General features: G+C 66.2%; 51 protein-coding genes, 3 tRNA genes and 1 riboswitch (1 of these 55 running past the window's edge). Of the genes, 14 read left to right on the top strand and 40 right to left on the bottom strand.

Translation table 11 applies throughout. From position 1 onward, the window contains the following. Positions 1–145 precede the first annotated feature (145 nt). From ACIP9X_RS10455 to ACIP9X_RS10475, 5 genes are all read right to left on the bottom strand, one after another. A tRNA-Ile gene (locus tag ACIP9X_RS10455) sits at positions 146–219 on the bottom strand. Positions 220–328: 109 nt separating this feature from the next. Then, positions 329–1,525, bottom strand: coding sequence for a glycosyltransferase (locus tag ACIP9X_RS10460; protein WP_400479667.1), 1,197 nt, complete (start codon positions 1,523–1,525; stop codon positions 329–331). 113 nt (positions 1,526–1,638) lie between these two features. Next, a complete protein-coding gene (locus tag ACIP9X_RS10465) occupies positions 1,639–2,547 on the bottom strand; it encodes a DMT family transporter (RefSeq protein ID WP_400479668.1) in 909 nt (302 codons plus the stop codon). After that, positions 2,547–3,167, bottom strand: coding sequence for a CDP-alcohol phosphatidyltransferase family protein (locus tag ACIP9X_RS10470; RefSeq protein WP_400479669.1), 621 nt, complete (start codon positions 3,165–3,167; stop codon positions 2,547–2,549). The genes ACIP9X_RS10465 and ACIP9X_RS10470 overlap by 1 nt, the downstream gene beginning before the upstream one ends. Positions 3,168–3,222: 55 nt before the next feature. Then, entirely contained in the window at positions 3,223–4,125 is a 903-nt protein-coding gene (locus tag ACIP9X_RS10475; RefSeq protein WP_400479670.1) for a phage holin family protein, read from the bottom strand. Between the two features lie 182 nt (positions 4,126–4,307). Here ACIP9X_RS10475 and ACIP9X_RS10480 point away from each other — a divergent pair, with 182 nt between their 5' ends. The 3 genes from ACIP9X_RS10480 (at position 4,308) to ACIP9X_RS10490 (ending at position 6,219) form a co-directional block, all read left to right on the top strand. Beyond that, on the top strand, positions 4,308–5,528 hold the full coding sequence (locus ACIP9X_RS10480; RefSeq protein ID WP_400479671.1) for a multidrug effflux MFS transporter: 1,221 nt from the start codon (positions 4,308–4,310) through the stop codon (positions 5,526–5,528). A gap of 38 nt (positions 5,529–5,566) precedes the next feature. After that, positions 5,567–5,746, top strand: a complete 180-nt coding sequence (locus ACIP9X_RS10485; RefSeq protein ID WP_400479672.1) for a hypothetical protein — start codon at positions 5,567–5,569, stop codon at positions 5,744–5,746. Positions 5,747–5,811: 65 nt separating this feature from the next. Beyond that, on the top strand, positions 5,812–6,219 hold the full coding sequence (locus ACIP9X_RS10490; RefSeq protein WP_400479673.1) for a hypothetical protein: 408 nt from the start codon (positions 5,812–5,814) through the stop codon (positions 6,217–6,219). A gap of 109 nt (positions 6,220–6,328) precedes the next feature. On the opposite strand, the gene ACIP9X_RS10495 is transcribed toward ACIP9X_RS10490, so the two are convergent. The 6 genes from ACIP9X_RS10495 to ACIP9X_RS10520 form a co-directional block, all read right to left on the bottom strand. After that, positions 6,329–6,401: transfer RNA gene (locus ACIP9X_RS10495), tRNA-Asn, on the bottom strand. 126 nt (positions 6,402–6,527) lie between these two features. Further along, positions 6,528–6,600: transfer RNA gene (locus ACIP9X_RS10500), tRNA-Asn, on the bottom strand. A gap of 66 nt (positions 6,601–6,666) precedes the next feature. Beyond that, positions 6,667–8,532: a DNA primase gene (gene dnaG / locus ACIP9X_RS10505; RefSeq protein ID WP_400479674.1), complete on the bottom strand. Its 1,866-nt coding sequence runs from the start codon at positions 8,530–8,532 to the stop codon at positions 6,667–6,669. Between the two features lie 52 nt (positions 8,533–8,584). Continuing rightward, on the bottom strand, positions 8,585–9,898 hold the full coding sequence (locus ACIP9X_RS10510) for a deoxyguanosinetriphosphate triphosphohydrolase (protein WP_400479675.1): 1,314 nt from the start codon (positions 9,896–9,898) through the stop codon (positions 8,585–8,587). After that, on the bottom strand, positions 9,882–11,063 hold the full coding sequence (gene dusB, locus ACIP9X_RS10515; RefSeq protein ID WP_400479676.1) for a tRNA dihydrouridine synthase DusB: 1,182 nt from the start codon (positions 11,061–11,063) through the stop codon (positions 9,882–9,884). Before dusB ends, ACIP9X_RS10510 begins: the two co-directional genes overlap by 17 nt. 53 nt (positions 11,064–11,116) lie before the next feature. Beyond that, a complete protein-coding gene (locus tag ACIP9X_RS10520) occupies positions 11,117–12,535 on the bottom strand; it encodes a YibE/F family protein (protein WP_400479677.1) in 1,419 nt (472 codons plus the stop codon). Positions 12,536–12,588: 53 nt separating this feature from the next. Between ACIP9X_RS10520 and ACIP9X_RS10525 the strand changes: the two genes are divergently transcribed. Further along, positions 12,589–13,344, top strand: coding sequence for an alpha/beta hydrolase (locus ACIP9X_RS10525; RefSeq protein ID WP_400479678.1), 756 nt, complete (start codon positions 12,589–12,591; stop codon positions 13,342–13,344). A 45-nt stretch (positions 13,345–13,389) separates the two neighbouring features. On the opposite strand, the gene ACIP9X_RS10530 is transcribed toward ACIP9X_RS10525, so the two are convergent. The 3 genes from ACIP9X_RS10530 to ACIP9X_RS10540 all read right to left on the bottom strand — a co-directional run bounded on the left by ACIP9X_RS10530 (position 13,390) and on the right by ACIP9X_RS10540 (position 16,909). Then, entirely contained in the window at positions 13,390–14,379 is a 990-nt protein-coding gene (locus tag ACIP9X_RS10530) for a GNAT family N-acetyltransferase (protein ID WP_400479679.1), read from the bottom strand. Between the two features lie 2 nt (positions 14,380–14,381). After that, complete coding sequence (locus ACIP9X_RS10535) at positions 14,382–15,767, bottom strand: glycine--tRNA ligase (RefSeq protein ID WP_400479680.1); 1,386 nt, start codon at positions 15,765–15,767, stop codon at positions 14,382–14,384. Positions 15,768–15,901: 134 nt separating this feature from the next. Continuing rightward, positions 15,902–16,909, bottom strand: coding sequence for a DMT family transporter (locus ACIP9X_RS10540; protein ID WP_400479681.1), 1,008 nt, complete (start codon positions 16,907–16,909; stop codon positions 15,902–15,904). Between the two features lie 31 nt (positions 16,910–16,940). Here ACIP9X_RS10540 and ACIP9X_RS10545 point away from each other — a divergent pair, with 31 nt between their 5' ends. After that, positions 16,941–17,174, top strand: a complete 234-nt coding sequence (locus ACIP9X_RS10545) for an RNA-binding S4 domain-containing protein (RefSeq protein ID WP_400479682.1) — start codon at positions 16,941–16,943, stop codon at positions 17,172–17,174. Between the two features lie 22 nt (positions 17,175–17,196). Here the strand turns inward: ACIP9X_RS10545 and ACIP9X_RS10550 are convergent, their stop codons facing one another. Further along, positions 17,197–17,847, bottom strand: coding sequence for an alpha/beta hydrolase (locus ACIP9X_RS10550; protein WP_400479683.1), 651 nt, complete (start codon positions 17,845–17,847; stop codon positions 17,197–17,199). An 86-nt stretch (positions 17,848–17,933) separates the two neighbouring features. On the opposite strand from ACIP9X_RS10550, the gene ACIP9X_RS10555 reads away from it, so the two are divergent. Both ACIP9X_RS10555 and ACIP9X_RS10560 read left to right on the top strand, forming a co-directional pair. Beyond that, positions 17,934–19,094: a winged helix DNA-binding domain-containing protein gene (locus ACIP9X_RS10555; RefSeq protein ID WP_400479684.1), complete on the top strand. Its 1,161-nt coding sequence runs from the start codon at positions 17,934–17,936 to the stop codon at positions 19,092–19,094. A gap of 66 nt (positions 19,095–19,160) precedes the next feature. After that, a complete protein-coding gene (locus ACIP9X_RS10560; protein WP_400479685.1) occupies positions 19,161–19,739 on the top strand; it encodes a hypothetical protein in 579 nt (192 codons plus the stop codon). A gap of 100 nt (positions 19,740–19,839) precedes the next feature. Here ACIP9X_RS10560 and ACIP9X_RS10565 read toward each other — a convergent pair whose 3' ends face one another. After that, positions 19,840–21,324: a CoA-acylating methylmalonate-semialdehyde dehydrogenase gene (locus ACIP9X_RS10565; RefSeq protein WP_400479686.1), complete on the bottom strand. Its 1,485-nt coding sequence runs from the start codon at positions 21,322–21,324 to the stop codon at positions 19,840–19,842. A gap of 109 nt (positions 21,325–21,433) precedes the next feature. Then, positions 21,434–22,336 (bottom strand): 3-hydroxyisobutyrate dehydrogenase, encoded by a 903-nt coding sequence (gene mmsB, locus ACIP9X_RS10570; RefSeq protein WP_400479687.1) that lies wholly within the window; start codon positions 22,334–22,336, stop codon positions 21,434–21,436. A gap of 138 nt (positions 22,337–22,474) precedes the next feature. Between mmsB and ACIP9X_RS10575 the strand changes: the two genes are divergently transcribed. Then, entirely contained in the window at positions 22,475–23,374 is a 900-nt protein-coding gene (locus ACIP9X_RS10575; RefSeq protein WP_400479688.1) for a LysR family transcriptional regulator, read from the top strand. Positions 23,375–23,402: 28 nt separating this feature from the next. Here the strand turns inward: ACIP9X_RS10575 and ACIP9X_RS10580 are convergent, their stop codons facing one another. From ACIP9X_RS10580 to ACIP9X_RS10590, 3 genes are all read right to left on the bottom strand, one after another. Further along, positions 23,403–24,521 (bottom strand): zinc-binding dehydrogenase, encoded by a 1,119-nt coding sequence (locus ACIP9X_RS10580; RefSeq protein ID WP_400479689.1) that lies wholly within the window; start codon positions 24,519–24,521, stop codon positions 23,403–23,405. Positions 24,522–24,654: 133 nt separating this feature from the next. Beyond that, on the bottom strand, positions 24,655–26,037 hold the full coding sequence (locus tag ACIP9X_RS10585; RefSeq protein ID WP_400479690.1) for an MFS transporter: 1,383 nt from the start codon (positions 26,035–26,037) through the stop codon (positions 24,655–24,657). A 258-nt stretch (positions 26,038–26,295) separates the two neighbouring features. Beyond that, positions 26,296–27,453: a homoserine O-acetyltransferase gene (locus ACIP9X_RS10590; protein WP_400479691.1), complete on the bottom strand. Its 1,158-nt coding sequence runs from the start codon at positions 27,451–27,453 to the stop codon at positions 26,296–26,298. 12 nt (positions 27,454–27,465) lie between these two features. Then, positions 27,466–27,580, bottom strand: a riboswitch (SAM riboswitch). Between the two features lie 188 nt (positions 27,581–27,768). Between ACIP9X_RS10590 and ACIP9X_RS10595 the strand changes: the two genes are divergently transcribed. Then, the gene (locus tag ACIP9X_RS10595; protein ID WP_400479692.1) at positions 27,769–28,407 is read left to right on the top strand and encodes a VOC family protein; all 639 of its coding nucleotides are present in this window, start codon (positions 27,769–27,771) and stop codon (positions 28,405–28,407) included. A gap of 105 nt (positions 28,408–28,512) precedes the next feature. Here ACIP9X_RS10595 and ACIP9X_RS10600 read toward each other — a convergent pair whose 3' ends face one another. Then, the gene (locus tag ACIP9X_RS10600) at positions 28,513–29,292 is read right to left on the bottom strand and encodes a CPBP family intramembrane glutamic endopeptidase (protein ID WP_400479693.1); all 780 of its coding nucleotides are present in this window, start codon (positions 29,290–29,292) and stop codon (positions 28,513–28,515) included. 95 nt (positions 29,293–29,387) lie between these two features. Between ACIP9X_RS10600 and ACIP9X_RS10605 the strand changes: the two genes are divergently transcribed. Continuing rightward, complete coding sequence (locus ACIP9X_RS10605; protein WP_400479694.1) at positions 29,388–30,068, top strand: histidine phosphatase family protein; 681 nt, start codon at positions 29,388–29,390, stop codon at positions 30,066–30,068. A gap of 57 nt (positions 30,069–30,125) precedes the next feature. Here the strand turns inward: ACIP9X_RS10605 and ACIP9X_RS10610 are convergent, their stop codons facing one another. The 5 genes from ACIP9X_RS10610 to tdh form a co-directional block, all read right to left on the bottom strand. Then, positions 30,126–30,935, bottom strand: a complete 810-nt coding sequence (locus tag ACIP9X_RS10610) for a DeoR/GlpR family DNA-binding transcription regulator (protein ID WP_400479695.1) — start codon at positions 30,933–30,935, stop codon at positions 30,126–30,128. 126 nt (positions 30,936–31,061) lie between these two features. Next, positions 31,062–32,273, bottom strand: a complete 1,212-nt coding sequence (gene hutI / locus ACIP9X_RS10615; RefSeq protein WP_400479696.1) for an imidazolonepropionase — start codon at positions 32,271–32,273, stop codon at positions 31,062–31,064. 11 nt (positions 32,274–32,284) lie between these two features. After that, positions 32,285–33,391: an NAD(P)/FAD-dependent oxidoreductase gene (locus ACIP9X_RS10620; protein ID WP_400479697.1), complete on the bottom strand. Its 1,107-nt coding sequence runs from the start codon at positions 33,389–33,391 to the stop codon at positions 32,285–32,287. A gap of 27 nt (positions 33,392–33,418) precedes the next feature. After that, positions 33,419–34,615, bottom strand: a complete 1,197-nt coding sequence (locus ACIP9X_RS10625; protein WP_400479698.1) for a glycine C-acetyltransferase — start codon at positions 34,613–34,615, stop codon at positions 33,419–33,421. A gap of 62 nt (positions 34,616–34,677) precedes the next feature. Beyond that, positions 34,678–35,724, bottom strand: coding sequence for an L-threonine 3-dehydrogenase (tdh, locus tag ACIP9X_RS10630; RefSeq protein WP_400479699.1), 1,047 nt, complete (start codon positions 35,722–35,724; stop codon positions 34,678–34,680). A 138-nt stretch (positions 35,725–35,862) separates the two neighbouring features. Between tdh and ACIP9X_RS10635 the strand changes: the two genes are divergently transcribed. Next, a complete protein-coding gene (locus ACIP9X_RS10635) occupies positions 35,863–36,771 on the top strand; it encodes a LysR family transcriptional regulator (protein ID WP_400479700.1) in 909 nt (302 codons plus the stop codon). Positions 36,772–36,865: 94 nt separating this feature from the next. Here the strand turns inward: ACIP9X_RS10635 and gatB are convergent, their stop codons facing one another. The 4 genes from gatB to ACIP9X_RS10655 form a co-directional block, all read right to left on the bottom strand. Next, entirely contained in the window at positions 36,866–38,374 is a 1,509-nt protein-coding gene (gene gatB, locus ACIP9X_RS10640; protein ID WP_400479880.1) for an Asp-tRNA(Asn)/Glu-tRNA(Gln) amidotransferase subunit GatB, read from the bottom strand. Further along, positions 38,371–39,948 (bottom strand): Asp-tRNA(Asn)/Glu-tRNA(Gln) amidotransferase subunit GatA, encoded by a 1,578-nt coding sequence (gene gatA, locus ACIP9X_RS10645; RefSeq protein ID WP_400479701.1) that lies wholly within the window; start codon positions 39,946–39,948, stop codon positions 38,371–38,373. The genes gatB and gatA overlap by 4 nt, the downstream gene beginning before the upstream one ends. Positions 39,949–39,953: 5 nt before the next feature. Continuing rightward, positions 39,954–40,250, bottom strand: a complete 297-nt coding sequence (gatC, locus tag ACIP9X_RS10650; protein ID WP_400479702.1) for an Asp-tRNA(Asn)/Glu-tRNA(Gln) amidotransferase subunit GatC — start codon at positions 40,248–40,250, stop codon at positions 39,954–39,956. A gap of 132 nt (positions 40,251–40,382) precedes the next feature. Then, entirely contained in the window at positions 40,383–41,870 is a 1,488-nt protein-coding gene (locus ACIP9X_RS10655) for a CitMHS family transporter (RefSeq protein ID WP_400479703.1), read from the bottom strand. A 204-nt stretch (positions 41,871–42,074) separates the two neighbouring features. On the opposite strand from ACIP9X_RS10655, the gene ACIP9X_RS10660 reads away from it, so the two are divergent. Together ACIP9X_RS10660 and ACIP9X_RS10665 are read left to right on the top strand one after the other, a co-directional pair. Next, positions 42,075–43,778: an ATP-binding protein gene (locus tag ACIP9X_RS10660; protein WP_400479704.1), complete on the top strand. Its 1,704-nt coding sequence runs from the start codon at positions 42,075–42,077 to the stop codon at positions 43,776–43,778. Positions 43,779–43,877: 99 nt separating this feature from the next. Continuing rightward, positions 43,878–44,540, top strand: a complete 663-nt coding sequence (locus ACIP9X_RS10665) for a response regulator (RefSeq protein WP_400479705.1) — start codon at positions 43,878–43,880, stop codon at positions 44,538–44,540. Between the two features lie 153 nt (positions 44,541–44,693). Here the strand turns inward: ACIP9X_RS10665 and ACIP9X_RS10670 are convergent, their stop codons facing one another. The 10 genes from ACIP9X_RS10670 to ACIP9X_RS10715 form a co-directional block, all read right to left on the bottom strand. After that, positions 44,694–45,077, bottom strand: coding sequence for a RidA family protein (locus tag ACIP9X_RS10670; RefSeq protein WP_400479706.1), 384 nt, complete (start codon positions 45,075–45,077; stop codon positions 44,694–44,696). A gap of 88 nt (positions 45,078–45,165) precedes the next feature. After that, positions 45,166–45,669 (bottom strand): GNAT family N-acetyltransferase, encoded by a 504-nt coding sequence (locus ACIP9X_RS10675; protein WP_400479707.1) that lies wholly within the window; start codon positions 45,667–45,669, stop codon positions 45,166–45,168. Positions 45,670–45,749: 80 nt separating this feature from the next. Further along, positions 45,750–46,661 carry an inositol monophosphatase family protein gene (locus ACIP9X_RS10680; protein ID WP_400479708.1) on the bottom strand — a complete coding sequence of 304 codons (912 nt, stop codon included), beginning with the start codon at positions 46,659–46,661 and terminating at the stop codon, positions 45,750–45,752. After that, positions 46,658–48,940, bottom strand: coding sequence for an NAD-dependent DNA ligase LigA (gene ligA, locus ACIP9X_RS10685; protein WP_400479881.1), 2,283 nt, complete (start codon positions 48,938–48,940; stop codon positions 46,658–46,660). Before ligA ends, ACIP9X_RS10680 begins: the two co-directional genes overlap by 4 nt. A 102-nt stretch (positions 48,941–49,042) precedes the next feature. After that, positions 49,043–49,303: a hypothetical protein gene (locus ACIP9X_RS10690; RefSeq protein WP_400479709.1), complete on the bottom strand. Its 261-nt coding sequence runs from the start codon at positions 49,301–49,303 to the stop codon at positions 49,043–49,045. A 565-nt stretch (positions 49,304–49,868) separates the two neighbouring features. Next, the gene (locus tag ACIP9X_RS10695) at positions 49,869–50,729 is read right to left on the bottom strand and encodes a PP2C family protein-serine/threonine phosphatase (RefSeq protein WP_400479710.1); all 861 of its coding nucleotides are present in this window, start codon (positions 50,727–50,729) and stop codon (positions 49,869–49,871) included. A gap of 118 nt (positions 50,730–50,847) precedes the next feature. After that, entirely contained in the window at positions 50,848–51,978 is a 1,131-nt protein-coding gene (locus tag ACIP9X_RS10700) for an adenylate/guanylate cyclase domain-containing protein (protein ID WP_400479711.1), read from the bottom strand. Between the two features lie 15 nt (positions 51,979–51,993). Then, positions 51,994–52,566 (bottom strand): PH domain-containing protein, encoded by a 573-nt coding sequence (locus tag ACIP9X_RS10705; protein ID WP_400479712.1) that lies wholly within the window; start codon positions 52,564–52,566, stop codon positions 51,994–51,996. Next, positions 52,559–53,527 (bottom strand): biotin--[acetyl-CoA-carboxylase] ligase, encoded by a 969-nt coding sequence (locus tag ACIP9X_RS10710; RefSeq protein WP_400479713.1) that lies wholly within the window; start codon positions 53,525–53,527, stop codon positions 52,559–52,561. Before ACIP9X_RS10710 ends, ACIP9X_RS10705 begins: the two co-directional genes overlap by 8 nt. A gap of 143 nt (positions 53,528–53,670) precedes the next feature. Then, positions 53,671–54,558, bottom strand: coding sequence for an SDR family oxidoreductase (locus ACIP9X_RS10715; protein WP_400479714.1), 888 nt, complete (start codon positions 54,556–54,558; stop codon positions 53,671–53,673). A gap of 246 nt (positions 54,559–54,804) precedes the next feature. Here ACIP9X_RS10715 and ACIP9X_RS10720 point away from each other — a divergent pair, with 246 nt between their 5' ends. Then, positions 54,805–55,638, top strand: partial view of an acyl-CoA carboxylase subunit beta gene (locus ACIP9X_RS10720; protein WP_400479715.1) — the 5' portion only. Its footprint extends 750 nt past the window's final position; only the first 834 of its 1,584 coding nucleotides appear in the window; the start codon lies at positions 54,805–54,807; its stop codon lies off the right edge, out of view.

Here is a 55,638-nt window from a genome sequence, read left to right on the forward strand (position 1 = left end):
GCGGGCCCCGTTCTTTTCTCAAAAAAAACAAAAACACCCCCCCGGCCCCCCCCCCCCCCCCCGCCGCCCCCCCCCCCCCCCCCCCCCCACCCCCCCCCCCCCGCCCCCCCCCCCCCCCCCCCCCCGCGGCTCTTTGCGGAACAAGTAGGGCTACTCGGACTTGAACCGAGGACCTTAGGATTATGAGTCCCGCGCTCTAACCAGCTGAGCTATAGCCCCGTGTACCTGAGGTGCCTCCCCAGATTCCCGGCACCCGGGTGACCGGGCCCGTCATCTGCGGGGCAAAAACACTCTAGCAAACTGGCGAAGGGGTTTAGACCAGACGCTCCTAGACGACCTTGTCGTCGTAGGTTGCGCCGCGGTAGAGGTCTTCGAAGGTCTGCAGGGTGCCCTGGATGCTGTGCGGCTCCACCATGCAGCGGCTCGCTTCACCCATGGCCTTGCGCTCCTCCGCCGGCAGCCGCAGAATCCGCGTGATTTTCTCCGCAAGGTCCGCGCTGTCATTCGGAGTGAAGAGGTAGCCGTTCTCGCCGTCGCGCACCAGATGTGGCAGGGCCATTGCGTCGGCCAGCAGAACCGGAGTGGACGCGGACATCGCCTCGAGGGTCACCAGGGACTGCAGCTCGGCTGTCCCCGGCATGCAGAAGATGTCCGCCCTGATGTAGGCCTGGCGAAGATCCTCATCGCTGGCAAGGCCCAGGAACTTGACCTTGTCCTGCAGGCCCAGCCGCTCCACCAGCGATTCCAGGGCAGGACGCACTTCGCCTCCGCCGACGATCTCCAGGTGGACGTTCAGGTCTGCGGGGACTGCAGCCACTGCCTTGATCAGCACGTCAACGTGCTTTTCCTCTGCCAGGCGTCCGGCAAAGAGGACGGTCGGGTTGGCATGGGGCTCGATCACCTCGCCCGGCTTGATTTCGTAGGCAGTGGAGTCTATGCCGTTGGAAAGCGGAAGGACCTTCCGCAGGAAGGCGTGCTGGTGCATGGCCTTGGCAGCCAGGGGCGTAGGCGTCGTCACGACGTCGGCCTTGCCCATCACCTTGCCCATGTCCTTCCAGGATATTTTCCCGATGATGTCCTTGAACCACTGGGGAAAGGGCAGGAACGGATTGAGGTTCTCGGGCATGAAGTGGTTTGTGGCGATCACGCGGATGCCGCGCTTCACTGCTTCGTACAGCACGTGCTCGCCGATCATGTAGTGGCTCTGGATGTGGACGACATCGGGCTGCACCTTGTCGAAAAGGAGGCTGATCTCCTTCTTGATCTCCCAGGGAAAGCAGATCCGGAAATACTCGTGCGTAAAGGCGCTGTGGGAGCGAAGGCGGTGGACCGTGGCTTCCTTGCGGAACTCCGTGAAGCTCTTGCCTTTGTCCTGGCGGCACGCCAGGACGTGGACATTATGTCCGCGGCCCGTCATGCCTTTCGCCAGCCGGTAGCCGAACTGGGCTGCTCCGTTGACGTGGGGCGGGTAGGTGTCGGCCGCAATCAGGATAGTCAGTGGGCGCTGGGCATCGGGCATTGTCACGTGGGAAGCTCCTGGTGGTCACGGCGCGGTCAGCTGCGGCTGTCCACGCCGGCTGGCACTGGCACATATAGCGCTGGCACACGTTCGCGCCTGGCCCGCTGTCGAAAAGTCGGCTAGTGGGGCGCCCTGCCCGCGACCTTCCGAGCGTCCTTCTTCCGCTTGGTGACTTCGGGATGATGCCGGGAGAGGGCTATTACCCCCACGATAGCAAGCGATGCAGCCGTACCCATGGCAATGGCCATCACGGCGTGGACGTCAGGCCGCAACTCCCCGAGGATGGTGATGCCGATCGCGATGCCCACGATGGGGTCGATGACAGTCAGCCCCGCAATGACGAGGTCCGGCGGTCCGGTGGAGTAGGCACTCTGCACAAACCAGGAGCCCAGCCCTCCGGCCGCCACGATTGCAACCAACGAATACCAGGGCACGTTCAGGAAGGCCTGCCCGTTCGGATCGAGCAGGTGCTTGCCGATGATCCTGGTCAGCACAGCCACGAAGCCGAACAGAATGCCCGCGCCAAGAATGTAGACAAAGGCACTCATGCGGTGCTTGAACATTGCTGCCAACGTGCCAAAGAGGGCCACAGCCAAAGCGAGCAGCAGCACGATGGTGAGTTCGTCGTCGGCATTTACGTGGTGGTTTTCCTGCGTGACGAAGACGGCGAGCAGGACGAACAAGGCGGAGCCGGTCACGCAGGCGGAAATGGCCACCACAGTGGCCCGGTTGATGCTCAACCCCTGGTCCTTGGCATTGACCACGGTGGTGATGACCAGGGCGATGGCACCGATCGGCTGCACCACGGTCAGCGGCGCGGAGACCAGGGCAACGGCATTCATGCCCATGCCCATACAGAGCAGCAGGAGCCCGAAAACCCAGCGGGGGTTACGCAGCAGGCGCAGGAAACCGTTGGAGCTGAGCGCCAGTCCGCCTGTATCGGCCTTCACTGCGCTCCCCTGGCGCTGCGCCCCGAAGGCAAGGCAAAACGCACCCAACACAGCCAGGAATACTGCAAGCCACACCATCAGCTGCCACCGCCGTTGTCAGCCAGCATTCTGCCTTTGCGGCGGATGGCCCAGAAGTAGTAGTAGGCGGCAACCCAGTGGCCCACCAGTCCGAGGCCGAGCACGATCCACGCCGCAATGAACCAGGCATCGGCGGAGGGGGTGTCCAGCTTTGACAGCAACAGCAGCGGAGTGCCCAGCAGCAGCAGCCCCGTGCGCGTCTTCCCGATCAGGCTGACGGGAAGATCGGGATGGCTGTGGAAGTAGAACAGCGACATGGAGAGCAGCACGGCGTCCGGAATGACGAGCGCCGCGAGGTACCACCACTGGACCACACCAGCGATCACCAGTGTCACGGCTACGGCGATCAGCGCCAGCCTGTCCGCGATGGGATCCAGGATCCGCCCCAATTTGGAGGCCTGGTTGAAGCGCCGGGCGATATAGCCGTCCACCCAGTCCGTGCTCCCCATGATGGCGAGCACCAGCACGGCAAAGCCGTACTCGCGTTGCGCCAGCACAAGCCAGATGAACAGCGGCACGCCCATGAAGCGCAGAACCGTGAGGAGATTGGGGACAGTGAAGACCAGGTCCCGGTCGACGTGCGGCTGGCCGGGACGGGAACCAGCGCCGATGAACCTCATCCGGTCCCCCTCTCCGTGGCCGGGGGCGTCTTCCTGTCAGAGTTCAGGGCAACGCTCAGCTCTTGTACAGTTTCCGCAGCAGGGTAAGCATGACGGCAGTGGATGCGACGAAAGCCACGAGGGGCTTCCACCGGGATTCCAGCTTTTCGGGCATGGAACGCACCACGCTGCCTGCGGAGGATGACCCGGACCCGGAGGACCTGGCGGCTGAGCGGGCAGCGAACCTTTCGCCCACGCGCTCCCTGCTGTCCTTGAGCTTGTCCTTGCCCTCATCCAGCCGGTGCCTGGCCACGCCGAGCAGGGCCTGGGCCTGGGTCTTGACATCGAGTTCTTCCCCGAGGTCATCGCGGACAGTGGTGAGGTGCTCACGCCGCTGCTTCAGTCGGCGGTGGACCTCGGGCTCGGAAACGGCAGGGACTTCGACATGCTCTGCGGCCGCCTTGGCTTCCTTCTCGGCCTTGGCCTGTGCCTTGGCAGCAGCCTTGGCTTCCTTGGCCGCCTTCGCCTGCGGCGAGTTGGGATCCAGGACGGCAGCATCAAAGTCCGAGCCTTCTTTGGCGACACCAAGATCGTGCTTGAGGCCGCGGACGGTCTCCTCGGGGATCAGGGGCATGGCCTTTTTAAACTTCCGGAGGCCAATGAGCCCGCCGATCAGGGCGATCAGCAGGAAAACTGCGCACACGAGGAGTGCTGCGAGCCAAGCCGGCATGATGGTGGCGAGCCCCATGATGGCGGCGACGATCAGCCCGGTCAGCAGGAAAGCCAGGAAGACAGCGGCCACTCCGAAGAAGGCTCCGGCCACGCCCAGCTGCTTGCCCTTGCGCTTGACTTCGAACTTGGCCATGGCGATCTCGTCGTTGAGCTGGCGCGGCGCCAGTTTGAAGATGAGCTGCAACGTTTTCGGCAGCGTGGTGACACGCAACCCCTTGTTGGCCCGCCCGCTGTGACGCCCGCTCATAGGTCCCGCCTAACTGGTTCCATAGTCGATTTTTCCTCGGCTTTGCGGGGCCCGCCTGTGGCTCAGCATGCCCCCGCTGACAAAACTATCACTCAAGGTCAGCCGCAACTTCTGTACAAACTTTCCGGCGAGCCTTCCGGTCCCTGTAAAAGTATGATCTTTGCGCCCTAGGATGGTTGCCTGTGACCACCATCAATCCGGGTGATGCCCTGAGCCAACGCCAAAAATTCCTCTACATCCTTCTTCTTGGCGCCCTCACGGCTCTGGGACCGTTTACGGTGGACCTCTACCTGCCGGCCTTCCCCGCACTGGAGACGAGCCTGAATGTGTCAGAGGCTGCGGTCCAGCTGACCCTGACGGGCACCACGGTGGGCTTCGCCCTGGGACAGCTGGTGGTGGGCCCCTTCAGCGACAAGTTCGGCCGGCGAACCCCTCTCATCCTGGCGACGGCAGTGCATATTGCCTCCTCGCTGGGGGCCTCGCTTTCGACGGACATCGGCACACTCGGCCTGTTCCGCGTCCTAATGGGAATCGGAGCTGCAGGCGGAGGGGTCGTGGCGATGGCCATGGTCCGGGATCTTTTCAGCGGCTACGCCATGGTGCGGATGTTCTCCCGCATGGCGCTGGTCAACGGACTGGCTCCGATTCTGGCCCCCGTCATCGGATCGCAGCTGCTCCTGGTGATGGAGTGGCCGGGCATCTTTGTGTTCCTCGCCTGCTACGGCGCGACGGTGATTACCGCAGCGATATTCCTGGTCCGGGAAACGCTGCCGCGCGAGCTCCGGGGGAAGTCCGGCCTGACTGCCCGACAGCGGTACCGGGCGCTTTTCTCAGACCGGATCTTCGTCGGGCTGCTGCTGGTCGGCGGCATGAACTTCGGAGGGCTGTTCACCTACCTCTCCGCTTCCCCCTTCCTGTTCCAGGACATCTTCGGCTTCACCCCGCAGCAGTACGGCCTGCTCTTCGGCGTGAATTCCCTGGGCATCGTGGCCGGAGTCCAGACCAGCTCGCGGCTGATCAGGCTCGTGCCGCCGCAGTGGATCCTCGCCGCCTCCACCGCCTGGATGTTCCTGATGGCCCTCCTGATCGTGCTCTTTGACCAGTTGGAGTTCGGGCTCTGGGGCGTTCTGGTCCCGCTGTGGTTCTACATCCTGGGCACGGGCTTCACGTTCCCGTGCGTGCAAGTCCTGGCGCTGGCCAAGCACGGGGCCCAGGCCGGCACAGCAGCCTCCCTGCTGGGCGCCTCCACCTTCCTGATGGCCGGCATCATCTCACCCGTGGTGGGTTGGGTAGGCGGCAGTTCAGCCACACCTATGGGCGCTGTCCAGGCCTGCTGCATCTTCCTCGCAGCAACGGCACTGTGGGTGATAGTCCGCCCCAGGACCGTGCCATCCATTCACTAGTGGCAGCCCCTTCACCAGGAGCAGCGTAGGCTGGCCGGATGATTCGCAAGCCGCACCGCAACGGACGCGGACTCTTCCTGGGAGCCGTCCTGGGCGCCGTCGCAGGCTTCTTTTTCGGCCGGGCCATGGGCAATGCAGCCCTCGGTGTCGTCCTCGGAGCCGTGGTCGGTTCCGCGCTGCTCTACAGGGTCAACCCGGGGCCCTGGAATCGGGACTGAACGTCAACCCGGAACTGAGGCAGCCGCTCTATTCCGGGCAGCCCGCTGAGCGATAAAGTTGGTATGTGCCCCACTGGCAGGATCCTCCTCCACTTCCGGCCACGTGGCAGCGGTGCGACACCGGCATTCTGCCGTTGTGGTGGGACCGGCTGTGCACACAGACCAGTGCGCAGTCGGCAGCTCTCTATGCGGCGGGACTTTTCACTGAAGACCGGCGGCGACCGATAGCGCAGTGGTACAATCCGGCAGCCAACGCCGCCCTTCTGGTGGCCCCGGAGACCTCTCCCGAATGGCCGGTACAGCGCTTCGGAATCTTCTATGCTCCGCCAGACGGAGGCTTCACCCGTGTTCATTCATCACCGCATGAGTGGCATCCCCGCCAGCCCCGCACGTCGCCCACCGAGGGCGAGGCTTTCGCTGCCGCCGTGGCCGAGGCCGAGCGTTTCCTCGAAGTGGAAATGGACTTCGTCTGAGCCGGGCGCCGCATCCCGAAAAACCAGCACCGCAAAGCCAGCACCGCACAGACCAGCGCCATACAAAAAGGTCCCGCAGCCGGCGTGTGCGGGCTGCGGGACCTGTGCGCTCCTCCTGCTGGACTTGAACCAGCAACCCTTCGATTAACAGTCGAATGCTCTGCCAATTGAGCTAAGGAGGAATGAAGCAGGTATGACACTAGCAAAGGTTTCGCCGCTATGGGAAATCGACGCAATCAGGCGGCTCCCATACCCCTCCCGGGTATAAAAAAGTCCCCGTCCCGGAAGCCCGGAACGGGGACTGTGCGCTCCTCCTGCTGGACTTGAACCAGCAACCCTTCGATTAACAGTCGAATGCTCTGCCAATTGAGCTAAGGAGGAATGAAGCGGGTATAAGCCTAGCAAACACCCGGCCGTGAAACGAAATCGAGCGCCGGAGCCTGCCCGTCAGGCGTCGGAACGCAGTGCCCGCCGCTCCATTTCCAGCATCATCAGTTCCCGGTTGAGCTGCTGGAACTCCTCAGGGTGGGCGGCGGCGTCCAGTCGCTGCAGCTGCCCCATCTTGTCGGCCTTGATGCGGGTGATCTGGAGCTCGAAAAGCCGGGCCAGGATGTCGCGGCAGTACTTTTGCACGGCTTCTGCCGTGTGCGCGGGCAGCGGAACCACCGCTAGCTCTGAAACCAGGGGCTGCAGCGGTTCCGGCACCTCCTGGCGGAGCTGCTCCACCCACCTCACCGGATCGTCGGCATGCGCCAGCCCGGTGGCGCGGATGGCGTCGTGGATGGCCTGGTAGGCAGGAGTGACGAACCGCACAGCGGAAAACCTCTCCCAGAAACCGCCGCCGAGCATCGCAGGTTCCTGCAGCGCCACCTCGAGCGCCTGCCGCTCCATGGACGCCACCGGGTCCCGCGGATCCGGGCGGTTGAAGGACGGGAGAACGCCCGAAGGCGGGAGTGCAGCAACGCCCGGAGCTCCAGGATTGGCTTCCCGCTTAGCGGCAGCCGCAACGGCCCGTGAGACGTCCTCGATAGGCATCCCCAGCCACCCCGCCAGTTCACGGGCGTACGCGGGCCGAATGCCGGCGTCGCGGATCTGCGCCACCACGGGGGCGGACTCCCGCAGGGCGGCCACCCGGCCCTCCACAGTGTCCAGGTTGTGCCTTCTCAGCGTGGCGCGGATGGCAAACTCAAACAGCGGCCGCCGGGAGCCGATCAGCTCCCGGACTGCGGCGTCGCCCCGGTTCTGGCGGAGGTCGCAGGGGTCCGCGCCGGTTGGCTCCACAGCGACATAGGTCTGCGCCACGAAGCGCTGGTCCTCTTCAAAGGCCCGCAGGGCCGCCTTCTGGCCGGCCGCGTCCCCGTCAAAGGTGAAGACGACCTCTCCCCCGGTGCCGTCGTCGGAGAGCAGCCGGCGGGCGATCTTGATGTGGTCGGCGCCGAACGCGGTACCACAGGTGGCCACCGCCGTAGGAATTCCCGCGAGGTGGCAGGCCATCACGTCCGTGTAGCCTTCCACCACCACGAGCTGCCGGTCCTTGGCGATGTTCCGCTTGGCGAGGTCGATGCCGTACAGCACCTGCGACTTCTTGTAGAGCGTGGTTTCCGGCGTATTGAGGTACTTAGGGCCCTGGTCGTCCTCGTAGAGCTTTCGGGCGCCGAATCCGATGGTGTCCCCGGCGATGTCCCGGATGGGCCAGATCAGGCGTCCGCGGAAGCGGTCGTAGATGCCCCTGTTGCCTTCAGAAAACATCCCGGTGAGCTTCAGCTCGGCGTCGGTGTAGCCGCGGCCGCGCAGGTGCTTGAGCAGGGCGTCCCAGCCCTGCGGCGCATAGCCGACCCCGAAATGCTCTGCTGCCGCGCGGTCAAAACCGCGCAGCTGCAGGAAGCGGCGGCCCTCGGTGGCGCCCGGAGTCAGCAGCTGGGCGCGGAAAAACTCGTCGGCGATCTTGTGGGCGTCCAGCAGCCGCTGGCGCTTGCCCACCTCTTCCCGGCTGGGGCCGGTGCCGCCGTCCTCGTAGCGGAGTTCGTAGCCGATCCGCGCGGCCAGCTTCTCCACGGCCTCGTGAAAGGACGTGTGGTCCTGCTTCTGCACGAACGAGATGACGTCCCCGTCCTCGCCGCAGCCAAAGCAGTGGTAGCGGCCCACCTGTGGCCGCACCGTAAATGAGGGCGAACGCTCGTCGTGGAAGGGACACAGGCCCTTGAAGGAACCCAGGCCTGCGCTTTTGAGCGTGACGTAGCCGTCGACGACTTCCTTGATGTCCGTGCGCTGACGGACCTCGTCGATGTCTTCACGTTTGATCAGGCCGGCCACGGAGCCATCCTAGCCGCGCGCACCGACAGGAACGCGACGCCTATGGCGCGCATCACCACAGCGACGGCAAACTTCCCACGAGCCGTTCGTACATCGCCAGCGCGGAACCGTCGGTGAGCGAGGCAACCTGGTCGATGACCACGCGGAGCCGCGCGCCGTCGTCAGCCGCGTCGCGCCAGTCCGCCGCGAACATCGGCTCGAGGTGGCGGTCGCCTGACGCATTCAGCGTGGTTACCAGGGCATGCAGGACCTCGCGCTGCCGCTCGTAGATGGGCTGGCGGTGGTCCGTGGTCATGACGAAGGTGGTCGCCAGGCCCTTCATCACCGCGATCTCGAGGACGGTCTCGTCCGGCACCATGAGCTCCGCGTTGTAACGCGTCAGCTTCTCCGGCCCGTACATGGCCCGGGTGGTCTCCAGCGCGCTCTGGCAGAAGCGGCCGATCAGCTGGCTGGTCATGTCCTTCAGGGCGGCCATGGATTTGCGGCTGCCGTCGGCTTCGCGGACCCACACGTCCGTGGCCTCGAGCCGGGCCAGCGCTGCGTCGATGGCAGCGGGGTCGTTGTGCGGCAAGTACCACTGCCGGGTGTAGCCCACCACCCGGGCCCGGTGGTCCGGGTTGTCCATCCAGCGCAGCTGGAAGTGCCCGGCCACAATGGCGTCCTCGACGTCGTGCACCGAATAGGAGATATCGTCGGCGAGGTCCATGACCTGGGCTTCCAGGCAGGACCGCCGCACCGGCGCCCCTTCCCGGATCCAGTTGAAGATGGGCAGGTCGTCCTCGTAGGCGCCGAATTTGCTGGTGCGCTGGCCGTGGATCACCGGCGCGTCCAGGGCCGACCACGGGTATTTCGCGGCAGCGTCAAGGCTGGCCCGGGTCAGGTTCAGGCCGGCGGGCCGGCCCTCCGCATCCAGGACTTTCGGCTCGAGCCGTGACAGCAGCCGCAGCGTCTGGGCGTTGCCTTCGAAGCCGCCAATCGCGTGGGCCATCTCGTTCAGGGCCGACTCGCCGTTGTGCCCGAAAGGCGGGTGTCCGAGGTCGTGGCTGAGGCAGGCAGTGTCCACCACGTCCGGGTCGCACCCCAGCGCCCGGCCGAGCTCGCGGCCCACCTGGGCAACTTCCAGGCTGTGGGTCAGCCGGGTCCGGACAAAGTCGTCCGTGTCGGGGGCTACGACCTGCGTCTTGGCGCCCAGCCGCCGCAGCGCTGATGAATGCAGCACCCGGGCGCGGTCGCGCTCGAAGTCGGAGCGGTAGGTGCTCTTCGGCGGTTCCTCCACCCAGCGGGCGGAATCGTGGGCCTCGTAGCCCGGCAGGGACAGCGCCTGTCCGCGGGCCTCGGCCAGCCGGCTCTCACCCACCGGACACATCCAGTTCCGCCGCCGAGATGTCCCGCGACTGGTCCTCATTCAATTGGCGGCTCATCAGCCAGTCCTTGGGCAGGGCAGGCTTCTTCGGGGAACCGGCGCGTCCGCGCGGCCCTTCGGAGTCGATGCCCGGGTACGGCAGGTCCATGTCCAGCTGGTCCAGCAGGTCCCGCAGCACCTCCAGGGTGGGCACGGTGGCGAGCTTGGCGCGGAGGTCACCGCCCACAACGTAGCCCTTGAAGTACCAGGCCATGTGCTTGCGGATCTCGCGCAGGGCTTTGTATTCGTCGTTGCCGAAGGTCTCGATCATGAGCTCGGCGTGGCGGTATACGCCGTCGGCCACCTGGCGCAGGCCCGGGCGGTGCCTCTTGTCGCTTCCTTCGAAGGCGGCCTGCAGGTCGCCGAAAAGCCAGGGACGGCCCTGGCAGCCGCGGCCCACCACCACGCCGTCCACGCCGGTTTCACGGACCATGCGGACGGCGTCCTCCGCGGACCAGATGTCGCCGTTGCCCAGCACGGGGATGTCGGGAAGGGCCTCTCGGAGGCGCGCGATTGCCGACCAGTCGGCCTGGCCCGAGTAGAACTGCGCGGCCGTACGGCCGTGAAGCGCGACGGCGGCCACTCCCGCATCGCGGGCAATCCGGCCGGCGTCGAGGTACGTCAGATGGTCATCGTCGATGCCCTTGCGCATCTTGATGGTCAGCGGAATGCCACCCTTGGAGGCTTCCTTCACGGCCGTCTGAACGATCGAGGTGAAGAGGTCGATCTTCCATGGAAGGGCGGAGCCGCCGCCGCGGCGGGTGACCTTGGGCACCGGGCAGCCGAAATTGAGGTCGATATGGTCGGCCCGGTCTTCTTCAACCAGCATGCGCACGGCCTGGCCCACCGTGACGGGGTCCACGCCGTAAAGCTGGACGGACCGGACTTTTTCGTCGTCGTCGTGGGAGATGATGCGCAGGGACTCCGGGGTCCGCTCCACGAGGGCCCGGGAGGTGACCATTTCTGCCACGTACATGCCACCGCCGTATTCGCGGCAGAGCCTGCGGAAGGCGGTGTTGGTGATACCGGCCATGGGCGCCAGCACCACCGGGGTGTCCACGGTGATCGGGCCGAGCTTCAGCGGAGGGAGTTCCAGCTTGGGGGCGGGAGGCGTTGCTACAACAGTCACCCGTCCATTGTCTCAAAGGCGGGCAAATCGGGCAGAATGCCCGACGGCGGCACTCACTCGCGCTGGGCAGCCCGCCTCCCCCGGCGCGTTTCAGGCAGTGGCGTCCTGCCAGCCACGGCGGCTGCCGCAGCGAGCGCGCCGGTGTCATCGACGTCGTCGGGCGTTACCGTAGCCGGCCCGCCGGTGCGGATGCCGGTGGCCTTGACCACCAGAACCGCGATCAGCGTGGTGACGGGGATCGCGAGCACGAGGCCGATGGAGCCGACCAGCGTGCGGATGACTTCCTCGGAGAGTTCGGCACTGGTGAGCGCCTCCCCCAGCGGACGGTCGTAGAGCATCACGATGATCAGGATGGGCAGCGCCGCACCGGCATAGGCGAAGGCGATCGTGTACACCGTGGAGGCGATGTGGTCCCGGCCGATCCGCATGGCTGACGTGAACAGCTTCCGGGCGCTGGTGCCGGGGGCCAGTTCGTAGAGCTCCCACACCGCGGATGACTGCGTGATGGTCACGTCATTGAGCACGCCCAGCCCGGAAATAATGAGGCCGCACAAGATGATGCCTGAGATGGAGATGTTGCCCGAGATGTTCGTCAGGGTGGAGGCGTCGTGGCTTCCGACCCCGGCGAGGTTGGCGGTGTCGGTGGCCCAGGCTGCCAGCAGCGCCGTGATGCCCAGGCCGAACATAGTGCCGAGCAGCGCCGTCGAGGTCCGGGCCGAGAATCCGTGGGCGAAGTACAGCACCCCGACCATGATCACGGTGGAGCCCACCAGTGCCAGCAGCAGCGGCGGCTTTCCTTCCACCAGACCGGGGAGCATGAAACTGACCAGCACAAAGTATGCGCCGACCAGGCCAATCAGGGCCCGCAGCCCTCTCCAGCGCGCCACGGCAACGACCACCAGGGCGTACAGCACGGCCAGCAGGATGATGGGCATGGTCCGGACGAAGTCCACGAAGATGTAGGTGGGGGCGCCGTTGGACGCCGGGCCGTTGGGACCCGCGGCGGCAGCACCCTGGGCATTCGTGAGGTTGAGGTAGCGGATGCTGTCCCCCACGTCCACGCCGTGCGACTTCGCGACGTCAGGGTTGATTACCACTTTGACGGGGTTGCCGCCCTTGTCCGGCTCGGTGAAGGCAAACGTGCACTGTGAACCGGCGTCGGCCTGTCCTTCCGGCTGGGTTTCCTGCGGCCCCGGCTGCGGCACCTGGCTGGCCGGCGTACAGCTTTCGGTGACCACGCGCTGGATCTTGCCCGTATCAAAGGTCACGCCGGGGGCAGCGTTGTAGGGGTTGGCGAGGGTCAGACCTTCCTTGCTGCCGGACGGCCAGAGCGCCGCCATGGCGGCCAGCGTCAGCAGGGTCAGGGGAATCAGCACGGCGGCCAGGATCCGGTTTGCCTTCCGGCGGGCAGCCATCGCCTCGGGCGAAGGATCCGAATGACCAGTGTGACCGTGGGAGTGACCGGAACCCATCAGCAGCAAAACCTCATACTTGAACTCTACGGCGGTCAGCTTAGTGTTGATAAATGAACGGCAGGAAGTCGGAGGACGCAGGCATGGGCCGCAGCCTTGATGAAGCCGTGCTGGCTGTCCTGAAGCCGGCAGGCATCACGCGCGGAGTGGCGCTGGTTCTTCACGGCGGACGCTCGCACTCGTTTGAGCCCGTGCAGGCCCGCCACCTCAGCCCGGCGCGGATGGTGCCGTTCGCCCGGCAACTGCACCGGTCGGCACGGAATCTGGGCTTGGAGGTATGGCTCCTGCGGAACAGGGTGCGCGGCTGGAACGGTGAGGAGATGTCCCCGCTCAGGGATGCCCGCTGGGCGCTCGACAAGATCCGGGCGCGGTATCCGGGAGTGCCCGTGTACCTGCTGGGCCACTCCATGGGCGGGCTGACCGCCATCTGCGCGGCAGACGATCCCCAGGTGCGCGCCGTAGTGGCGCTCGCTCCGTGGCTGGACGACGCAACCCCTGCCGCCCCTCTGGCCGGCCGGAAAGTCCTGATCGTGCACGGCGACCGGGACACCTGGACGAGCCCGGCGGCGTCGCTGCGGTTTGCCGGCCGGGCGGCACCGGACGCCGAGGCGCTTCAGTACGTTGCGCTCCGCGGCGCCGGCCACTTCATGTTCCGCCGGGTACGCCTGTGGCACACCTTGGCGACCGGCTTCCTGCTGAAGGCCTTCAGCGAAGACACAGGCATTGCGTGGAACCCCGGCTTGCGGCCGGCTGCCGCTTTTGACCGTCTGGTCCCGGCAGCCGGCCGGAAGATTCCCGCAGTTCTGTGACTTTCGCCGTGCTCTAGCCCGGCCGGCGCTATAAACCCGGGTGGCCTAGTCCGAGACGACGAACGTCTCGGCGCCTTGGCGGCGGGCCTTCCCGCTCTCGAGGAGAGGCTCGATGACGGCACGCAGCGCCGTCATCGAATCGTCCATCTCCATCAGGACCGGATGCTGGTAGGCGATCAGCGCCAGCAGGTCACGCACAGCAGCGCGGGCCTGGTCGCCGTCGAGCTCGGGCTCATGGCCGAGGAACACATCCGACGGCTGGCCGGACTGCTGCTGCTCCCCACCCTGCCCCATCTCCGGCTGCGCGTAGCTGATGGCGAACGCCTGGATCTTGCCCTTCTTCGACGCCGCGACGCCCGCTCCGAAGGCACTTGCCTTAGGAGCGCGCAACACGATCGCACCGTGGGCGCCACTGAGGTCGTCCAGGAACAGTCGCTGGACCGTGGGAATGCTCAGTTCCCCGGGGCTGTCCCACGTGTGGACCGACGTGTAATACCGTCCCACCAGATCGGACAGCTCCACGGAGCCGGTGGCCAGATCCTCGATGCGTTCCGAAGCCGCTTCCTCGGAACCGTCGCCGAAGACCGGAAGCTTCAGGGCACCGGGTTCCACCACCACCAGCTGGGAACGCTGGATCGGAGTGAGGCCGGCGGCCTTGGCGAACTCGGCGCCGGAGGTGCCGGGCTCAACTTTGCAGCGCAGACGGGTAACGCCCGACGGCGACCCCTCCGCCTCGCGGCGCAGCATCATGAGCAGCGTGGAACCGATGCCGGAGCGGCGGTGGTCCCGCGCCACCTCGACGTACACCCACAGGCGTTCAGGGTGCAGTGTTGCCTCGTGGACCACACCGGCAGCGACCGGAATCCCGACGCCGTCAACGACGTCCTCAGCCACGATGCAGCGCCGCCAGGGTGCGTTGCTGGATGGCGCGAGGGTCCCCCGGAACTGTCCGGCCTGGACGGTTTCGGGATCCCCCCAGATCTGGAGGAGCGTGAGGTCATCGCCCTCACGCCATTCGCGGTATTCAATCGCCACGGTCAGGCGCCGATCAGCCGCGCGGCCAGGTAGCCCTCCACCTTGTCCAGGGAGACGCGTTCCTGGCTCATGGTGTCGCGCTCACGGATGGTGACGGCCTGGTCCTCGAGGGTGTCGAAGTCCACCGTGATGCAGAACGGGGTGCCGATCTCGTCCTGGCGGCGGTAGCGGCGGCCGATGGCGCCGGCGTCGTCGAAATCGATGTTCCAGTTCTTGCGGAGTTGGGCGCCGAGGTCCTTCGCCTTCGGGGAGAGGTCCTCGTTGCGGCTCAGCGGAAGCACGGCCGCCTTGACCGGCGCAAGGCGCGGATCGAGCTTGAGCACGGTGCGGACGTCCACGCCGCCCTTGGCGTTCGGAGCCTCGTCCTCGGTGTAGGCGTCAATGAGGAAGGCCATGAACGAGCGGGTCAGGCCGGCGGCGGGTTCGATCACGTACGGCGTGTAGCGCTCGTTGGTGGCCTGGTTGAAGTAGCTCAGGTCCGTGCCGGAGGCCTTGGCATGCGTGGAGAGGTCGAAGTCCGTGCGGTTGGCGATGCCTTCGAGCTCGCCCCATTCGGAGCCCTGGAAGCCGAAGCGGTACTCGATGTCCGTGGTGCCCTTGGAGTAGTGGCTGAGCTTGTCCAGCGGGTGCTCGAAGAAGCGCAGGTTCTCTTCACGGATGCCCAGGTCCGTGTACCAGGACATGCGTTCCTTCATCCAGTACTGGTGCCATTCCTCGTCCGTGCCCGGCTCGACGAAGAATTCCATTTCCATCTGCTCGAACTCACGGGTGCGGAAGATGAAGTTGCCGGGCGTGATCTCGTTTCGGAAGGACTTGCCGATCTGGCCGATGCCGAACGGCGGCTTCTTCCGGGACGTGGTCAGCACGTTGCTGAAGTTCACAAAGATGCCCTGGGCGGTTTCGGGGCGCAGGTAGTGGAGGCCCTCATCGCTGGCAACGGGGCCAAGGAAGGTCTTCAGGAGTCCGGAGAACTCCTGCGGCTCGGTCCATTCGCCGCGGGTTCCGCAGTTGGCGCAGGCGATGTCCTTGAGGCCGTTCTCGGCGGGGCGGCCCTTCTTTTCCTCGTATTCCTCTTCGAGGTGGTCCGCACGGTAACGCTTGTGGCAGGAAAGGCACTCCACGAGGGGGTCGGAGAAGACCTCGACGTGTCCCGACGCTTCCCAGACCTGGCGGGGCAGGATCACCGAGGAGTCCAGGCCCACGACGTCTTCACGGCCGCGCACCACGGACTGCCACCACTGGCGCTTGATGTTCTCCTTCAGCTCGGCACCAAGTGGCCCGTAGTCCCAGGCGGAACGGGAGCCTCCGTAGATCTCGCCGGCCTGAAAAACGAAACCCCTCCGCTTGGAAAGGGAAATGACCTGGTCGAGGACGGATTTTGCTGCCATGGGAACTCCAATTTCTACAGGGCCGCTGGGTGCGGTCCGCGGGTTTCTGGCCCGGTAACCCCGGCTGGTTGCCGGGCGGGGAAATGCGAAGGGAAAACAGTGCATGAAAGCTGCGTGTCCTAGACTACCGGGCGCTACCTGCGGAAAGCTCCCCGCGGCCAGGGAAGCGTCGCGATGACGATGGCCACGAGGGTCAGCAACGTCCCGAGCACGGTGGGAACAGCAACGATGGAGCCGGGGGCCGGAACCAGCAGGTCAAGGCCGAGCGAGCCGAGGAGCTGGCCGGCGATCATGCCGAGGCCGGTCACCAGCACGCCGAGGCTGCGGACCAGCAGGGCCCCGAGTCCGATGAACACGCAGCCCATGGGCCCGCCAAGGTAGTACCACCATTCCCCGGGGAGCGGGTTTCCTGTGCCGGCCAGGGCCACCTTGATGAGCCAGGCCACCCACAGCACGCAGGTTCCGGCCACGAAATTGACCAGGGTCGCGGCAATCGGGGTGCCGTAGTGCATCGTGGCCGTTCCGTTCATGGCCTGCTGGAAGCTCATGAGGAAGCCGGCCAGGACGGGAAGCAGCAGCGGCAGGATGAGCTGGGCGGGGTCGCCTCCCGCTGCGGGCCCGCCGGTTCCCGGGGCAGCGGTTCCTGGAGCACCGCCAAAACGTGGCGAGACGGCCCAGGCGACGGCGGCAATGGTGAGGACACAGCCGATGATGCGGATACCGGTCACGGCCTTTTTTCCGCCGGGACCCAGGCCGAGCCTGTCCACCAGCAGGCCGCTCACGGTCTGGCCCGTGACCGTGGACACTGTGAACAGGGCGACGCCCAGCAGCCCCACCGTAAAGGACTGGGCGAACACAAAGAGGGCGCCGATGCCGCCGGCCAGGACGTAGTACGGCGGGAACTTCCGCTCCCGAACGGCAGGCGCGATGCTGGCCAGCCCGGCCCGGCCGCGCGGCAGGACGAGGGAGACGAGGATCATCAGCACCAGTCCCGTGCTGAAGCTGACAACAGCTGCGGCGATGCCGTCCCCGAGCCTGGCCCCGAGGGCGCCGTTGATTCTTCCCTGCAGGGGAATGGCGAGTCCGGCGGCCACGGCCATCGGAAGGCCCGCGGCAAGGGGCAGCCGCTGTGCGTGGGTCATTGGTTACCTAACGTCAGGCATGATTGCTTGTATGAGCACACCGGAAATCGAAGACATCCCCATCCGCGACGAGATGATCCGTCTCGGCCAGCTCCTGAAACTCGCGAACCTGGTGGAGGACGGCGTCGAGGCCACCGAACTGATCAAGAATGGGCTGGTCAAGGTCAACGGCGAGATCGATGACCGCCGCGGCCGGCAGCTCCACCACGGCGACACGGTCACGCTCAACAACCGCACCGTCCGGATCACCGCACCCGGCAGCTGATTCTCCGGCTCGCAGAGGCGGGTTACTTCTTCAGCACCTCGTGGGTGAGGAACTCCGCCACGTGCCCGATCTCCTGGGCGTTGATGCCGTGCCACATTCCCGTGTACAGGACCTTGGTCAGCTTCACGTGGCTGCGGACCCAGCCCATCGTGTAATCGATCTTGTCTTCGGTGATGACCGGATCCTGCTGGTCGCGGCCCCAGAAGAACGGCACCGTTCCGTCGAGTTCCGCGTCCCGGAATTCGCCGTCGGCTCCGGCGTTGACAACAAATCCTGACAGCCCGACGACGGCGGCATAGTCAGCGGGGCGCTTCCGCAGCAGCGTGGTGGCCATGGCCATCCCCATGGAGAATCCGAGGAGGGTGACAGAGGGGTGGTTGTCCTTGACGCTGTCGATCCAGTCCTGCAGATAGCCCGCCGCAGCTTTGACGGCGTCCACAGAGTACTCGACGCTGCCGGTCAGCGGGAACCAGGCAAAGCCGGGGCCCATGGCGATGGGCGCCCGGACGGACGCCACCGCGAATTCTTCAGGGAGCATGTCAGCCAGGCTGAGGAGATCCTGCTCGTTTGCGCCGTAACCGTGCAGCAGGACCAGCAGGGGCTTGCCGGCCCTGGCATCCTCGGGTTTGGACCACAGAACAACGGGGGCAGGGAAAGCGTCGGCTAAAGTCATGGCTCCATTCTTACAGTTGCCGGAGGGCTGACTGTTTTCGTCGACATCTGTTGGCGGACCGTGCCCGGTGCGGGCAGGATGTGTGCATGGACCCGGAGGCCGTGGTACGGACCCGGCTGGTCAGCCAGCAGCTGCGTTCACCCGTGGCAGCCTCGGTGGAGGACGCGCTGCAAAACCTGCTGGCAGTGCAGTCGCAAGAGTATCCGTATGCGCGCTGGTCCCTGGCGCAGCGGACCGCCGATGCCACGGCAAACGATGTGGACCAGGCAGTCGCTGAGGGCCGCATCCTGCGGACGCACATCCTGCGGCCTACCTGGCACTTCGTGCACCGTACCGATCTTTCCTGGCTCCGGGCGCTGTCCGCCCCGCGCCTGCACAGGGCCAATGCCATCACGTATAGCCGGACCGGGATTGACGCCGTCACGGCGGCCCGGAGTACCGACGTGCTGGCTGCTGCGCTGGAAGGCGGACGGCAACTGACGCGTGACCAGCTCGCGGGCGAGTTGGAGCTCGCGGGATTCAGCGTCAAGGGCCTGGTTCTGGCGTACCTGATCATGCATGCGGAGATTGACGGTGTGATCGTCAGCGGGGCACCGGTCCGCAGTGCTGCCGGGGCTCTCCGGCAGACGTACGCGGCCTTCGGGGAACGCGTGGGTCCGGCCTCGGCGGACCCACTGAGCCGGGAGGAGTCCCTTGCCGCTTTGGCACGGCGGTACTTCCGAAGCCGCGGTCCGGCCACGGTCAGGGACTGCGCCGCCTGGTCGGGGATGATGGTGACCGACGTCCGTCTCGGACTGGCACTTGCCCTGGAGGACGATCCGGCGGCCCTCGAGCGGGAGGAGATCGACGGCGTCGCGTTCTACTTCAATCCGGAGTCCTCCCGCCCCTTCGGTCAGGACTCCTCCGCCCGTCCGGACTCCTCCACCAGCGGGGGCGCAGGTTCCGGCGGACGCATTGATCTCATCCAGTGTTATGACGAGTACGTCATGGGGTATTCCGCCTCGCGCAGCTACCTGGGCGGTAAAGCACCAACCTTCCCGAGACACGGTGATCCCCTGCACGTGGTCCTGCTGGACGGCCGCATGGCCGGTGCCTGGCGGCATCGGCTGATCCGGCCCGGCTCCCCTGGCCAGCGGTGCGAACTGGATATCCGGATGCGGCAGGACAGAACTTCAACCGGTGCGCTGGAGCAGGCGGCGAAAAGGTATGAAGAGTTCCTCGGGATGCCGACGTCGTATTCGGACTGAAGCGCCCAGCGCCTCTTCAGCTTCGGGGACTAAGCTGGATTGACACTCATGAGAGGCCCAGCAGCAATGAACAACCTGTTTTTCTGGATCATCATCCTGTCGCTCCTGATTCCGGTCGGGATGCGCATGTACCGGAGGTCTGTCCAGAGGCGGGACCAGGACCAGAACTTTCCCGGGCAGTATCCCGGCGGGTTCCCTGGCTCCTTTTCCGGGCCCCCGAAGAACCAGCCCCGGGACGGCTACACCCAGCAGGATTACATGAGCGGCGGTTTTGGCCTGCCCCGGAACCGCGGCCGGGACGAGCTTCCGCCGCTGGATCAGCCCTATCCCAACCCGCCCCATCAGCAGTTCCCGCAGCCTGGCCAGTACCCGCAGCCGGGGCACTACCCTCAGCCGGGCGGTGCGCAGTACGGGCAGCCCGGCAACGTCCCCTATGAGGACAGCCCGGAGTACCGTGCCAACCCTCCACAGCCGCAGCAGTCCCGCCCGCCGCAGCAGGAAAGCGGCCCCGTGGCTCCCCCGCCGCCATCGGCTCCACAGGGATACCGCGCGCGCAAACTGGCCGAGCTCGATCAGCAGTACAGCAACGGGGAGATCTCCATGGAGGAGTACATGACCCGGCGCAACGAGATCATGAACGGTTAGGTGTAGTTCCGATACACCTGGGCCGCTCGCGTCGTATCCTCGCGAGTCATTCGGGGACACGGGCTGCAGCAACGCAGGACGCGTCAATAGTCGGTCCGAGCTAGTCGACCTGCGGGAATCCGAGGTCGATGACCGACGTCGACGGGTCCGGCCAGCGGGTGGTCACTACCTTGCCCCGCGTGTAGAAGCGGATGCTGTCCGGCCCGTACATGTGGGTGTCGCCGAAGAGGGAGCTCTTCCAGCCGCCGAACGAGAAGGTGCCCACGGGCACCGGGATCGGCACGTTGACGCCCACCATGCCGGCCTCGACGTCGAACTCGAACTGCCGGGCGGCGCCGCCGTCACGGGTGAAGATGGCCACGCCGTTGCCGAACTCGTTCTCGTTGACCAGGCGAACGGCGTCGCTGTAGGTGTCCACGCGAACCACCGAAAGGACCGGGCCGAAGATCTCGTCGTCGTACACTTTCATGCCGGGCTTGACGTGGTCCACCAGGCTGACGCCGATGAAGAAGCCGTTCGAATCGAACTGATGCCCGCGGCCGTCGACGACCACGGTGGCCCCTTCATCCTCCGCGCCGGCAACATAGGAAGCGACCTTTTCGCGGTGCTCGGCGGTGATCAGCGGCCCCATCTGGGACGAGGGGTCGGTGCCCGGACCGATCTTGAGGTCCGCCATGCGGGTGGAAATCGCCTTCACCAGGTCGTCGGCGATGTTGCCGACAGCAACGAGCACGCTGATCGCCATGCAGCGCTCCCCCGCAGAACCATAGGCTGCAGAGACGGCCGCATCGGCTGCCATATCCAGGTCGGCGTCGGGCAGAACCACCATGTGGTTCTTTGCTCCGCCAAGGGCCTGGACGCGCTTGCCGTGATCGGCCGCACGCTTGTAGATCGACTGGGCAATGGGGGTTGAACCGACGAAGCTGACGGCCTTTACATCGGGATGCTCAAGCAGCACATCGACGGCTTCCTTGTCGCCCTGAACGACGTTGAGCACGCCGGCCGGCAGTCCGGCTTCGGCGAAGACCTCTGCGATGAAAACAGCAGACGACGGGTCCTTTTCGCTCGGCTTCAGCAGCACGGTGTTGCCGCAGGCCAGTGCGCTGCCGATCATCCACAGCGGCACCATGGCGGGGAAGTTGAAGGGTGTGATGCAGGCGACCACCCCGACGGGCTGCCGCACAGAGTGGACGTCGATGCCGCTGGAGACCTGCTCTGAATGCTCACCCTTGAGCATGTGGGACAGCCCCGTGGCGAACTCGATGTTCTCCAGGCCGCGTGAGATTTCCCCTTCGGCGTCGGAGAGCACCTTGCCGTGCTCGCTCGTGAGGATCGCGGCGAGCTCGCTCTTGCGCTGGGTCAGGATTTCGCGGACGCGGAAGAACACATTGGTGCGCTTGGCCAGGCTCGTGGCCCGCCAGGCGGGCAGCGCAGCTTTGGCGGCCGCGATCGCTTCCTCGACCCTGGCGCCCGAGGCGAGCACCACCTGCTTCTCCTGCTCCCCCGTGGCGGGGTTGAAGACGGGGCCGAACCGTTCGGCGTCGCTGACGCGGTTGCCGTTGATGAAGTGGGGAATGGTTTCCATGGATGTCCCTTTCGTGGGGGCAGACAGACTTGGGCATGAACGACGGCGTCATGCCGGTTATGGGGGCGGCCAGCCCCGCAACGGCTACTGAAGTGCTACTGGAGGGCGGCTATTTTGCTGAAGCGAGGGAGCCGTCAACGAGTTTGATGATCATCGAGCAGTCCTTGCCGGCTTCCCCGGCATCAATGAGCCGCTGGTACAGCTGCTGCACATGCTTGCCGATCTCGAGGGGCGTGCCGGTGTCCTCGGCGGCGCTGATGGCGAGTCCGATGTCCTTGTTCGCCAGCTCGGTGGTGAAGGTGGGCGCGAAGTCGTTGTTCGAGGCTGCGGTGGGGACCACGCCCGGAACGGGGTACCAGGTGCGCAGGGCCCAGCTGTCGCCGGAGGAGACCGAGGCGATGTCCCAGAACACCTTCTTGTCGAGGCCGAGCCGGTCCGCCAGGACTGCGCCCTCGGCCGTGGATGCCAGGTTGATCAGGAGCATCAGGTTGTTGCAGATTTTTGCTGCCTGGCCCGTGGTGGCACCGCCGGTGGGAATGACGTTGGAGGCCATCGGCTCGATGTAGCGGCTGGCGTCGGCGACGGCACCCGCTTCACCGCCGACCATGAAGGTGAGGGTTCCAGCCTTGGCGCCGCTCATGCCGCCCGAGACCGGGGCGTCGACGAAGCGGAACCCGGCGGCAGCAGCGGCGTCGTGAAGTTCCCTGGCGGCGGCGATGTCAATGGTGGAGGAATCGACGAGGAGGGTCGACGTGTCGGCATGCGCGAGCACCCCGTCCTCACCGAGGTAGACGGCCTTGGCGTGCTCGCCCTTGGGGAGCATGGTGAACACGACGTCGGCACCGTCGACAGCCTCGGCGATGCTCTGCACCGGCTTTACCCCACCGGCTTCAGCTGCAGCGACGGCGGCCGGATTGAGATCGAATCCCCGTACGTCGTGCCCGGCCTTCGCGAGATTGCCCGACATGGAGCCGCCCATGTTTCCCAAACCGATCCAACCAACTACTGCCATGGCGTAAGCTCCTTTGCTTTGTCTCCGGCCGAGGGCGGCCGGAAGGTCTGTGTCCAGCCTCACACCCTGCTACAGTGCAATCAAGGGGAAAAATCACAGAGGGTATGTGCACTGATGCACATGAGAGAAAGGCACCGCGTGGGGAGGCTTCCTAGTCCGGACGACCTGCTGATTTTGCTGACCGTGGCCCGGCTCGGGCGCTTCAACGCCGTCGCCGAAACCCTGGGCACAACGCACACCACCATTTCGCGGCGGATCCTTGCCCTGGACAAGCAGCTGGGCGGACGCACGCTGGAGCGCAGCCCGCACGGGTGGGAGCTCACCGAACTGGGCGCGTCAGCCGTTGCCGCGGCCGAAGTGATTGAGGAGACCCTGGGGTCTCTGGCCGGCGCCATTGGCCAGGACCAGGACGCCCTCTCGGGGATGGTGCGGATCAGCACCTCGGACGGCTTCGGTGCCGAATTTGTGACACCCGCGCTGGTCCGCCTTCAGCAGCGGCACCCGCTGCTGAACGTGGAGATGCTCAGCGCCACCCGCAAGGTCAGCCAGAACAGGTCCGGCGTGGACCTTGAGGTGGTGGTGGGCCGGAACGAAGTCAGCAATGCGCAGCCGATCTTCCTGACGAACTACTTCCTCCGGCTCTACGCCAGCGCCGGCTATGCCGCCGGGCGGGGGCTTCCGGAAACGCTCGACGGCGTGGGGCAGCACGGCTTCGTCTCTTACGTCGAGTCCGCGCTCCAGGTGGCCGAGCTGGGCCACCGCTCCTCACAGCTGCCCATGCCGAAGTCCAGCTTCCAGGCCACGAGCGTCTTTGCCCAGATAAAGGCGGTGCGCCGCGGCGCGGGCATCGGACTGCTCCCGAACTTCATGGTGGCCGGAGATGCCGACTTCGTTCCGGTGCTCCCGGACGACTTCCAGCGTCAGGTGCCCATCTGGGCGGTGGCTCGCCCCGAAGCGCTGCGGTCCGGCCGGGTGCAGGCCGTGATCGCAGCGCTTAAGCAGGAGGTGGACGAGCGCCAGGAACTTCTGGCAGCCTGACTTCTTCTGGTTGCCTGAGCCCCGGCACTCAGGCCTGGAAGAGCCGCCGCACCACGTGCCCGGCGGCCAGTGCGTCCAGGCCTTCGTTGATCTCGGCAAGCGGCCTGGTATCGGTATGCAGCAGCTCAACCGGCAGCTGGCCCTCGCGCCAGTACTCCAGATACAGCGGGATGTCCCGGTCCGGCACGGCGTCACCCATGTATGAGCCAAGCAGGCGCTTGCCGGTGCCGGCGAACTGCAGGGCGGGCACCGTGAGCTCTGCGGTGGGATGCGGCAGCCCGACTGAAACGACTGCACCACCGCGGGTCACGTGCTCGAGGCAGGATGCGATCACCCGGGCGGACCCCACTGCTTCGATGGCCGTGTCCACGCCGTCGCCGGTGGCGTCAGCAATCAGCCGGGCAGCATCGTCGGGGGTGCCGACGGCGGTCGCCCCGCATTTCAGGGCAAGCTCGTGCTTGCTTGTGTTCGGATCGATGGCGATCACGGCGGACGCGCCTGCGAGCGCCGCCGCCATGACAGCCGAAAGCCCGACGGCACCCAGCCCGAAAACGGCCACCGACTGGCCGGGCTGGACGGCGGCGGTGTTCAGGACCGCACCCATCCCGGTGAGTACGGCGCAACCGAACATCGCCGCAACGGTGTCGGGCACGTCGTCGTCGATGACCACTACCGACTCGCGGGCCACCACGGCATAGTCGGCGAAGGCAGAGACTCCCAGGTGGTGGTTGATTCGCTCCCCCGCGGGCGTGCGCAGCAACGCCTCCCCGTGCAGGAGGTCACCCGAGCCGTTGACTTCCGCCGCCCGGTGGCACAGCGCTGGCCGCCCTGCTTTGCATGCACGGCACGCGCCGCAGCTCGGAACGAACACCAGGACGACGTGGTCGCCGACCGAGACATCCCCGACGCCCTCCCCGACCGCCTCAACCCGCCCCACGGCCTCATGCCCCAAGGCCATGGGAAGCGGCCTGACGCGGGAACCGTCCACCACCGAGAGGTCCGAGTGGCACAGGCTTGAGTAGGTGATGGCGATGCCCACCTCCCCGGCGCGGGGTGCCGGCCGGTCCAGCTCCTCAACCCGGAGCGGATGTGCTTCGGCGTAGCTGGTTCCGGAGGAGACGGTGGAGTAAAGGACAGCTGCTTTCATGGGAGATCCTGACTTCGTCTGGGGTGCTGACGCCCAACTGCCCGGGCCTGCGTGGTCGCGGGTCCGGGCAGCTGGTCTGCGGTTTTGTCGCATGAGGTGCTGGCGCTTGGGTTGTTGCGCCTATTCCTGGTGCCTACTTCTTGGCGGCAGCCAGCAGCTCGGCGGTGCCCTTGGCGTCTGCGGCGTCCACGTCGTGGAGCGAGATGCCTCGGGTCTCCTTGAGGAAGAACACCGAGACTGCGGTCACGATGCAGGCTCCGAGCAGGTACAGCGCCACCGGCGTGGAGGACTTGAAGTTGCTCAGGAGCGCAGTGGCGATGATCGGTGCCAGCGAACCGGCGACGATGGAGGTCACCTGGTAGCCCAGGGAAACGCCCGAGTAGCGCATCCGGGTGGGGAACATTTCTGCCATGATCGACGGTTGCCCCGCATACATGAGCGCGTGGAACAGCAGGCCGATGGTGATGGCAGCCAGGATGACGATGTCGTTTGCGGTGTCCATCATCGGGAAGGCGAAGAAGCCCCAAGTTCCGCCGAGGATGGCGCCTGCCATGTACACCGGCCGGCGGCCGAAGCTGTCGGACATCTTTCCGACGAGCGGGACGGCGCAGAAGTGGATGAAGTGCGCCACCAGCAGCAGCAGGAGGATCCGGGACGTGTCGGTCTGAACGACGACCTTCAGGTAGGTGATGGAGAACGTCACGACGAGGTAGTACAGGATGTTCTCGGCAAAGCGCAGGCCCATGGCGGTGAAGACACCGCGCGGGTAGCGGCGGAAGACTTCGGCGACGCCGTAGCCCTTCTTCTCGACCGTGACTTCCTTGCGGGCCTCGATGAAGATCGGGGCGTCCTGGACCTTGGTGCGGATGTAGTAACCGACGATCACGATCACAGCGGACAGCCAGAAGGCGACGCGCCAGCCCCAGCCGAGGAAGGCTTCCTGGGACAGCGTGGACGACAGGGTGAACAGCACGCCGGTTGCCAGGAGGTTACCCATGGGAACGGCGGACTGCGGCCAGCTGGACCAGAATCCGCGGGACTTGTTGGGGCTGTGCTCTGCAACGAGCAGCACGGCGCCGCCCCATTCACCGCCGACGGCGAAGCCCTGAACGAAGCGCAGGAAGACCAGCATTGCCGGAGCCCAGTAGCCGATCTGAGCGAAGGTGGGCAGGCAGCCCATGAGGAACGTGGAGACGCCCACCAGGATGATGCTCAGCTGCAGCAGCTGCTTCCGGCCGAACTTGTCCCCGAAGTGGCCGAAGACGATGCCGCCGATGGGGCGGGCCACGAACCCGACCGCGTAGGTGACGAACGCGGCGATGATGCCGTCCAGTTCCGTCCCTGAATTGGGGAAGAACATCTTGCCGAACACCAGGGTTGCTGCAGAGGCATAGAGGAAGAACTCATACCACTCAACCACCGTTCCGGCCATGGACGCCGTGACGACTTTTCTCAGGCCTGAGGCCTTAACGTCGGTTTCCTCTACGCGCCTTGCGGCGGAGTTTTCCGTACTCATGTGTGAACTCCTTCGGCGTCTTCGTCGACACCACTGGGACCAGTCTTTGGCGAACGCGTGTGAGGTACACCACGAATCGCCGGTTCACATGAGTATGGTCTGCAATTGCCTGCAAGCTCAACGACAAAAAGTGCAGAACGCATCTGCATAAATGCACAAGCAGCGGGTTTGACTACCCGTCAGTAATGACCGGCAAGGCCCGCCATTATTACTGACAGCACCTTTTGGCTACTCCCGCTCCGTTCCGTTCAGCCCAATTCAGTCCAGCAGATGTGTGCGCAGCTGCTCGTTGAGTTGCCCGATCTCCGTCAGGAAGCCGTCGTGGCCGATAGGAGCTTCAATCACGTGCACGTCAACGTTGCCGGGCAGGGCCTCAGCGAGCGCGCGGGACTGCGACGGGAAGTAGAGCCGGTCTGAATCGACGGCGGCGACAAAGAACTCGGCAGTGGTCCGGGCGAGCGCTTCCTTCAGTGTTCCCCGTCCACGGCAGATGTCGTGGCTCATGAGGGCTTCGGTGAGGGCGATGTAGCTGTTGGCGTCGAAGCGCCGGACCAGCTTGTGCCCCTGGTGATCCAGGTAGCTCTCCACCTGGTACCGGCCGCGGGCTCCCAGGGCATCGGCCTCGAACGGGGATTCGCTGCCCTGGGCGTTCCGGCCAAAGCGGAAGTCCAGCTCGTGCGCCGAACGGTACGTGATGTGGGCGATCCGTCGGGCGAGCGCCAGGCCGGCCTCGGGCAGCGGTCCCCCGTAATAGTCGCCGCCGTTGAAGTTGGGATCCTGCCGGATGGCGAGGGTCTGCGCCTGGGCAAAGGCAATCTGTTCGGCCGTGCTGCTCGCACCCACGGAGATCACACCGCAGCGGCGCACCCTGTCCGGGTAGCTGACAGCCCACTCGAGCGCGCGGGCGCCGCCCATGGAACCGCCCAGGACGGCGAACCAGCTGCTGATGCCGAGCTGGTCCGCCAGGCGCGCTTCGGCAGCAGTGGAGTCCCGGAGGGTCACCAGCGGGAAGCGGGATCCCCACGGCTTGCCGTCGGGGGCTTCCGACGACGGCCCGGTAGATCCGTAACAACCGCCCAGGATGTTGATGGAGACGACAAAGAATTTGTTGGTGTCCGCCGGTGCGCCGGGGCCGGCCAGCTGCTCCCACCAGCCCTCTTCACCGCCTTCCTGGCCACCCCGGGTCACATGGGTGTCCCCGGTGAGGGCATGTTCCACCAGGATGGCGTTGGAGCCGTCTGCGTTCAGCGTCCCCCAGGTTTCGTAGGCAAGGGTGACGTCAGGGAGGAATCCGCCGGCCTCCAGCTGGAGGCTGCCGATGCCGGCATACCGGAGCGTGCCGTCCAGCGGCGTGCTGCTTGGAGCCGTACTGACAGTATCGTCGGAAGCGTCCGTGCGGGTGGCGGAAATCGTCATTGGGATACCTCTTCTGCGCGCTTGCCTGCCGCCAGTTGACCGCAGGCCAGGTCTTCACCCGGGGCACCCCACCGCGGAAGGAGGGTTGCCGGCCAGCAAGCCGGGGCTGTTGCTGGCACTCATGACCTTGAACCAGCTTACGAAACGGGCCACCGGCTTCGCGAAGATTATGACGCCTATGTGACTCCCTGACCCGCAGGCTAACGGGCAAGCGCAACGCAGAAAGACCACTGGAATCCGCGGTTTTCACGGGCCTCTGCAGGGGTTAGGGCACCCTTAGCTGAGAGCCGCGTCACAAGATGCCAAGATGAGGGCATGCGCATGGATCACGTCTCTTACGCCTGTGAACACGATGGCCTGGCTGCCACCACTGAACGTATCGCGTCTGCCCTCGGCGTTGAAGCCGTAAAGGGTGGAGTACACCCCCGTTTCGGAACCCGGAACATGATTATCCCGCTCGCCGGGCACAAATACCTTGAGGTCGTGGAGGTCCTGGACCACCCGGCGTCGGACAAGGCACCTTTCGGACAGGCTGTGCGGGCTCGCTCAGCTGCCGGAGGCGGCTGGATGGGCTGGTGCGTCGAAGTGGACGACCTTGCCCCGTTCGAGGAGCGTCTCGGACGCGCCGCCGTCAACGGCAACCGCAAGTTCCCGGACGGCCGCGAACTCATCTGGAAGCAGATCGGGATTCTGGGCCTCATCGCCGACCCGCAGGTTCCGTACATGCTGAAGTGGGAGGGCGACCCCTCGCTCCACCCGTCCAACGCCTATGACAGCAACGTCAAGATGTCCAGCCTCACCATCGCCGGCTCGGCCGAACGGGTCACCGAATGGCTCGGCGAGCCCGTGGAGCGGCCTCTCGAGGACGTCGCAGTGAATTGGGTCGCTCCGCACGGAACCCCTGGCATCCTGTCGGTCACGTTTGAAACCGCCGCGGGCGCCGTCACCATCTGATACCCCCAGCTATCTGAGATACCCGGCAGCTTGCTGCCACCACACTTCGGCCGCCATCAGCGGGTGCCAACGACGTTACCCGCCGATGGCGGCCGAATTATTTAACTAACCCAGCCCCATGGCTCTGCCGAACAGGCTGAAGCCGACGAACGCCACGATGTCCAGCAGGGCGTGGGCGACAACGAGCGGCATCACCCTGCGGGTCTTGGTATAAACCCAGGCGAACAGCACGCCCATGATGGCGTTGCCGATGAACGGCCCGAAGCCCTGGTACAGGTGGTAACTCCCGCGGAGCATGGAACTCGCGAAGATTGCCAGCGGCAGGGACCAGCCGAACTTTCCGAAGCGGTCCAGGAGATACCCCACCACGATCACTTCTTCCACAATGGCGTGGCGCAGGGCGGAAAGGATCAGGACCGGGATGGTCCACCAATAGGCGTCCAGGGCGCTGGGGATAATGGCCGTGGTGATGCCCAGCGCCCGGCCCGCCGCATACAGGCCCAGCGAAGGAATGCCGATCAGGGCCGCCAGTCCCAGCCCCTGGAGCAGGTCCCGTCCGGGGCGGGCAAGGTCGAAACCCAGCCTGTGGAATGCCGAGCCGCTCCCGTAGCCCGTGCCGGCTTTCGTTTGCCGCTGCTCGGTCATGAAGTAGATGACAAGCAGGACGGGCACCAGCGCGAAGATGATGTCCAGGAGCTGATACGTCAGGTCGAAGTACTCGCGGGTGCTTTGGGAACGGTTCAGCGTTGAGGTGCCCTCAGCCAGGGGTGCGCGGGTCATCTTGTCCAGGAGCTGCACCACTGAGTACACGGCTGACTGCCCCAGTGACAGTCCCAGGACGATCCAGACTTCGATCCGCAGACGACGGCGGGAGGGAACCAACATGTTCCTATCTTGCCTGCAGTTGCTGGCACTTTCCTGTTGACGCACAGTCCCGCCTTGCCTGGCCGGAGTATGTGCTGGCCCTATGCTGGGGATTTATGAGTGCGCCCGGGAAAATCATCATGATCCGGCACGGCCAGTCCGCCGCCAATGCCGACACCACGATTTACAACAGGGTGCCCGACTACCGCATTCCGCTGACTCCTTTGGGCGTGGAACAGGCCAAGGCCGCCGGTGAAGAAGTCCGGCGCGCACTGGACGGCCAGGAGGTGTGTGTCTATGTGTCCCCGTACCTGCGCGCCTACCAGACGCTCGAAGCGCTCAACCTCGGCTCGCTGACTGAGCGGGTGATCGAGGAACCCCGCCTCCGGGAGCAGGACTGGGCAAACTTCCAGATTTCAGGGGACATCGAGGACCAGAAGGAGCTCCGCAACGCCTACGGCCATTTCTTCTACCGGTTCCGGGACGGGGAGTCCGGCTCGGACGTCTATGACCGCGTCTCGTCCTTCATGGAGACCCTCTACCGCCACTGGGCCAAGCCGGACTATTCCCCCAATGCGCTGCTGGTCACGCACGGCCTGACGATGCGCCTGTTCTGCATGCGCTGGTTCCACTGGTCCGTGGAGTACTTCGAGTCGCTGAATAACCCTGACAACGCCGAGACCCGCATGCTGGTGCGCACCGGGGACGGGAAGTACGAGCTCAACGAGCCCTTTACGCAGTGGGTGGACCGCCGCGTGGACGAGACCGTGCTCGACGCCCCGCCCGTGGTTTTCTAGCCCACGGCCCGCTGACGGTTCATCCCGCCGGGCTGGTCATCCTGCCGGCCTGGCGAATTATGCCTGCCGGGTACGGGGCGTTTCCGGCGCCACAATGACTTCCGTGCCGATTGCTTCGAATGCGGCCTTGTCCTCCGGGGAGATGCCGGAATCCGTGATCAGCCGGGTGAATTCATAGCCTTCCATGGTGGCGAAAGCACGGCGTCCCACCTTGGACGAGTCGGCGATGACATAGGAAACGCTGGCCCGGCTGGCCAGCAGCGCGTTGACCGAGGCCTCGCCCTCTCCGGTGTTGGTGGGTCCCACCACCGGATCGATGCCGTTCACCCCGATGAAGGCGATGTCCAGCACCACCCGCTGCATAATGATGTCGGTGTACGGCCCCACCAGTTCATAGGAGCGCGGGTTCAGCACTCCGCCGGTCACCATGACCTTGATGTTCGGCCGCACCGCCAGCTGGCCCGCAATGTTGATGGCGTTGGTGACGACGGTGAGCGTGGGCTGGTTGGAAGGCGCGTTGATGTCCTCTCGGGTAGCCAGGATCTGGGCGAGCGCCGTACTGGTGGTGCCGCCGCAGAGCCCGATCACCATACCCGGGGAGATCAGGGCGGAGGCAGCCAACGCGATCTGCTGCTTGGCTGCCGCGTGGTCGTCCCGGTTGTACCGCCCCGGGAGGTCGTAGGCCAGGGCTCCCGTGGTGGCCCCTCCCCTGGTGCGGGTCAGAAGCCGCCGCTTGGCCAGGCTGTCCAGGTCGCGCCGGGCAGTGGCGGGCGAAACGCCCAGCCGTGTCACGATCTCCTCAACCTCCACCTGCCCGGCTTCGGCAAGGAGGTCCAGTATCGCCGTCAGGCGGTCGGTGCGGGTCAATGCAAGGGCCTTCCAGGAATCAGAACGTCGGGAAAATGACGTTTTCTGATTCTAACAGACGTCAAACGATCACCTAGCGTCAGTGCGGACGCAGCTTCCGACACAAAATGACCCAATGCGCGGCGGCTACCGCGCCCGCACTCCCGCACGCCAGACGGCGTGCGTCAGCGGCATTCCCGGGCGGTACGCCAGATGCGTGGCCGACGGGGCGTTGAGGAGATGCAGGTCAGCCCGGTGCCCGACGGCGAGCGACCCCACCGCCCGCTCGCCGTCGACGTCGTTCCCGCACTCCCGCCCCAGGGCGAGGGCGCCGCCGAACGTCGCCGCGCGCACGGCTTCGTGGACGCTGAGTCCCATTTGCAGCACGGCGGTGGTCACACAGTATGCCATGGAACTCGTGTAGGACGTTCCCGGGTTGCAGTTGGAGGCGAGGGCAACCGGAACGCCGGCGTCCAACAGCCGCCGCGCCGGCGCGAGGGGCTGGCGGGTGGACAGGTCGCAGGCCGGCAGGCAGGTCGCCACGGTGCCGCGCGCACCGGACCGCGCCGCTGCGTCCCAGCCGGACCAGCTGGACGCCAGGGAATCAACGTCCTCATCGGACAGATAGTTCACATGGTCCACGCTGGCGGCGCCGAACTCGGCCGCGAGGCGGACACCTGGGCCGGGGCCCAGCTGGTTGCCGTGGACACGCAGCCCGAGTCCGGCGTCGCGGCATGCCTGCAGGACCCGCCGCGACTGCTCTTCCGTAAAGGCGCCCCGCTCGCAGAACACGTCAGCCCATGAGGCATAGGGACGCACGGCGTCCAGCATCGGGCCGCAGACTAGGTCCGTGTAATCGTCGGCGTCCATGCCTGCGGGCACCAGGTGCGCGCCGAGGTAGGTGACTTCGTCTGCCACCGTGGAAGCGATCCGCGCGCTCCGCGCTTCCTGCTCCACGTCCAGGCCGTACCCCGTCTTGGTTTCCAGGTAGGTGGTGCCCTCCGACACCGCCTCCGCCACCCTGCCCAGGGCGAGCCGGGTGAGGTCGTAATCCCCGGTGTTACGCGTCGCTTCGGTGGTGACGGCGATGCCGCCCGCGCTGTAGTCCTCCCCCGCCATCCGGGCCTCGAACTCCGCGGTGCGGTCGCCGGCGAAGATCAGGTGCGTATGGGAATCCACCCAGCCCGGCAGGAGTGCCCGGCCGCCGGCGTCGAAGGACTCGTCTGCCGCCGGGGCGCCGGCCGCGGCTCCAAGCCACGCGATCCGTTCCCCCTCGATCACGAGGGCGGCGTTCCGGAGGACACGCTGCTCCCTGTCCTGGGTCATCAGTTCGCCGACGTTGGTAAGGAGGATGCTCATGGCTCCATTCTTCAGCGCCGGATGGACCAGCGCGTCGCAGCCAGGGCATCTGCCGTCCGGGATTCCGGACTTCCACCTGGGTGGGATACCGAGCCCGCCAGGATCTGCTCCGCGGCGAGTTCGGCGATCGCAGCGGAGGTCTGAAACCCGTACCCGCCCTGGCCGGCGAGCCAGTAAAAACCGGGCGCCTCGGCGTCGAAACCTGCCACCGGTATGCCGTCCGCCGCCTCGGTGCGCAGCCCGGTCCAGGCTGTGCGGACGGCGCTGATCCCCAGCGTGGTCAGCGTGTTGAGGCGGGCAACGAGCCGCTCGACGTCGCCCGGGAAGGGCCGCGCGTCTTCCGCTGCGCTGGCGACGTGCTCGGACGGTGAGATCAGGACGTCCGCGCCCTCGCGGCGGAAGTAAAAGGAGTCGTCCGCTGCCGCCACCATGGGGGTTCCTTCAGGAAGGGAATGTTCGACGGCGACAATCGCGGCGGTGCGGCGGTAGGGCTGGAGCCCGAGCTTCTCCACGCCGCAGACAACGGCCACTTCGTCTGCCCAGGCCCCTGCTGCGTTGACGAGGACACCGGTCTGGAAGGCTTCCTGCCCGGCACCTATCTCCCAGCCGCTGCCGAGGCGCTGGGCCGAATGCAGCCCGGCCCCTGTGTAGATGTCCACCCCTCCTGCCTCGGCCCGCGCCCGGTGTTCCTCGAGCAGCAGCGGCGCGTTGCAGGCGAAGGAACCTGTATCCAGGCCGGCCGCGGAGAAAGCGTCCGGCGCCAGGACCGGGCACAGCTTGAGGGCTTCGGCATGGCTGATCATTCTCATCTGCCCGCTGGCCTCGGCCCGCACAGTTTCCTCGTCGCCGATGAGCATGAAACTCCGCGGCGCCAGGACCGGTTCGGGAAGCTGGGCGTCCCGCTCAGCGATGAGCTCCAGGGTGCGGATGGTGAGGTCCTGGACGATGGGCGGGCCGTAGCTGGGGATCAGCTGCCGCGCCGAGCGGGAGGACGTATGGTAGGCCAGCCGGTGCTCGGCTTCTACCAGCGCCACACTGCACCGTCCGGCGAGGGCCGACGCCAGGGACAGGCCGGCGATCCCGCCGCCAACAATTACCACGTCATAAGTTGCTGCCATGGCTCCATCCTTACAGATGAGCAGGAACTATCCGGAGACGGCGTTGCGGCTCTTCACGAATGCCTGCACGCACGTTTCCACGTCGTCGGAACTGTGCGCAGCCGACAGCTGCACGCGGATGCGGGCCGCTCCCCGTGGCACCACCGGGAAGCTGAAGGCAGTCACGAAGACGCCGTGCTGGAGCATCTGGTCCGCGATCTTCGCCGCCAGGACGGCGTCGCCGAACATCACCGGAACGATTGCGTGCTCGCCGTCGAGCAGTTCAAAGCCCTCCTCCGTCATCCGGCGGCGGAACAGCCCGGCGTTTTCGAAGAGGCGGGCGCGCAGCTCGGCGGAGGTCTCCACGAGGTCCAGCGCCTTGATGGTGGCGGCCACGATCGCGGGGGCCAGGGAGTTGGAGAACAGGTAGGGCCTGGCCTTTTGCCGCAGCATCGCCACGATCTCGCCGCGTCCGGAAACATAGCCCCCGGAGGCCCCGCCAAGAGCTTTGCCGAAGGTGCCGGTGAAGATGTCCACGCGGTGGGACACTCCGGCGTGTTCCGGGGTTCCGGCCCCGGTGGCGCCCATGAAGCCCACGGCGTGGGAGTCGTCCACCATGACCAGCGCATCGTACTTGTCGGCGAGGTCGCAGATGGCTTCCAGCGGCGCAAGGTAGCCGTCCATCGAGAACACGCCGTCCGTGACGATGATCTTGCGGCGGGCGTCCTTGGCCTCCAGGAGCCTGGCCTCCAGGTCGGCCATGTCCTGGTTGGCGTAGCGGAACCGCTGTGCCTTGCACAGGCGGATGCCGTCGATGATCGAGGCGTGGTTGAGCGCATCGGAGATGACGGCGTCCTCGGGCCCGAAGAGCGATTCGAAGACCCCGCCGTTCGCGTCGAAGCAGCTGGAGAACAGGATGGTGTCCTCGGTGCCGAGGAACTTCGAGACCCGGGCTTCCAGCTGCAGGTGAAGGTCCTGGGTGCCGCAGATGAACCGCACGCTGGCCATGCCGAAACCGCGGTCATCCATGGCGGACTTTGCTGCAGCGATGATGTCCGGGTGGTCCGCCAGGCCGAGGTAGTTGTTGGCGCAGAAGTTCAGCACAGGTGCGGCTTCCTGCCCGATCTGTCCCGCGGCGATGCGGTTGGCCTGGGGGGAATCGATGTGCCGCTCGGTCTTGTAGAGGCCTGCGGCCCGGATGTCATCCAGTTCGCTGCGCAGCTGGTCTTTGATGGCTGAGTACATGGGTGGTTCCTCGGGTCTCTGGAATTTTCGTCTTTGGGTTGTTGAGTTCTTGCTTGGGGTTCCTAGAATTCTGTCCAGTCGAGAACAACCTTGCCGCCGACGCCGGAGCGGGCGATGTCGAAGCCCTTCTCCCACTGCGCCGCCGGCAGCACGTCGGTGACGACGGCTGAGATGTTGGCGTGCAGCGCCGGGTTCGAGGACAGCATCGCACTCATGGCGTACCAGGTCTCGAACATCTCGCGGCCGTAAATGCCCTTCAGCGTCAGCATGTGGGTGACCACCTTGCCCCAGTCGATCTCGATCGGCTGGCTGGGCAGGCCCAGCATGGCGATGCGGCCGCCATGGTTCATGTTGTCGATCATTTCCGGCAGGGCTGACGGGTGGCCCGACATTTCCAGGCCGACGTCGAAGCCCTCACGCATGCCGAGCTCCCGCTGTGCCTCCCGGACCCGTGTCTGTGAAACGTCGATGGCCAGGTCTACTCCGAGCTGCCGGGCGAGTTCCAAGCGGGGGGCAGAGACGTCGGTGATGGCGATCTTGCGGGCTCCGGCATGGCGGACAACGGCGATGGCCATGAGCCCGATGGGTCCGGCTCCGGTAATGAGCACGTCCTCGCCGACGAGGGGGAAGCTCAGGGCTGTGTGCACTGCGTTGCCGAAGGGATCGAAGATCGCGCCGAGCTCCGGTGTCACGGAGGGATCCTGGTGCACCCAGACGTTAATCTCGGGGATGACAACGTATTCCGCGAAGGCGCCGTCCCGCTGCACGCCCACGCTCACGGTGTGGATGCACATCTGGCGGCGGCCGGCGCGGCAGTTCCTGCAAATGCCGCACACGATGTGGCCTTCACCGGACACCCGGTCACCCACCTTCACGTCCCGGACGTCGTCGCCGACCTCCACGACCTCGCCGTAGAACTCATGGCCGGCGATGAGGGGCGTCTGGATGATGCCCTGGGCCCAGGCGTCCCAGGACTGGATGTGCAAGTCCGTGCCGCAGATGCCCGTGGTCAGGACCCGGATCTTGACGTCGTGGCTGCCTGCCTCAGGCTCCGGGCGGTCGACGAGTTCGAACCCGGCGGCTGCGCGGGCTTTGTAGAGGGCCTTCATCGGCATCCTTACGTTTGGCATCCGCGGTGGCGGCATGCGGGGGAAATCTCCCTTCATTAGAGCCACCGAGGATGCATTAGCACAAGGGGATTTTTCTCAATCGACGATTTAGAAATTGCTAACGTTTAGGATGGAGGCATGGAGATCCACCAGTTGGAGATGCTGCGTGAGCTCGGGGCCCTGGGAAGCGTCAAGGCCGTGGCGGACACGCTGCTGGTCACGCCGTCGGCGGTTTCCCAGCAGCTGGCACAGCTGCAAAAGAGCGTCGATGTGCCGCTGACCCGCAAAGAAGGCCGGAACCTGGTCCTCACGGAGGCAGGGCAGGTGCTCGCCGACGCGGGGGCCGCCGTCGTCAGCGCCATGGCGGATGCCCGCATGGCGATCGGGGCCTATCACGGCTCCATGCTGGCGCCGGTGACCGTCAGCGGGTTCCACAGCGCCGGGCAGGCGCTGTTCGCGCCGCTCGCACGGCTCCTGGACGGGCCGGACAAACCCAGTGTCCGGCTGTTTGACGAGGACGTCGCGCAGCACGACTTTCCCGCCCTTACGGCGCGGTACGATCTGGTGCTGGCACACCGCATGGACCACAGCCCGCGCTGGCCCGAGGAGCGGGTGGCCGTGATACCCCTTGCGCACGAGCCGCTGGACGTGGCGCTTCCAGCCGGCCACCGCCTGGCGGGGCAGGCGTTCCTGGAGCCGGACGACGTCGTCGGCGAACCCTGGGTGACCAGCCGCACCGGGTACTCTCCCGCCGACGTGCTGTCCGCCGTCGCCGCCGTGTCCAGCCGGGAGCTGAACATCGTGCACCGCATCAACGACTACTCCACCGTAGCGGCGCTGGTGGCAGCCGGCGGCGTGATCGGGCTGCTGCCCCGGCATACGGCGAGACCGGTGCTGAACGAGAACATCGTGCTCCGTCCGCTGCGGGGCATCAGCACCCGTCGCAGGATCGACATCCTGGCCCGCCCCGAGAACCTCAAGCGCGCGTCCGTGACTGTGGTGTGCGAGGCGCTGCAGGACATCATGGCCGGCCTGGTGCACGCCTAGACACTGCCCGTTAACCCAAAACTGGGTCGCAGCTGTGGCCGTTCTGAGCGCTCAGAACGGCCACAACTGCGACCCAGTTGGGTGGAGAGAAGCGTCAGGCGTTGACGCCCAGCTTTTCCAGGATGAGTTCGCGGACGCGGCCTGCGTCGGCCTGGCCGCGGGTGGCCTTCATAACGCCGCCCACGATCGCGCCGATGGCCTGCACCTTGCCGCCCCGGATCTTGTCCGCGACGTCAGGCTGCGCCTCGAGGGCGGCATCGATGGCCTCCAGGAGCGGGCCGTCGTCGGACACCACGGCGAGGCCGCGCTTCTCGACGATCTCCGCCGGGGTGCCTTCGCCGGCAAGGACGCCGTCCAGCACCTCGGCGGCCATCTTGTTGTTGATCTTGCCCGCCTCCACCATCTTGCTCAGCTCCACGATGGTGGCTGGCTTGATGCCCAGCTGGCCGGGGTCGACGTCGGCGTTCTTGGCGCGGCCGACGATCTCGCCCATCCACCATTTGCGGGCCACGGAAGCCGAGGCGCCGGCGGCGATGGTTTCCTCGATTTCGTCCATCACGCCGGCGTTGACGACGTCGCGGAACTCCAGGTCGGAGTAACCCCAGTCGGCCTGGAGCCGCTTGCGGCGGGCCGCGGGCGGTTCGGGCAGCATGGCGCGCAGTTCTTCGACCCATTCACGCGAGGCCACCAGGGGCACCAGGTCCGGCTCGGGGAAGTAGCGGTAGTCGTCGGCGTCAGACTTGGCGCGGCCGGACGTGGTGGTGCGGGTGTCCTCGTGCCAGTGGCGGGTTTCCTGCACCACCGGCTCGCCGGACTCCAGAACGGCGGCGTGGCGCTGGATCTCGTAGCGGACGGCGTGTTCGACGGCGCGCAGAGAGTTCACGTTTTTCGTCTCGGAGCGGATGCCGAAGCGTTCGCGGCCATGCGGGCGCAACGAAACGTTGGCGTCGCAGCGGACGTTGCCGCGCTCCATCCGTGCATCGGAGACGCCCAGGTTCTTGACGATCTCGCGCACGGCGGCCACGTAGGCCTTGGCAAGCTCCGGAGCCCGGGATCCGGCGCCCTGGATCGGCTTGGTCACAATCTCCACCAGCGGGACGCCGGCGCGGTTGTAGTCCACAAGGGAGTAGTCGGCACCCTGGATGCGCCCGGCCGAGCCGCCGAGGTGGGTCAGCTTGCCGGCGTCCTCCTCCATGTGCGCGCGCTCGATTTCAACGCGGAACACGGTGCCGTCCGAGAGCTCGATGTCCAGGTAGCCGTCGTACGCGATGGGCTCGTCGTACTGGGACGTCTGGAAGTTCTTCGGGGTGTCCGGGTAGAAGTAGTTCTTCCGGGCGAAGCGGCAGGATTCGGCGATCTTGCAGTTCAGCGCCAGGCCGATCTTGATCGAGGACTCCACTGCGGTCTTGTTCACCACCGGGAGTACGCCGGGCATGCCCAGGTCCACCTCGTTGACGTTCGTGTTGGGCTCGTCGCCAAACACGTTCGGTGCCGAGGAGAACATCTTGGTCTTGGTGTTCAGCTCCACGTGGACCTCGAAACCCAGGACGGGATCGTACTTCTCCATGGCCTCTTCGAAGGTCAGGATTGCATCGGACATCAGTGTGAACCTCCGTGGCTCGAAGCGGAAACAGCCGTTGAATCAGCGAGCTCGGGAGCCTTGTCCAGGAGCGGACCGCCCCATTTCTCCTCGAGAAGTGATTCCAGCACGGCGCCCACGCGGTAAAGGCGGGCGTCCTCGCGGGCGGGAGCCAGCAGCTGGATGCCGACGGGCAGTCCGTCCTCGTCGGCCAGGCCGCCCGGCAGGGACAGGCCGGGGACGCCGGCCATGTTGGCGGGGATGGTGGCAACGTCGTTCAGGTACATGGCCAGCGGATCGTCCAGCTTCTCCCCCAGCTTGAAGGCCGTGGTGGGGGCCGTCGGGGAGATCAGGACATCCGCCTGGGCGAACGCGGCGTCGAAGTCGCGCTGGATGAGCGTGCGGACCTTCTGGGCCGAGCCGTAGTACGCGTCGTAGTAGCCGGCGGACAGCGCGTAGGTGCCCAGGATGATGCGGCGCTTGACTTCGTCGCCGAAGCCGGCGGCGCGGGTGGCCCCCATGACGCGTTCGATGGTCATGGGCGGGTCCTCGGGAAGCACGCGCAGGCCGTACCGGACGCCGTCGAACTTCGCCAGGTTGGAGGAGGCCTCGGACGGCATGATGAGGTAGTACGCGCCGAGGGCGTATTGGAAGTTGGGGCAGGAGACCTCAACGATTTCCGCGCCCGCCTCCTTGAGCAGCTCGAGGGACTCGTTGAACCGCTTCTCGACGCCTGCCTGGTAGCCCTCGCCGTGGAGTTCCTTGATGATGCCGATCTTCATGCCGTCAACGTTGCCGGTGCGGGCGGCGGCGACGAGGTCTTCGAGCGGGTCGGGCAGCGAAGTGGAATCGCGGGGATCGTGGCCCCCGATGACCTGGTGCAGCAGCGCGGAGTCCAGGACGGTCCGCGATACGGGGCCGATCTGATCCAGCGAGGAGGCCATCGCAATGGCGCCGTAGCGGGACACGCCACCGTACGTGGGCTTCACGCCGACGGTTCCGGTGACGGCACCCGGCTGACGGATGGACCCGCCGGTGTCCGTGCCCAGCGCGAGCGGCGCTTCGAAGGCGGCGACAGCGGCGGCCGAACCGCCGCCCGAGCCGCCGGGAATGCGGTCCAGGTCCCACGGGTTGCGGGTGGGGCCGTAGGCGGAGTGCTCCGTGGAGGAACCCATGGCGAATTCGTCCAGGTTGGTCTTCCCCAGGATGGGCATCTTGGCGGCGCGCAGCCTCTGCACGACGGTGGCGTCGTAGGGGCTGTGCCAGCCTTCGAGAATCTTGGAGCCAGCCGTGGTGGGCTGGCCGACGGTCACGATGAGGTCCTTGACGGCGATGGGCACGCCGGCGAGCTCGTGGAGTTCCTCGGCGGCCTGTCCGCCGGCGGCGCGGATGGCATCCACTTCGGCGGCGACGGCGAGCGCCTCTTCGACGTTGACGTGCAGGAAGGCGTTGACGCCACGTTCACCGCCGTCGACGGCCGCGATACGGTCCAGATGCGCCTGGACAACCTCTACGGCGGTCACCTCACGGGCGGCAAGCTTCTCGGCCAGCCGGGCGGCGGAAAGCCGGATCAGGTCGTTGCTGTTGTTTTCAGTCATCTGTCCTATGCCTCATCCAGGATTGCCGGGACCTTGAAACGGTTCTCGTCGGAATCCGGAGCTCCGGAGAGTGCCTGATCGGCGGTGAAGGTGTGGCCCACCACGTCTTCACGGAACACGTTGTTCAACGGGATCGGGTGCGAGGTCGCCGGCACGTCGTCCCCGGCGGCTTCGCTGACGGACTTCACCGCGTCTACGATGACGGCCAGCTCGCCGGCCATCCTGTCAAGCTCGTCAGCGCCCATCTCAATGTGTGCGAGCCGCGCGAGATGCGCGACGTCGTCACGGTTGATCGCAGCCATGGATCTCCCCTGCAAAGTTCGAATTGTTTTCCGAACCAGTCTAGTCGGGAAACGTCAGTGCCCGCCTGAAGACCCCCAGCGGGCCCCAGGCGGGCACATCAGGCCGCGCGGCGAGCCGCGGGCAGGAACAGGCTAACCGACTCCGATGGCACCCGTCAGCATGCCGACAGCCAGCATGACAAGGGAGACCACGGCGCTGCGCCACAGCACCTTCTTGTGGTGGTCGCCCAGGTCCACTTTGGCCAGGGAAACCAGCAGCAGGATGGCGGGAACCAGGGGGCTCTGCATGTGGAAGGGCTGTCCGGTGATGGAGGCACGGGCCATCTCGGCGGGGCTGATGCCGTAGTGGGCAGCAGTCTCGCTCAGCACGGGCAGCACTCCGAAGTAGAAGGCGTCATTGCTCATGAAGAACGTCATGGGGATGCTGAGGACGCCGGTGATGACTGCCATGAGCGGGCCCATGTCGGACGGAATGATCTGCACCAGCCAGGCGGACATGGCCTCGACCATGCCGGTGCCCGTCAGCACACCGGTCAGGACTGCTGCGGCCATGACCATGCTGACCACGGCGACGATCGACGGGGCGTGCGCCACGAGCTGCGCGCCCTGGTCCTTCACGTGCGGGAAGTTCACCAGCAGGGCGATGGCTGAGCCCACCATGAAGACGTACGGCAGGGGCACGAGGTCGGCGATGAGCATGCCCATGACGGCGACCGTGAGGCCCAGGTTGAACCACTGCAGCTTGGGGCGGAGGGTCTTGCGGTTGGGATCGAGTGCGGTGTCTGCCATGGCGGTGTCGCTGTCATCGACGAGCGTTTCGGTGCGTTCCAGCACGGCCACCGTCGAGTTCCCGACGGCGGGGCCTCCCGTTGCGGGGACAGGTGCCGGGCCGCGGACGGAACCGGGACGTCCACTGCCCGAAGAGCCAGTGCGGCTACCGCCGGCGGAGGTGCCGCCGTCGAACGCTTCAGCAGTGTCGGGGACTCCCCAGATTTGCGGCTGGGTGGCGCGGAGGCGGTTGCGTTCCTGGATGCCGAGCAGCCAGGCGAAGGCCAGGACGACGGCGATGCCGGCGAGCAGCGACGGGAGCATGGGGACGAAGACGTCGTTGACGTCGATTTTCAGGGCGGTGGCGGCGCGGGCGGTGGGGCCGCCCCACGGCACGATGTTCATGGTGCCGTTGGCCAGGCCGGCGACACAGGTGAGGACTACGGGGCTCATCTTCAGGCGGAGGTAGATCGGCAGCATGGCCGCGGTGGTGAGGATGAACGTGGTGGAGCCGTCGCCGTCGAGGGAGACTGCGGCAGCCAGCAGGGCGGTGCCCAGGACAACCTTGGCGGGGTCATTGCCGAGCTTGCGCAGGATGAACCGGACCAGCGGGTCGAACAGCCCGACGTCGATCATCAGGCCGAAGTAGATGATGGCGAACATCAGCAGGGCGGCGGTCGAGGTCATGGACTTCATCGAGTCCATCACCATGTCCCCGATGCCGAGGCCCGCGCCTGCAAAAAGCCCGAAAACGGTGGGGACGATGATCAGCGCCAGCACTGGCGTCAACTTCTTCGTCATGATCAGCACCATGAAAACCGCGATCATGGCGAATCCAAGTAATACCAGCACAGCCGGCTCCTTCTTAGTGAACGGCACCACCCCGGTGTGATGCGTACTACAGACGTTAGAGTGGCGCTGGTCACGGCAGTGCCTTTGGCTCAATTGATTGGCATACTGCTTATTGGGAGCATTTTGCGCATTCTGCTCACAGCCCGCCGGATCCCGCGCAGAACCCCGACCGCCCATCACCCCCGCCGTTGAAGGAGGAGCGCCATGACTGCAGCATCCCTGCGCCTGCCGCTTCGGTTCTCCACGCAGACCCTGCTGCTGCAGCTGGGCGTGGTGCTCCTGGTGGTGTTTCTCAGCGGCGCGGTGCATGCCTGGCTGACGTTCGAACGCCTGGGGCGCGAGGCGGAGAACCAGGCGCTGACGCTGGCCCGGACCGTTGCCTCGGATCCTTCCGTGCGCGCCGATGTCGCCGAGATCAGCCGGCAGCAGGGCACTCCCCCGCGCGCGGTGCTGCTCAACGGGCCGCTGATGGCGGCGGCGGAAGGCGCACGGACCCGCACCGGAGCCCTGTTTGTGGTGATCACGGATGAAACGGGACTTCGGCTGGCCCATCCCGAGGCCGAGCGGCTCGGCGAACGGGTGAGCACAGACCCATCCGAGGCGCTGGCAGGGCGGGAGGTGACGACGCGCAATACTGGGACGCTCGGACCGTCGGCCGGCGCCAAGGTTCCGGTCTTTGCACCGGATGCCGCGTCAGGCGCCGCCTCCGGTTCCCGCGCCGTGGTGGGCGAAGTCAGCGTGGGCTATTCCACCGAGACGATCGGGCAGAGCCTGGCCCGCGACATCGTGCCGATCGCCATGACCGCCGCCGGGTCCCTCGTTGCCGGCGTCATGGCGTCCTTCCTGCTCCGGCGCAGGCTGCAGCGCCTCACGCTCGGCCTCGAACCCGAGGAAATCAGCACTCTGGTGCATGACCAGGTGGCCGTGCTGGAGGGTGTGGACGAAGGCGTCATCGGGGTCTCGGCAGATGGCCGTGTCAGTGTGTTCAACGCGGCTGCCCAGCGGCTGCTCGGGCAGCCAGACCTGACCGGTTCGCTGTGGTCCGCTGCCCCAGTGCCGCCGCAGCTCAAAACCCTCACTGACGCCGGTGCCCGGGAGGGCGAAGCGGTGGAGCTGGTCGCCGGCAGCCGGGTCCTGGTGGCGAGCGCCCGCAAGGCCCTGCACCGCCAGGAGGACCTTGGCTGGGTGGTCATGCTGCGGGACCGCACCGAGCTGCAGCAGCTCACGCGCCAGCTCGATGCGGTGGGTACGATGTCCACGGCGCTCCGGGCGCAGCGGCACGAGTTTGCCAACCAGCTGCACACGATCGCAGGCTTCATGAGCATCGGCCAGCACCAGCAGGCCCGGGAATACCTCGAGCGGCTGGCGGCCACCGGTCCGCTGAAGTTCCCTGTGGACCAGGCCGAGCTCCTCCAGGACCCGTACCTGCAGGCGTTTGTGGGGGCGAAGGGCGTGGAAGCGGACGAACGCGGTGTGGCGCTCCGGATCGGGCCGGAAACGCTGGTCCGCGGCCAGGTGACGGAGCCGCAGGATGTCACCACCGTGCTGGGCAACCTGATCGACAACGCCGTCAACGCGGCGGTGTCCGGGTCCGCCGTCGAGCGGTGGGTGGAGCTTGAACTGCTGGACGAGCCAACCGACGGCGGGACGCTGCACATCGTGGTGGGAGACTCCGGCGACGGGCTGCCGGCGGGCACCGATCCGGAGGCGGTGTTCGCGGAAGGATTCACGACGGCGGCGGGGCCTGTGCGCGCCGGCGGCGGGCAGGGGCTCGGGCTGGCTCTGGCGCGGCAGCTGGCGCGCCGCCGCGGCGGGGACGTGAGGGTGCTGGACCCGGGAACCGCGGGCGGGCCGGGGGCTGTGTTCATGGCGACGCTGCCCGGCACCACGAACGCAGGCCGGGACTGAACGGCGGCAAGGCGGTAAGGCCTTAAGGCAGAACGCGTGGCGGGGGACGGTGGGTCTTCGGGCAGGTTGGACAAAGTGATGGACAAGGATGGGACGAGGATGTCTGAGGATTACCGGGTGCTGATCGTGGACGACGATTTCCACGTCGCCAAACTCCACGCGGCCTACGTTGACTCGGTGGCGGGGTTCTTCGCGCTGCCTCCGGCCGGTTCGGCGTCGCTGGCGCTGCAGTCCATTCACAGCCTCCGCCCGGACCTCGTGCTGCTGGACGTGTACCTGCCGGATGCTTCCGGCCTGGATCTATTGCACCAGCTGGACGTTGACACGATGATCCTCAGTGCGGCCTCCGACGCCGCCTCGCTGCGGACGGCCTTCCGCCGCGGGGCCCTCGGGTACCTGCTGAAGCCGTTTACGTCCGAATCCCTGTCCCAGCAGCTGCGGTCCTACGCCCGGTACCGGCGGATCCTCTCCCAGCCGGGCGCCCTGGACCAGGACACGGTGGAGCGGGCCAAGCGCGCACTCATACCGGGCGACGTCACGCCGTCGTCGCGGCCGCGCTCCGCCACCGAAGCGGCGGTGCTGGAGTCCCTGGTACCGGGCGAGCAGTACTCCGCGGCCGACGTCGCCGGGCGCGTGGGTGTCTCCCGGGCCACCGCCCAGCGGTACCTTTCGTCGCTGGCGGACGACGGCTCCGTCGAGATCCAGCACCGCTACGGCACCACCGGCCGCCCGGAGCACCGCTACGGCCTCCCCCCGTCCTAACCCAGGCAGCGCGAACGGACACTTAAGGCCCCTGTCCCAGGCGCGAACGGGCACTTAAGGCCCTCCCCCAGGCGCGAACGGGCACTTAAGGCCCTCGTGCAGGGCCTTAAGTGTCCGTTCGCGCTCTGCTGGCTGGCGCTTGTCGGGGCTCTGTTAGCTGGCGCTCTTTTGGGCGACGAGTTCGATTTCCACGAGCATCTCCGGGTCCAGGAACGGGAGCACGTGCACCAGGGACAGGGTGGGTCGGATCTCGCCGAAGACCTCGCCGTGGGCGCGTCCGGCATCCTCCCACTTGCTGATGTCCGTCAGGTACAGCTTGGACTGCACGACGTCGGCGAGGGTGAACCCGGCATCGGCGAGAACCTTCTCCAGCTTCTGCAGGATGTACTTGGTCTGCTCGTAGAAATCGCTGCCGACAATGCCGTTCTCACCGCTGGAGGACGTGGCAGAGATGTACAGGGTGTTATCCACCTGGACCGCGCGGGAGTAGCCGAGGGTCTGTTCCCAGACGGAACCGGTGCCGAAAGTCTTGCGCATGGGCGCCTTTCACTGGGGCCGCACGCCACGACGTGCTTTCGCAGCCGGGGGCGGGGCCGGGGAATGAGTCGGCACCACTCTAGGGCGGCTAGACGTCCAGCCGGAAAACCAGCAGTTTTATGTCGGTGCCGGGTACAAACCAGTCACGCTGGGGTGCCCGCCGGAAGCCTGTTTTCCGGTACAGCCCGTGCGCGCTTTCCCAGGTCATGCCGGTGGTCAGGGCGACCCCACTGATGCCCTCCAGCGATTTGGCGTGCTCGATGATCGCCTCGACCATCGCCCGGCCCGCGCCGCTGCGCTGCACTGCCGGGTCCACCACCAGCATCCGGAATTCGAGTTCGTCGTCGAGGGCAATGTCCGCGTACGGTTCGCCGGCGACCGCCAGCGTCACCGAGCCCACGATCCGGCCGGCGCGCTCGGCCACCCAGATTGTCGCCGCGGCCGCGCGTGCGGCAACGTCCTGAATCTGCTTCATGTAGGGGTGGTCGGCATTGTCGAAGTACCCCGCCGCCAGATAGGAATCACGGGTGATCCGGGCTATCTCCCCAAAATCAGCGGGGACGGCGGGACGGACGGTAATCTGCGGCTGCACCTGTCAATGGTAGTGCCGGCACTCCGCCGCGCCCTGCGAAACAGGGGTTTCCGTGACTGACCTATCAGGGCCACGCAGTGCTAGAGCGGGAACTTGCCGGACATTTCGAGCGTGCCGGCGCAGGTCCACGCGGCGAGACGTTCCTCGTCGGACGGCCCGCCGTCGAGCGGGCTGGTCAGCCGGGGCCGGCGCACCCAGCAGCCCGCTTCCTCCGCAATCAAAGCGCCGGCCGAAAAGTCATGCTCGTTCAGGCCCCGCTCGCCGAAGGCATCGTGCGTGCCGTCGGCCACCAGGCAGAGGTCCAGGGCAGCCGAGCCGAGCCGGCGCATGTCCGCGAAGCCGTCCATGAAGCCGCCCAGCGCCGCTGCCTGCTCCGCCCGCACCTCCGGATCGTAGCTGAACCCCGTGGCCAGGATCTGACCCGTTCTTCCGGGGACCGGGCCGGTGAGCTGGACCCGCTTTCCGTTCTGTTCCAGCCACGCTCCCTGACCCCGTGCGGCGTAGTACACGCGCCCCAGCGCCGGAGCGTTGACGACGCCGGCCAGCCAGACGCCGTCGGAATCGGCAACGGCCACCGAGGTGGCGTAGTAGACGATGTTGCGGATGAAGTTTGTGGTGCCGTCCAGCGGATCAATGGACCAGCGCAGTCCGCTGGGATTCTCGGGGCGGGTGGTTCCGTGCTCCTCGCCGGTGATGGTGTCGTGCGGGCGGGCAGCGCGGATGGAGTTTCGGACGGCGTTCTCGGCTGCGACGTCGAAGGCCGTCACCCAGTCGCCTGCGGCGCTCTTGTTGCTGACGTCGGCAAGGTCCAGGGAGCTTTCGCTGCCCGGCAAGTCGTTCTGTGCTGGGTCAGTCAGGGTTGGGTCAGCCAGGGATGGGTCGTGCCGCGTGGAGTCCTGGCGTCTGGAGTCCTGGCGTGTGGAAAGGACCGCAGCGCCGGCCGCAGCCGCCGCCTTTGCCACCTTAAGCAACCCGTTCACGTCCTGGCTCATTCGGCGCCGTCTCCGTCCAGGCCGGCGGACGCTTCCTCAGAATCACCGGCGGCCCCGTCATTGTCCCCGTCGCCGCGAGCATCGCCGTTGGCGCCGAACGCCCCCGGGCCTTTGGCCAGCAACTCCCGGAATCCGTCCTCATCGAGGACAGGAACGCCCAGTTGTTCTGCCTTGTCCAGTTTGGTGCCCGCGTTGTCACCGGCCACCAGGTAGCTGGTCTTCTTGGATACTGAACCGGCTGCCTTGCCTCCGCGGATGAGGATGGCTTCCTTGGCTTCGTCACGGCTGAAGCCCTCCAGGGTCCCGGTGACCACGACGCTCAGCCCTTCGAGGGTGCGGGGCGTGGATTCATCCCGCTCATCCTCCATGCGCACTCCGGCCGCGGCCCAGCGATCGATGATGTCGGTGTGCCAGTCCTCGGCAAACCATTCCTTGAGTGCGGCGGCGATCGTCGGACCAACGCCGTCCACACCTGCAAGTTCTTCCTCCGAAGCATGCCGGATGGCGTCCATGGTGCCGAAGTGGTTGGCGAGGGCCCGCGACGCCCGGGGTCCGACGTGCCGGATGGACAGCGCCACCAGGACCCGCCACAGCGGCTGGGTCTTGGCTTTTTCGAGTTCCTTGAAGAGCTTCTCCGTGGTGGCCGTGGGCTTGGACGGCGTCTTCGCTGTGCCTTTGCTGTAGAAATACGGCACGAGCTCGTACTCCCCCGTACCAACGCCCTTGGAGCGTTTCTCGCGCCGGATCCTTACCGGTGCCAGGTCCTCGGGCGTGAGGTCGAAGAGGGCAGCTTCGGTGGTGAGCGGAGGAACGTCCGGTTCCGAAGGCTGGGTGAGGGCGATGGCGGCTTCCCAGCCGAGCGCTTCGATATCGAACGCACCGCGGCCGGCGAGGTGGAAGACGCGTTCACGGAGCTGTGACGGGCAGGACCGCGCGTTGGGGCAGCGGATGTCGACGTCGCCCTCCTTAGCCGGAGCGAGCGGGGTACCGCAGGACGGGCATTCTGTGGGCATGACGAAGTCGCGGACCGGCGGGTCCTGCTGGTCCCGCAGCGCCAGCACCGGGCCCACAATTTCGGGGATCACGTCCCCGGCCTTGCGCAGGATCACGATATCGCCGATCTTCACGCCCTTGGCCTTGACCACCTCTTGATTGTGCAGGGTGGCCATTCCCACGGTGGAGCCTGCGACCTTCACAGGCTCCATGATGCCGAACGGTGTGACACGTCCGGTCCGTCCGACATTGACCGTGATGTCCCGCAGCTTGGTGTGTACCTCTTCGGGCGGGTACTTGTAGGCCACGGCCCAGCGCGGAACCCGGGTGGTGAAGCCCAGTGCGCGCTGTGTGGCGAAGTCGTCCACCTTCACCACGATGCCGTCGATCTCGTGGAGCAGGCTGTGGCGCTTGTCCCCGTACTTGGCAATGAATTCCAGGACCTCGGGCAGGCTGCCGAGCACTTCGAAGTACGGGCTGACGGGCAGCCCCCATTCCGCGAGCTTCTTGTATGTTTCGGACTGGCTGGCGCTCGGAAGCCCGTCACGGGCACCGATGCCATGGACGAACATTTTCAGCGGGCGCTTGGCTGTTTCAGCAGGATCCTTCTGCCGGATGGAACCGGCTGCGGCGTTCCGGGGATTGGCCAGCGGAGCCTTGCCCGCCTCGATCAGGGCCTCATTGAACTCGGCGAAAGCCTTCGAGGGAATGAAGACCTCGCCACGGACCTCCATCTCGGCCGGGAATCCGGTGCCGGTGAGCTGCTGCGGGATTTCCTTGATGGTGAGCACGTTGTGCGTGATGTCCTCACCGGTGGTGCCGTCACCCCTGGTGGCGGCGCGGACCAGTTTGCCGTCGCGGTACAGCAGGTTGACGGCCAGTCCGTCGATCTTCAGCTCGGTCAGCCAGGCCGCCTGCGGGCTTCCGATTTTTGCGATGGACGCCTCCGCCTTGGAGACCCAGGCTTCCAGCTCCTCCAGGGAAAACACGTCCTCGAGGCTGTACATCCGCTGCAGATGTTCGACGGCGGCAAAGGCTGCAGACACTTCCCCGCCCACCTCTTGCGTAGGCGAATCGTTGGAGACCAGCTCAGGATGGAGCGCTTCAAGCTCCTCAAGCCTGCGGAACAGGGTGTCGAACTCGGCATCGGAGACGAGGGGCTGGTCCTCCTGGTAGTAGGCGAACCTGTACTTCCTGACGAGGTCCACCAGGTTCTGGTACTCGTCGCGCACCGACTCGGACGGAATCGCTTCCGGTTCGAGCTGGTCGGTTCCGGATGCTGCCATGTCTGCGGGACCTGATGCTGTGCTCACAGACCTATCTTGCCCTACGGCCGCGACATTTTGCCGATGCCCGCTGTTGCCGGCGGAGTCACCGGCAAGCCGTGATTACCAGTGCGAGGCGAGACGGTTCCGGATCCAGAAAGCGAAAGCGAGTCCGCCAAGGCCCACCAGCAGGACGCCTCCCATGAGGACGAGGAGGCCGAAGATTCCGACTCCCGGCCCGTTGTCCTCTGCGCTGACAACGGCCGCCTGGGTCGGTTCGGCCGCGGATCCGATGGGCGTGGTCCAGCCGGACTCAGCCGGCGCGCTGAACGTGGGGGCACTGGTGGTCGATGAAGGCGAAGGGGTGGCGGCCGGTACTGCCACGGCAGGAGCCACGGGAACGGCCACACCGCCGGCAGCTGGCGCTACAGGGCGCGGAACCTCTGCAGTAGGCGCCGGAACCCGGGCGGCAGCGGGCGCCGGCGGCTTCGGTTTGACGGGTACCGGTGCGGGTGCAGGCGCAGGTGCGGGTGCCCCCGTCGGAGCAGGGACAGGGGCCTGCGAGGGTGAGGCCGGTGAGGTTGTGGGGGCCGGAGCGGGTGTGCTCGGAGCAGGTGCAACAGGAGAGGGCGAGGGCGGGCAAGCTTCCGGCAGGCAAGTTGTGGCATTCACTGGGCCACCGGCCCCAACCGAGGCGGTGAGTGCCAGCGCGGAGGCTGCCAGTCCGGGCAGCACAAGCGTCCGCAGGCTGGTAGGTCGGATCATGTGGTTACCTTTGCTGGGCGCGCAGGGCTCTCCCGCACCGGGTTTTGTCCCGGGTATCTTCCTATACCCGCCTCCCCATTACCAAATTCCCTACGGGCGGTTTCCGGCGGCAGCGCGATCTCACAGCGTTTCATCGTCGGGCCGCAACAGCGATGCCGCCGGGCGGAATTCGCCGCGCCGGCAGCTACTTGGGCTGCTGTGGAAGCGGCAGGGTGTCCTCTTCCTCGTTCTCGGCAGCGGTCCTTGGCGCAGGTGTGGAGGGAACATCCCCGTTCACGACATTGCGCGCGTCCACCACGATGACGGTGATGTTGTCCCGCCCGCCGCCTCTCAGCGCAGCCTGGATCAGCTGGTCTGCGGCCTCCTGCGGGTCCGCGACGTTGTTGAGAATGTCGAACATCTGCTCGTCACTGACTTCACCGTTGAGTCCGTCGGAGCAAACCATCATCCGGTCGCCCTCTTCGATCGGAAGCAGCCAGTAATCCGCTTCCGTGTCATCGCCCGCGCCCAGTGCCCGCGTCACCACATGGCGGCGGGGGTGGACGCTGGCCTGCTCGGCTGTGATCTCCCCCGTATCCACCAGTTCCTGCACTTCGGAGTGGTCCACACTGACCTGCGTCAGACGGTCTTGGTTGAGGCGGTAGGTCCGCGAATCCCCGATATTCAACACCAGCCAGTAGGGAATGCCCATCTGTTCCACCACCACGACGCCGGTCAGGGTGGTGCCCGCCCGCGAGCCGGTGGCAGCACGAATGGACTCGTCGGCGACGTTGAGATAATGCTGGACCTGCGAAGCCGTGGCCGTGCGCTCACCAGTCGCGAGCTGGGGCAGTTGCGCCAAGGCGTGCACGCACATGCCGCTTGCCACTTCGCCCGCTTCGTGGCCTCCCATACCGTCGGCCACAGCAAACACAGGTTCAGACGCGATGAAGGAGTCCTCATTGAGCTCGCGGCGCAGGCCGCGGTCAGTTCCATAGCCACAGCTAAGAGTGACGCCTGGCTTGCTGCCGCCTGTTTCAGCGCTGGCCGCCTGCTGCGAATTCATGCCTGGTTCCTTTCCCCCGGCTCCCCCTGCCTAGGGGGATGCTACCGCTAAACCGATCAAGTTGCGCCGCCGCCCCGCAGCGCTGCAGTAACTTGCCCCGGCGCAGGAACTGCCGGCACTAGTCCAGCACGAGCCCCTTGCCCTGGCCGCGCGCAAGAACGACCGGCTGGATTTCGCCAAAACCACGGACGTTTTCCGCTTCCTGGGGAATAAGCACAAAGCGCTCGTCCTGGTCCAGGGCGGCCGCGGTCATGGAGTCGATCAGCACAGTGCCGGGGTCCGCCAGCGTGGTCAGGCGCGCGGCGAGGTTGACGGTGGGTCCGTATATGTCGCCGAGGCGGGACAAAATCCGGCCCCACACCATGGCCACCCGTGCCTCCGGAAGGATCTCATCCCGGGTGAAGGCCTCGGCCAAAGCCAGCGAAATCTCGGCACCCGCGGCGGGGGTTTCGGCGATGTAGAGGACTTCATCGCCAACAGTCTTCACCAGCCGGCCGCCGCCGACGGAAATAATTTCAGCGCATTTGTTTTCAAACCGCTGCACCAGCTTGGCCAGAGTCTGTTCGTTCATGCGGCGGGAGAGGCTCGTGTAGGAGACCAGGTCGGCGAAGCCGACGGCACGGGCGAGGGGAAGCGGAGCGTCGTCCTCGTCGCCTTCCCGGCCCTCCTCGCTGGCCTGCAGACCGGCTTCGGCACGGACGGCAAGGCGGTGTACGGCAGCGTTCAGCTGCCGCCGCCAGGAGTACACGAGCATCTCCTCGAGCGGGTCAACGAGCGCGGGCAGTTCATTCACCAGCCGTTTCCGGGCCATCGCGTCGGTGACACCCTGCTCATGGACCATGTCCTCCACGAGCGCCTCGATCTGCCAGACCACCATGCGGTCCGTCATCTGGCCGATGGCCCGCGTCACCGATATTGCGGCCTCTTCAGTCAGCTTGCCGGTCCGGACGAGATCAACCGTGGTGTTCAGGGCCGCCTGGTCCCGCTCGGTAAAGGCGACTTCCTCGTCTCCAAGGTTGGGGAAACCCAGGGCGCGCCACAGCTTCCGTGCCGACAGCAGCGACAGGCCCGCGCCCGCGGCCACCTCACGGCGGCGCAGCTTGCGCTCACCGCCGAGCAGCCTGGTTTCAAGGGCCTTGATGGCGATCCGGTCGGCAGACAGCGTGCCGGTGGAAGGAGCACTGACGACGGGGTCCTCCGCCCCAGCGGCACCCGACTCCTGGCTCACGCGCTGATCCTCATCGTTCATCTCTCCCACCTTCTCTCACATCCCGCGGAATCCCGCGTCCGGGCCGTCCGGCGCCTGGCCCCGTTCATAAAACTCATCCCTCGGAAGCTCACTGAGAGCGTCCAGCACAAACCTGTGGAAAGTGGCGACTTCGGGCACGTCCCGCAATACGGCGCTGAATTGGTGCCCGGCATCCAAGGATATAGTCCCCGAGCGCAACATCCGCTGGAGCACCGTCTGGGTGACAGTGACATTACGCACGGAACCCAGGAACACCTGCCGGTCCCGCCGGCGCATCATGCCGTAGCGGGCCAGGATTCTGCGGTTGGTGAGGTAGTACCGTGTGGACTGCCACCGCAGCAGCCGCGGCAGGCAGTATCCGAGGAGCACCCACAGGGCGGCCAGCCCGCAGCCGGCCACCAGCCAGATGGTCCAGTCGGCCGGAAGGTCCGGATACAGGCTCCGCACGCCTCCGCGGATGATCCAGGCACTGGCGAATGCGGCCAGCGCAGGTGCCAGAATAAACACCATGGCCGGCAGGAACAGCGCCCTGGGTTGCGGGCGGGTCATGACGATGACCTGCTCGCCGGGCAACAGGTCTTTACGCATTACCGCTTTCTGCACGCTCCTCTGGCGGAGACCACGGACGCAGGTGGATAACGTCCCCCGCCGTCACGGCGTGCTCGTGGGCAGAGGCGTCCACCACCAGCAGGGAGCCGGAGTCATCCAGCCGGGTAGCGTGGCCGGTGATTTCGTGGTCGCCAGGCAGGTGGGCGCGGACCTGCTGCCCCAGGGTCACCATGACCGCCTCCACACGCTTATGCAGTGAAGGCCCGCCGGCGAGTCCCGCGGTGGGGTCGCCGTCGGCATTGCAGAAGCTGCGGTACAGCGTGCAGAACTTTGACAGGTAGCTCTTCAGCAGTGCCGTCCGGTCCACCGTCCGGGCACCCTCAAGCTGCACCGAGGTGGCTGTGGGGACGGGCAGCTCAGACTCGGTCAGCGTCACGTTCAGTCCGGTGCCGAGGATCACCGGCGGCACAGTCCCGTCCCCCATGGGTCCGAGCTGGGCCAGGATGCCGGCGATTTTCCTGCCATGCACCAGGACATCGTTGGGCCACTTCAGCTCGGCCGGCAGCCCGGCGGTCTCCAGCAGGGCCTCGCGGAGTGCGAGGGCGGCCAGGAGCGAGAGCCAGGAGTAGGTCTGGGTCGGCAGCGGCCTGCCGTCGGCGTTGACAGGGCGCAGGACGATCGACACGAGGACGGAGCTGCGTTCCGGCGCCTCCCACACACGGTCCAGCCTGCCGCGCGCGGCTGTCTGGTGCTCGGCGGTGAGGACGGCGAGGTCCGGCCAGGCCTTCGGCTCGACGGTGACAGCGCGCAGGAGATCAGCGTTGGTGGAGCCGGTGACGTCCATTACGGACAGCTGCGGGATGCCGTGCGCGGACAGGAAGTCGGCGTCGGACAGCGCTTCCCGGTCCAGCGCTTCCCGGTCCAGACCGGCATGCTCCGGCCGCCCGTCCAATCCGTTCGGGCGTACTTCCGGGCTTTCGTCAGGGCGTGCGGCATCCATACCTGAATCCTATCGACTCGCCGGGCCACGCGGCCGGGAAGCCTGTGGCCAGCGGCGGGCTCACAGGAAGATGCCAAGCGCGAACGTACACTTGTGGCCCCAATTCCGGATGGAAAAGGGGCCACAAGTGTACGTTCGCGCTGTCACAAAAAGATGTCGGGGACGAGGTCGGCCTCGGCCGCACCCAGGCTGTAGGGCCGGAAATCGGTGACGCCCGCCGCGGCCAGCACTTCTTCATCCGTGTAAAAGTTTCCGGAATGCCGGGCGCCGTTCTTGAGATTGGCTCCGGTAAGCACGGCATGGGCCGCATCCGCCATGATCTGCGGGCTCCGGGCAGCGCGGACCATCGGCCCGCCGCCGGGAAGGTTCCGGATGGCCGCCGTGTCGATCAGCGTGCACGGCCACAGGGAGTTGACGCTGATGCCGTCGGCCCTGAGCTCCTCCGCGAGGCCGAGGGTGGTCAGGCTCATGCCGTACTTGGCCATGGTGTAGGCCAGGTGCCTGCCGGCCCACCTGGGCTCCAGGTTCAGCGGCGGCGAAAGAGTGAGAATGTTGCCCCCGGACGACTTGCGGAGCGCGGGCAGCGCCAGCTTGGACAGCAGGAAGGTGCCCCGGACGTTGATGTCCTGCATGAGGTCGAAGCGCTTCATGTCGACGTCGTCCGTGCGGGAAAGGTCGATTGCCGAGGCGTTGTTGATGACGATGTCGATACCGCCGAAGCGTTCGACGGCGGCACTCACCGCGTGCGCCACGTCGTCGTCGTTGCGGACATCGCCCACGAGAGGAAGCGCATGCCCGCCGGCGGCGTCCAGGTCCTCGGCGGCAGAAAACACCGTGCCCGGGAGCTTTGCGTGAGGCCGGCCGGTCTTGGCCAGCAGGACGATGTTGGCACCGTCGCTGGCAGCCCGGAGCGCGATGGCAAGACCGATGCCGCGGCTGCCGCCGGACATCAGGATGGTCCGGCCCCGCAGTGAACCGGTGGCCTGATAGGGCGTGACGGCGGCGGGCAAAGCGTCATTGCTTGAGGTCATAGGGACACTCTAGCGGGATAATGTTACCGACGGGTAACTTGGCCTCCCCTGCCGACGCTGCCGTTGAAAATTGTAGGATCCCTACAGCAGCCCCCGGAAAATGCGTCACTAGACTAGCCATCGGGGTCTTTGATTTGTACGGAAGCTACTTAATGCAGCCGTCCACCACCGGTTAAGGAGCCCCGCATGACGCTGCTGCAGCACGCAACAGCTACAGCAAAACAGCTACAGAGCCGGAGACACTTCATGAGCCACGATCTGACCACGACGGCGGGAAAGATTGCCGATTTCCGCGACCGCCAGGCCAGCGCCGAGCAGCCCTCCGGCCCGGAAGCAATCGAAAAGCAGCACGCCCGCGGCAAGAACACCGCCCGCGAGCGCATCGACCTTCTCGTGGACGCCGGCTCTTTCGTGGAGTTCGATGCCTTGGCCGTCCACCGGTCCACGGCCTTCGGGATGGAAAAGAAGAAGCCGCTCGGCGACGGCGTCGTGTCCGGCTACGGCACCGTTGACGGACGCCTCGTCGCGCTCTACAGCCAGGACTTCAGCGTCTACGGCGGGTCGCTGAGCCAGGTCAACGGCGAAAAAATCGTCAAGGTCCAGGAATTCGCGCTGCGCAACGGATGCCCCGTGGTGGGCATCAACGACGGCGGCGGCGCCCGCATCCAGGAAGGCGTGGCGTCCCTGGCAATGTTCGCCGACATCTTCCGCAACAACGTCCACGCCTCCGGCGTGGTCCCCCAGATCTCCCTGATCATGGGCCCGTGCGCCGGCGGTGCGGCCTACTCCCCCGCGCTCACCGACTACGTGGTGATGGTGGACAAAACATCCCACATGTTCATTACCGGCCCCGACGTCATCAAGACTGTCACCGGCGAAGACGTGGACATGGAGACCCTCGGCGGCGCCCGGCAGCACAATGCAACCACCGGCACCTCCACCTACCTGGCCTCGGATGAAGCCGACGCCATCGAGTTCGTCCGGGAACTGCTGGACTTCCTGCCCTCCAACAACCTTTCGGAGGCCCCCGTCCTGGAGCACCAGCAGGAGCTGGAGCTCGACGACGACGACCTCGCCCTG

This window comes from Arthrobacter sp. NPDC093125 (assembly GCF_044754225.1).
GTDB lineage: Bacteria > Actinomycetota > Actinomycetes > Actinomycetales > Micrococcaceae > Arthrobacter.

What these genes read in the sequence shown, in the direction of transcription:
- ACIP9X_RS10465 (WP_400479668.1), bottom strand. Translation starts at nt 2,547, where the DNA reads ATGGTGTGGCTTGCAGTATTCCTGGCTGTGTTGGGTGCGTTTTGCCTT.
- ACIP9X_RS10470 (WP_400479669.1), bottom strand. Translation starts at nt 3,167, where the DNA reads ATGAGGTTCATCGGCGCTGGTTCCCGTCCCGGCCAGCCGCACGTCGAC.
- ACIP9X_RS10475 (WP_400479670.1), bottom strand. Translation starts at nt 4,125, where the DNA reads ATGAGCGGGCGTCACAGCGGGCGGGCCAACAAGGGGTTGCGTGTCACC.
- ACIP9X_RS10485 (WP_400479672.1), top strand. Translation starts at nt 5,567, where the DNA reads ATGATTCGCAAGCCGCACCGCAACGGACGCGGACTCTTCCTGGGAGCC.
- ACIP9X_RS10510 (WP_400479675.1), bottom strand. Translation starts at nt 9,898, where the DNA reads ATGTGTCCGGTGGGTGAGAGCCGGCTGGCCGAGGCCCGCGGACAGGCG.
- ACIP9X_RS10520 (WP_400479677.1), bottom strand. Translation starts at nt 12,535, where the DNA reads ATGGGTTCCGGTCACTCCCACGGTCACACTGGTCATTCGGATCCTTCG.
- ACIP9X_RS10525 (WP_400479678.1), top strand. Translation starts at nt 12,589, where the DNA reads ATGAACGGCAGGAAGTCGGAGGACGCAGGCATGGGCCGCAGCCTTGAT.
- ACIP9X_RS10535 (WP_400479680.1), bottom strand. Translation starts at nt 15,767, where the DNA reads ATGGCAGCAAAATCCGTCCTCGACCAGGTCATTTCCCTTTCCAAGCGG.
- ACIP9X_RS10540 (WP_400479681.1), bottom strand. Translation starts at nt 16,909, where the DNA reads ATGACCCACGCACAGCGGCTGCCCCTTGCCGCGGGCCTTCCGATGGCC.
- ACIP9X_RS10545 (WP_400479682.1), top strand. Translation starts at nt 16,941, where the DNA reads ATGAGCACACCGGAAATCGAAGACATCCCCATCCGCGACGAGATGATC.
- ACIP9X_RS10550 (WP_400479683.1), bottom strand. Translation starts at nt 17,847, where the DNA reads ATGACTTTAGCCGACGCTTTCCCTGCCCCCGTTGTTCTGTGGTCCAAA.
- ACIP9X_RS10555 (WP_400479684.1), top strand. Translation starts at nt 17,934, where the DNA reads ATGGACCCGGAGGCCGTGGTACGGACCCGGCTGGTCAGCCAGCAGCTG.
- ACIP9X_RS10560 (WP_400479685.1), top strand. Translation starts at nt 19,161, where the DNA reads ATGAACAACCTGTTTTTCTGGATCATCATCCTGTCGCTCCTGATTCCG.
- ACIP9X_RS10565 (WP_400479686.1), bottom strand. Translation starts at nt 21,324, where the DNA reads ATGGAAACCATTCCCCACTTCATCAACGGCAACCGCGTCAGCGACGCC.
- mmsB (WP_400479687.1), bottom strand. Translation starts at nt 22,336, where the DNA reads ATGGCAGTAGTTGGTTGGATCGGTTTGGGAAACATGGGCGGCTCCATG.
- ACIP9X_RS10580 (WP_400479689.1), bottom strand. Translation starts at nt 24,521, where the DNA reads ATGAAAGCAGCTGTCCTTTACTCCACCGTCTCCTCCGGAACCAGCTAC.
- ACIP9X_RS10585 (WP_400479690.1), bottom strand. Translation starts at nt 26,037, where the DNA reads ATGAGTACGGAAAACTCCGCCGCAAGGCGCGTAGAGGAAACCGACGTT.
- ACIP9X_RS10590 (WP_400479691.1), bottom strand. Translation starts at nt 27,453, where the DNA reads ATGACGATTTCCGCCACCCGCACGGACGCTTCCGACGATACTGTCAGT.
- ACIP9X_RS10595 (WP_400479692.1), top strand. Translation starts at nt 27,769, where the DNA reads ATGCGCATGGATCACGTCTCTTACGCCTGTGAACACGATGGCCTGGCT.
- ACIP9X_RS10600 (WP_400479693.1), bottom strand. Translation starts at nt 29,292, where the DNA reads ATGTTGGTTCCCTCCCGCCGTCGTCTGCGGATCGAAGTCTGGATCGTC.
- ACIP9X_RS10605 (WP_400479694.1), top strand. Translation starts at nt 29,388, where the DNA reads ATGAGTGCGCCCGGGAAAATCATCATGATCCGGCACGGCCAGTCCGCC.
- hutI (WP_400479696.1), bottom strand. Translation starts at nt 32,273, where the DNA reads ATGAGCATCCTCCTTACCAACGTCGGCGAACTGATGACCCAGGACAGG.
- ACIP9X_RS10620 (WP_400479697.1), bottom strand. Translation starts at nt 33,391, where the DNA reads ATGGCAGCAACTTATGACGTGGTAATTGTTGGCGGCGGGATCGCCGGC.
- ACIP9X_RS10625 (WP_400479698.1), bottom strand. Translation starts at nt 34,615, where the DNA reads ATGTACTCAGCCATCAAAGACCAGCTGCGCAGCGAACTGGATGACATC.
- tdh (WP_400479699.1), bottom strand. Translation starts at nt 35,724, where the DNA reads ATGAAGGCCCTCTACAAAGCCCGCGCAGCCGCCGGGTTCGAACTCGTC.
- ACIP9X_RS10635 (WP_400479700.1), top strand. Translation starts at nt 35,863, where the DNA reads ATGGAGATCCACCAGTTGGAGATGCTGCGTGAGCTCGGGGCCCTGGGA.
- gatA (WP_400479701.1), bottom strand. Translation starts at nt 39,948, where the DNA reads ATGACTGAAAACAACAGCAACGACCTGATCCGGCTTTCCGCCGCCCGG.
- gatC (WP_400479702.1), bottom strand. Translation starts at nt 40,250, where the DNA reads ATGGCTGCGATCAACCGTGACGACGTCGCGCATCTCGCGCGGCTCGCA.
- ACIP9X_RS10660 (WP_400479704.1), top strand. Translation starts at nt 42,075, where the DNA reads ATGACTGCAGCATCCCTGCGCCTGCCGCTTCGGTTCTCCACGCAGACC.
- ACIP9X_RS10665 (WP_400479705.1), top strand. Translation starts at nt 43,878, where the DNA reads ATGTCTGAGGATTACCGGGTGCTGATCGTGGACGACGATTTCCACGTC.
- ACIP9X_RS10670 (WP_400479706.1), bottom strand. Translation starts at nt 45,077, where the DNA reads ATGCGCAAGACTTTCGGCACCGGTTCCGTCTGGGAACAGACCCTCGGC.
- ACIP9X_RS10680 (WP_400479708.1), bottom strand. Translation starts at nt 46,661, where the DNA reads ATGAGCCAGGACGTGAACGGGTTGCTTAAGGTGGCAAAGGCGGCGGCT.
- ligA (WP_400479881.1), bottom strand. Translation starts at nt 48,940, where the DNA reads ATGGCAGCATCCGGAACCGACCAGCTCGAACCGGAAGCGATTCCGTCC.
- ACIP9X_RS10695 (WP_400479710.1), bottom strand. Translation starts at nt 50,729, where the DNA reads ATGAATTCGCAGCAGGCGGCCAGCGCTGAAACAGGCGGCAGCAAGCCA.
- ACIP9X_RS10700 (WP_400479711.1), bottom strand. Translation starts at nt 51,978, where the DNA reads ATGAACGATGAGGATCAGCGCGTGAGCCAGGAGTCGGGTGCCGCTGGG.
- ACIP9X_RS10705 (WP_400479712.1), bottom strand. Translation starts at nt 52,566, where the DNA reads ATGCGTAAAGACCTGTTGCCCGGCGAGCAGGTCATCGTCATGACCCGC.
- ACIP9X_RS10710 (WP_400479713.1), bottom strand. Translation starts at nt 53,527, where the DNA reads ATGGATGCCGCACGCCCTGACGAAAGCCCGGAAGTACGCCCGAACGGA.
- ACIP9X_RS10715 (WP_400479714.1), bottom strand. Translation starts at nt 54,558, where the DNA reads ATGACCTCAAGCAATGACGCTTTGCCCGCCGCCGTCACGCCCTATCAG.